The 57,671-nt window shown below is 33.5% G+C and carries 50 protein-coding genes (1 of these 50 running past the window's edge); 10 read left to right on the forward strand and 40 right to left on the reverse strand.

The features are described 5' to 3' along the window. Positions 1–1,139 (forward strand): T9SS sorting signal type C domain-containing protein (locus ACTJIW_RS21875; protein ID WP_440718483.1); only part of this gene is annotated, 1,139 nt, incomplete at its 5' end. A gap of 74 nt (positions 1,140–1,213) precedes the next feature. Here the strand turns inward: ACTJIW_RS21875 and ACTJIW_RS21880 are convergent. From ACTJIW_RS21880 to ACTJIW_RS21995, 24 genes are all read right to left on the reverse strand, one after another. Then, on the reverse strand, positions 1,214–2,383 hold the full coding sequence (locus ACTJIW_RS21880) for a beta-ketoacyl synthase N-terminal-like domain-containing protein (protein ID WP_440716568.1): 1,170 nt from the start codon (positions 2,381–2,383) through the stop codon (positions 1,214–1,216). A gap of 124 nt (positions 2,384–2,507) precedes the next feature. Then, on the reverse strand, positions 2,508–3,779 hold the full coding sequence (gene bioA, locus ACTJIW_RS21885; protein ID WP_440716567.1) for an adenosylmethionine--8-amino-7-oxononanoate transaminase: 1,272 nt from the start codon (positions 3,777–3,779) through the stop codon (positions 2,508–2,510). Between the two features lie 26 nt (positions 3,780–3,805). Continuing rightward, positions 3,806–4,438, reverse strand: a complete 633-nt coding sequence (gene bioD / locus ACTJIW_RS21890; RefSeq protein ID WP_440716566.1) for a dethiobiotin synthase — start codon at positions 4,436–4,438, stop codon at positions 3,806–3,808. Positions 4,439–4,629: 191 nt separating this feature from the next. Continuing rightward, a complete protein-coding gene (locus ACTJIW_RS21895; RefSeq protein WP_440716565.1) occupies positions 4,630–5,490 on the reverse strand; it encodes a TraB/GumN family protein in 861 nt (286 codons plus the stop codon). Positions 5,491–5,552: 62 nt separating this feature from the next. Next, positions 5,553–5,954, reverse strand: coding sequence for a GxxExxY protein (locus ACTJIW_RS21900; protein ID WP_440716564.1), 402 nt, complete (start codon positions 5,952–5,954; stop codon positions 5,553–5,555). A 43-nt stretch (positions 5,955–5,997) separates the two neighbouring features. Continuing rightward, positions 5,998–7,134, reverse strand: a complete 1,137-nt coding sequence (locus ACTJIW_RS21905) for an aminotransferase class I/II-fold pyridoxal phosphate-dependent enzyme (protein WP_440716563.1) — start codon at positions 7,132–7,134, stop codon at positions 5,998–6,000. 76 nt (positions 7,135–7,210) lie between these two features. After that, positions 7,211–7,849 carry an NAD(P)-dependent oxidoreductase gene (locus ACTJIW_RS21910; protein WP_149205968.1) on the reverse strand — a complete coding sequence of 213 codons (639 nt, stop codon included), beginning with the start codon at positions 7,847–7,849 and terminating at the stop codon, positions 7,211–7,213. A gap of 187 nt (positions 7,850–8,036) precedes the next feature. Then, complete coding sequence (locus ACTJIW_RS21915; RefSeq protein WP_121359836.1) at positions 8,037–8,546, reverse strand: hypothetical protein; 510 nt, start codon at positions 8,544–8,546, stop codon at positions 8,037–8,039. A gap of 135 nt (positions 8,547–8,681) precedes the next feature. After that, positions 8,682–8,966: a hypothetical protein gene (locus tag ACTJIW_RS21920; RefSeq protein WP_012022905.1), complete on the reverse strand. Its 285-nt coding sequence runs from the start codon at positions 8,964–8,966 to the stop codon at positions 8,682–8,684. Between the two features lie 247 nt (positions 8,967–9,213). Next, positions 9,214–9,495 carry a F0F1 ATP synthase subunit epsilon gene (locus ACTJIW_RS21925; RefSeq protein ID WP_012022906.1) on the reverse strand — a complete coding sequence of 94 codons (282 nt, stop codon included), beginning with the start codon at positions 9,493–9,495 and terminating at the stop codon, positions 9,214–9,216. 82 nt (positions 9,496–9,577) lie between these two features. Beyond that, the gene (atpD, locus tag ACTJIW_RS21930; protein ID WP_012022907.1) at positions 9,578–11,089 is read right to left on the reverse strand and encodes a F0F1 ATP synthase subunit beta; all 1,512 of its coding nucleotides are present in this window, start codon (positions 11,087–11,089) and stop codon (positions 9,578–9,580) included. Positions 11,090–11,325: 236 nt separating this feature from the next. Beyond that, positions 11,326–12,900 carry an SGNH/GDSL hydrolase family protein gene (locus ACTJIW_RS21935; RefSeq protein ID WP_440716562.1) on the reverse strand — a complete coding sequence of 525 codons (1,575 nt, stop codon included), beginning with the start codon at positions 12,898–12,900 and terminating at the stop codon, positions 11,326–11,328. Positions 12,901–12,985: 85 nt separating this feature from the next. After that, the gene (locus ACTJIW_RS21940) at positions 12,986–15,775 is read right to left on the reverse strand and encodes a TonB-dependent receptor domain-containing protein (RefSeq protein ID WP_440716561.1); all 2,790 of its coding nucleotides are present in this window, start codon (positions 15,773–15,775) and stop codon (positions 12,986–12,988) included. 313 nt (positions 15,776–16,088) lie between these two features. Next, positions 16,089–17,081, reverse strand: coding sequence for a hypothetical protein (locus ACTJIW_RS21945; protein WP_440716560.1), 993 nt, complete (start codon positions 17,079–17,081; stop codon positions 16,089–16,091). A gap of 134 nt (positions 17,082–17,215) precedes the next feature. After that, positions 17,216–17,338, reverse strand: a complete 123-nt coding sequence (locus ACTJIW_RS21950; RefSeq protein ID WP_440716559.1) for a hypothetical protein — start codon at positions 17,336–17,338, stop codon at positions 17,216–17,218. Positions 17,339–17,775: 437 nt separating this feature from the next. Further along, on the reverse strand, positions 17,776–18,402 hold the full coding sequence (locus ACTJIW_RS21955; protein ID WP_440716558.1) for a hypothetical protein: 627 nt from the start codon (positions 18,400–18,402) through the stop codon (positions 17,776–17,778). Then, on the reverse strand, positions 18,366–18,674 hold the full coding sequence (locus ACTJIW_RS21960) for a hypothetical protein (RefSeq protein ID WP_440716557.1): 309 nt from the start codon (positions 18,672–18,674) through the stop codon (positions 18,366–18,368). The genes ACTJIW_RS21955 and ACTJIW_RS21960 overlap by 37 nt, the downstream gene beginning before the upstream one ends. 434 nt (positions 18,675–19,108) lie before the next feature. After that, positions 19,109–19,273: a hypothetical protein gene (locus ACTJIW_RS21965; protein ID WP_440716556.1), complete on the reverse strand. Its 165-nt coding sequence runs from the start codon at positions 19,271–19,273 to the stop codon at positions 19,109–19,111. 761 nt (positions 19,274–20,034) lie between these two features. Further along, a complete protein-coding gene (locus ACTJIW_RS21970) occupies positions 20,035–20,511 on the reverse strand; it encodes a hypothetical protein (RefSeq protein WP_440716555.1) in 477 nt (158 codons plus the stop codon). Then, positions 20,505–27,047, reverse strand: coding sequence for a polymorphic toxin type 23 domain-containing protein (locus ACTJIW_RS21975; RefSeq protein ID WP_440716554.1), 6,543 nt, complete (start codon positions 27,045–27,047; stop codon positions 20,505–20,507). The genes ACTJIW_RS21970 and ACTJIW_RS21975 overlap by 7 nt, the downstream gene beginning before the upstream one ends. 5 nt (positions 27,048–27,052) lie before the next feature. Beyond that, complete coding sequence (locus ACTJIW_RS21980) at positions 27,053–27,499, reverse strand: T9SS type A sorting domain-containing protein (protein WP_440716553.1); 447 nt, start codon at positions 27,497–27,499, stop codon at positions 27,053–27,055. 138 nt (positions 27,500–27,637) lie between these two features. Further along, entirely contained in the window at positions 27,638–29,488 is a 1,851-nt protein-coding gene (glmS, locus tag ACTJIW_RS21985; RefSeq protein WP_433814267.1) for a glutamine--fructose-6-phosphate transaminase (isomerizing), read from the reverse strand. Between the two features lie 9 nt (positions 29,489–29,497). Then, positions 29,498–31,114, reverse strand: coding sequence for a DUF4270 domain-containing protein (locus tag ACTJIW_RS21990; protein ID WP_012022911.1), 1,617 nt, complete (start codon positions 31,112–31,114; stop codon positions 29,498–29,500). A 22-nt stretch (positions 31,115–31,136) separates the two neighbouring features. Next, positions 31,137–31,943 carry a glycogen/starch synthase gene (locus tag ACTJIW_RS21995; RefSeq protein WP_440716552.1) on the reverse strand — a complete coding sequence of 269 codons (807 nt, stop codon included), beginning with the start codon at positions 31,941–31,943 and terminating at the stop codon, positions 31,137–31,139. 78 nt (positions 31,944–32,021) lie between these two features. Between ACTJIW_RS21995 and panC the strand changes: the two genes are divergently transcribed. The 5 genes from panC (at position 32,022) to ACTJIW_RS22020 (ending at position 37,966) form a co-directional block, all read left to right on the forward strand. Continuing rightward, positions 32,022–32,900: a pantoate--beta-alanine ligase gene (panC, locus tag ACTJIW_RS22000; RefSeq protein WP_012022913.1), complete on the forward strand. Its 879-nt coding sequence runs from the start codon at positions 32,022–32,024 to the stop codon at positions 32,898–32,900. Between the two features lie 14 nt (positions 32,901–32,914). Then, a complete protein-coding gene (panD, locus tag ACTJIW_RS22005; RefSeq protein ID WP_008465481.1) occupies positions 32,915–33,265 on the forward strand; it encodes an aspartate 1-decarboxylase in 351 nt (116 codons plus the stop codon). Positions 33,266–33,462: 197 nt separating this feature from the next. Next, positions 33,463–34,617 (forward strand): alpha/beta hydrolase, encoded by a 1,155-nt coding sequence (locus tag ACTJIW_RS22010; protein ID WP_440716551.1) that lies wholly within the window; start codon positions 33,463–33,465, stop codon positions 34,615–34,617. Continuing rightward, on the forward strand, positions 34,617–35,978 hold the full coding sequence (gene radA / locus ACTJIW_RS22015) for a DNA repair protein RadA (protein WP_012022915.1): 1,362 nt from the start codon (positions 34,617–34,619) through the stop codon (positions 35,976–35,978). Before ACTJIW_RS22010 ends, radA begins: the two co-directional genes overlap by 1 nt. Positions 35,979–35,998: 20 nt before the next feature. Further along, positions 35,999–37,966, forward strand: coding sequence for a transglycosylase domain-containing protein (locus tag ACTJIW_RS22020; RefSeq protein ID WP_440716550.1), 1,968 nt, complete (start codon positions 35,999–36,001; stop codon positions 37,964–37,966). A 149-nt stretch (positions 37,967–38,115) separates the two neighbouring features. Here ACTJIW_RS22020 and ACTJIW_RS22025 read toward each other — a convergent pair whose 3' ends face one another. The 3 genes from ACTJIW_RS22025 to ACTJIW_RS22035 form a co-directional block, all read right to left on the reverse strand. Further along, positions 38,116–39,153 (reverse strand): aldo/keto reductase, encoded by a 1,038-nt coding sequence (locus tag ACTJIW_RS22025; RefSeq protein ID WP_440716549.1) that lies wholly within the window; start codon positions 39,151–39,153, stop codon positions 38,116–38,118. Between the two features lie 188 nt (positions 39,154–39,341). Further along, a complete protein-coding gene (locus tag ACTJIW_RS22030) occupies positions 39,342–40,286 on the reverse strand; it encodes an OmpA family protein (protein ID WP_012022918.1) in 945 nt (314 codons plus the stop codon). 76 nt (positions 40,287–40,362) lie between these two features. Next, positions 40,363–41,124, reverse strand: a complete 762-nt coding sequence (locus ACTJIW_RS22035) for an exodeoxyribonuclease III (RefSeq protein ID WP_012022919.1) — start codon at positions 41,122–41,124, stop codon at positions 40,363–40,365. Positions 41,125–41,244: 120 nt separating this feature from the next. Here ACTJIW_RS22035 and ACTJIW_RS22040 point away from each other — a divergent pair, with 120 nt between their 5' ends. Continuing rightward, the gene (locus ACTJIW_RS22040; RefSeq protein WP_012022920.1) at positions 41,245–43,047 is read left to right on the forward strand and encodes a GNAT family N-acyltransferase; all 1,803 of its coding nucleotides are present in this window, start codon (positions 41,245–41,247) and stop codon (positions 43,045–43,047) included. 86 nt (positions 43,048–43,133) lie between these two features. Here ACTJIW_RS22040 and ACTJIW_RS22045 read toward each other — a convergent pair whose 3' ends face one another. From ACTJIW_RS22045 to ACTJIW_RS22070, 6 genes are all read right to left on the reverse strand, one after another. Next, a complete protein-coding gene (locus ACTJIW_RS22045) occupies positions 43,134–43,499 on the reverse strand; it encodes a DUF805 domain-containing protein (RefSeq protein ID WP_440716548.1) in 366 nt (121 codons plus the stop codon). 198 nt (positions 43,500–43,697) lie between these two features. Further along, a complete protein-coding gene (locus ACTJIW_RS22050; RefSeq protein WP_012022923.1) occupies positions 43,698–43,937 on the reverse strand; it encodes a TM2 domain-containing protein in 240 nt (79 codons plus the stop codon). 84 nt (positions 43,938–44,021) lie between these two features. Then, positions 44,022–44,300 carry a TM2 domain-containing protein gene (locus ACTJIW_RS22055; RefSeq protein WP_012022924.1) on the reverse strand — a complete coding sequence of 93 codons (279 nt, stop codon included), beginning with the start codon at positions 44,298–44,300 and terminating at the stop codon, positions 44,022–44,024. Between the two features lie 24 nt (positions 44,301–44,324). Next, positions 44,325–44,696, reverse strand: a complete 372-nt coding sequence (locus tag ACTJIW_RS22060; protein ID WP_012022925.1) for a DUF805 domain-containing protein — start codon at positions 44,694–44,696, stop codon at positions 44,325–44,327. 202 nt (positions 44,697–44,898) lie between these two features. Beyond that, complete coding sequence (locus tag ACTJIW_RS22065; protein ID WP_440716547.1) at positions 44,899–45,843, reverse strand: 2-hydroxyacid dehydrogenase; 945 nt, start codon at positions 45,841–45,843, stop codon at positions 44,899–44,901. A gap of 51 nt (positions 45,844–45,894) precedes the next feature. Continuing rightward, positions 45,895–47,448, reverse strand: a complete 1,554-nt coding sequence (locus ACTJIW_RS22070) for a hypothetical protein (RefSeq protein ID WP_440716546.1) — start codon at positions 47,446–47,448, stop codon at positions 45,895–45,897. Positions 47,449–47,637: 189 nt separating this feature from the next. On the opposite strand from ACTJIW_RS22070, the gene nhaA reads away from it, so the two are divergent. Genes nhaA through ACTJIW_RS22085 form a run of 3 tightly spaced genes read left to right on the forward strand, consistent with a single transcriptional unit; the run spans position 47,638 to position 49,761 of the window. Next, the gene (nhaA, locus tag ACTJIW_RS22075; protein WP_440716545.1) at positions 47,638–48,783 is read left to right on the forward strand and encodes a Na+/H+ antiporter NhaA; all 1,146 of its coding nucleotides are present in this window, start codon (positions 47,638–47,640) and stop codon (positions 48,781–48,783) included. Position 48,784: 1 nt separating this feature from the next. Next, positions 48,785–49,324 carry a hypothetical protein gene (locus tag ACTJIW_RS22080; RefSeq protein WP_440716544.1) on the forward strand — a complete coding sequence of 180 codons (540 nt, stop codon included), beginning with the start codon at positions 48,785–48,787 and terminating at the stop codon, positions 49,322–49,324. A gap of 17 nt (positions 49,325–49,341) precedes the next feature. Beyond that, positions 49,342–49,761, forward strand: coding sequence for a c-type cytochrome (locus tag ACTJIW_RS22085; RefSeq protein WP_440716543.1), 420 nt, complete (start codon positions 49,342–49,344; stop codon positions 49,759–49,761). Between the two features lie 77 nt (positions 49,762–49,838). Here the strand turns inward: ACTJIW_RS22085 and proC are convergent, their stop codons facing one another. The 7 genes from proC to ACTJIW_RS22120 form a co-directional block, all read right to left on the reverse strand. Next, positions 49,839–50,615, reverse strand: a complete 777-nt coding sequence (proC, locus tag ACTJIW_RS22090; RefSeq protein WP_012022929.1) for a pyrroline-5-carboxylate reductase — start codon at positions 50,613–50,615, stop codon at positions 49,839–49,841. Between the two features lie 113 nt (positions 50,616–50,728). Next, positions 50,729–52,078 (reverse strand): magnesium transporter, encoded by a 1,350-nt coding sequence (gene mgtE, locus ACTJIW_RS22095; RefSeq protein WP_012022930.1) that lies wholly within the window; start codon positions 52,076–52,078, stop codon positions 50,729–50,731. Further along, positions 52,062–52,847 (reverse strand): 16S rRNA (adenine(1518)-N(6)/adenine(1519)-N(6))-dimethyltransferase RsmA, encoded by a 786-nt coding sequence (gene rsmA, locus ACTJIW_RS22100; protein ID WP_012022931.1) that lies wholly within the window; start codon positions 52,845–52,847, stop codon positions 52,062–52,064. Before rsmA ends, mgtE begins: the two co-directional genes overlap by 17 nt. 208 nt (positions 52,848–53,055) lie before the next feature. After that, positions 53,056–53,367 carry a DUF4286 family protein gene (locus tag ACTJIW_RS22105; protein ID WP_012022932.1) on the reverse strand — a complete coding sequence of 104 codons (312 nt, stop codon included), beginning with the start codon at positions 53,365–53,367 and terminating at the stop codon, positions 53,056–53,058. Positions 53,368–53,507: 140 nt separating this feature from the next. Further along, positions 53,508–55,289: a tetratricopeptide repeat protein gene (locus ACTJIW_RS22110; RefSeq protein WP_440716542.1), complete on the reverse strand. Its 1,782-nt coding sequence runs from the start codon at positions 55,287–55,289 to the stop codon at positions 53,508–53,510. A gap of 88 nt (positions 55,290–55,377) precedes the next feature. Continuing rightward, positions 55,378–56,649, reverse strand: coding sequence for a serine--tRNA ligase (serS, locus tag ACTJIW_RS22115; protein ID WP_440716541.1), 1,272 nt, complete (start codon positions 56,647–56,649; stop codon positions 55,378–55,380). Positions 56,650–56,811: 162 nt separating this feature from the next. Then, positions 56,812–57,671, reverse strand: partial view of a tetratricopeptide repeat protein gene (locus ACTJIW_RS22120; protein WP_440716540.1) — the 3' portion only. It continues 550 nt past the right edge of the window; the window shows 860 of its 1,410 coding nt (coding positions 551–1,410); its start codon lies off the right edge, out of view — the gene reads right to left on this strand; it ends in the stop codon at positions 56,812–56,814.

Here is a 57,671-nt window from a genome sequence, read left to right on the forward strand (position 1 = left end):
CTCCGGGAGAAGGATACAGCGTGAGAGGTCCGCAGAATTTTGATATTGTTACGCCGAGCATTCAGACTGCTTCATTTACAGGAGTTCCTAATAATGGAGATGTCCCTAAAACTACTGTGCCAAATAAATTTAATTTACTTGGAAACCCATATCCTTCAGCTATAAATGGTATAAAACTTATCGGCGATACCAATATTGGAACCATTTATTTATGGACTCATAATACGCCTCCGGCAAATGACGGTTCAAATAAATACAAATATGCCTCTTCTGATTATGCGGCCTTTAACTTATCGGGAAGTGTTAGAAACGGCGGAGATGCGACTGGTCCAACAGGATACATTGCTGCCGGACAGGGATTCTTTGCCAAACCTGTTACCAGCAGTATCACCTTTACAAACGATATGAGAGTGGGAGGTAATAATGGCAGCTTCTACAAAACGGCAAAAACTGAAAACTTGGAAAGAAACCGTGTATGGCTGAATTTATCCAATGCTGAAGGAGCCTTCAAACAAACTTTAGTAGGTTATATAGAAGGAGCAACAAACGGGTTAGACTTGAATTACGATGCGGCGAGCTTCAACGGAAACACTTATGTAGATTTTTACAGCATTAACGAAACGGCTAAATTTTCAATTCAGGGACGAGGACTGCCTTTTGAGAACAGTGATGTAATTCCGTTAGGATACAAAACAACAGTTGCAGGAGATTTTATGATTTCAATTGATCACGTTGACGGGTTCTTTGATAACCAAAATGTATATCTGGAAGACAAAACAACAGGAACTGTTTCAGATTTAAAAGCTCAGGACTATACTTTTAAAACAGAAGCGGGAACTTTTACAGATCGTTTTGCACTTCGTTACACTAATAAAACATTAGGAACTGGTGATTTCGAGAATGTAAAAGACGGACTTTTAATTTCTGTAAAAGACAAAACTATCAAAGTTACTTCAGCAAAAGAAAACATTAAAGAAGTAAACATTTTCGATATTACAGGAAAACTGATTTACAATAAAAAGAAAGTCGGAAATACTGAATTATCAATCTCAAACCTTCAGTCAGCCGATCAGGTGCTGCTTGTAAAAGTTAATCTTGAAAACAATGCCCAGGTAACCAGAAAAGTGATCTTTAAATAGAATTACACTTCTTAACCCAAATAAAAAATCCATTTGCCATGTAAGACAAATGGATTTTTTATTTTAAGATATATCTATGCTTTTTCAATTAAAATACTGACTGCATTTCCTCCAAAACCAACTGCATTTACCAGCACTTTTTTAATTGTTTTGCTCTGATTTTTTGTTTCTGAAAACGGGGTTTCAATAAAAGTATCGTGTTTCATCATTAACAATGCTAACTCCAGACTTAACATTCCTGATGTGCCAAAAGTATGGCCAATTTTCCATTTATTTGTTGTTAAAAAAGGCAGCGATGAACCAAAAACTTTTTCAATAGCTCTCAGTTCTGTCAAATCACCCTTTATTGTTCCGGGTGCATGCATGACAATAACATCTACACTTTCTAAATCAACATCTTTTAAAGCCATTTTCATAGATTTTTGGAAACAGTCTGCTTCAGCAGAAATTGAAATATTATGCTCCAAAATTTCAGTTGCAAAACCCACACCTGTTACATAAGCAATCGCATTTTCTTTTTCTCCTGCTTCTAAACAACAAACCGCTGCTCCTTCACCCAGAATCATAGTGTTTTGGTTTTTCTCAAAATCTAAAGCCAAATTAGGCCAAGAATCAATATTCAGATTAAGTCGGGAATATATTTTCAAAGCTCTCATTTGTCCAATTGTAAAATCTGTTAAAGGAGCTTCACTTCCTCCAACTAAAAACTTATCTGCCATTCCTGATTTTAACCAAGCCACACCATTCAAAAGTGCATGAAGAGCAGTTGAACAAGTAATAGAATGCGAAATTTCAGGACCTGAACTTTGCAGATCATGTGCAATCCAAGACGAAATATTTCCTAAAGTAGTTGTTGGCGAGGCTAAAGTCTGTGCTTTTCCGGTTTCAAGATATTCTTTATAATGTTTTTCAAATAAATCAGTAGCGCCTCTTGAAGAACCAATATTAACCCCAAAGATATCATCAGTTTTCCATCCTGCATTTTGAACCGCTTCTCTCGAAGCTGCCAAAGCAAACAAAACAGAATTATCTAAAAATTTATATCTAATATCCTCCTCTCGTATTTTGTTTATAATTTGTTTGGATTCAGCACTTAAAACAGCGACAGAAGTTTCTTGCTGATCCAAAAAACGTTTCGTAAAACAATGGTTTTTATCAAGATATTTTTTCCAGATTTCATCACTATTGTTTCCTAAAGGAGAAATAGATGAAAAAGCAGTTATGGCAATTTTTGGTGTATTCACAATAGTTAGTTTTGTAAAAAGATCTTTAAAAAAATGGCACACTGATTATACGGCTTTAACAGAATTCCACTAATGAAATAATTAATCTGTGTAAACTCTTTAATTCGTTAAAACTGTATACAAATTATACCATTTCTATAGCTTCTTCAATTGTGTTATATATTTTTTGAAGCTGATCAGTAGACATTATATACGGAGGTAAAATGTAAACTATATTTCCCACTGGTCTTAAAACAACTCCATTGTCAATAAAGAAATTATATAATTTTGTGCGCATTGATCCGTAATAACTTTCCTCAGAATCAGATTTTATTTCTACTGCGAAAATAACTCCCAATGTTCGTGCTGTTATTACTTTTGGATGGTTTTCGATTTTCTTTTGAAATTCTAAATGCTTAAGATTTATTCTTTCAATATTCTTTTGCATTTCAGCCGTTTGAAGCAAATCGATACTTGCTAACGCAGCTGCACAACCAGTTGGATTTGCTGTAAATGTATGTCCGTGAAATAAGGCTTTATTAATATCGTCATCATAAAACGCATCAAAAATATCCTGGGTAAAAGTTGTAATCGCCATTGGAATTGTTCCTCCGGTTAATGCTTTTGAAAGGCATATCATATCTGGTTCTTCAGACACATAATCCATTGCAAAGGTTTTTCCTGTTTTGCCAAAACCCGTCATCACTTCATCAGCAATTGTCAGAACTTTATTTTGTTTGCAAATCTGAATAAGCTTTGCTAAAGATTCAGGCTCATACATTACCATCCCGGCCGCGCCTTGTACCAAAGGTTCAAAAATAAAACCGGCACAATTGTTATTTTTAATTGCACTTTCTAAAGCATCAAAACTTATCTGCTCTTTCCCTTTTACCGGAACCGGGATTCGAACCACATCTATAAACATTCCCTGAAATGCCTGAGTATAAAATGAAATACCGCTTGCCGCCATTGCTGCAAAAGTATCTCCGTGAAATGCATTTTCAAAAGCAATAATAGTGGTTCGCTTTTCATTTTTATTGAAAAAATATTGCAAAGCCACTTTTATAGCCACTTCAACAGCTGTTGATCCATTATCAGAAAAGAAAATTTTCTGCTGATTTTTAGGGAGAATCTCCATTAGTCTTTCAGCTACTTTTACCGCCGGTTCATGCGTAAAACCTCCAAACAAAACATGCTCTAAAGTAGTCAGCTGTTTATAGATTGCATCGGCAATAAATTTATTACTGTGCCCAAACGGATTTACCCACCAGGAAGCAATAGCATCAATATATTCTTTACCGTTTTCATCCCAAAGCAATGCACCTTCGGCTTTTGTAATTGCGATTGGCGTTTGCGATGTTTTATGCTGCGTATAAGGATGCCATAAATATTTACTGTCTTTTTCTGTTAATGTCATCTATGTAATATTGTAGATTTGTGATTTTAGATTTTAGATTTCTCTAATGATAGTAAATCATTTCGGAACATATCTGCATATTCAAGAATTACATTTTGATCAAAATACGGTTCTTCGTCAATTCTTCCAATGCATTTTATTTTGGTTTTATTCAGAATTAAACTTTCTGTTGATTTGTTTTCGCTTCCGCTGAAGATAATTCCAGCCACTTCAAATCCTCTATTTTGAATTGCTTCAATTGTTAGCAAAGTATGATTTATGCTCCCAAGATAATGTCTTGAAACTACTATAATTTTATAATCGGGTTTTATTAAATCAATGATGGTTTCATTTTCGTTTAATGGAACAAAAACACCACCCGCACCTTCGATAACTAAATGATTTTTTGTTTTGGGTTCCAGAATCTGATTCGATTCTATTGTAATTCCATCAATCTCTGCCGCCAAATGCGGACTTGCCGGTGTTTTTAATTGATAACTGTTCTCAAAAAATTGAGTCTTTTTATTTGAAACTCTAGATTGAACTTTATGAGTATCAGAATTATCTAAATCGCCAGCCTGAATAGGTTTCCAGTAATCGGCCTCTAAAGCTTCAACAATTATAGATGAAGCTATTGTTTTTCCAACATCTGTCGAAATTCCTGTTACAAATATTTTCATAAGTATTAGACCGCAATGTTAATGATTAAACAGATAAACACGGATTTTTTACATTTCACATCAAGTCTCAAATCAATAATCAGCAAAAAATTACCGCATCTGTTTTATTAGTGGACTGTCAACAAAAGTACCAATAAAAAAGTAAACCCATCATTACGATGGGTTCTGTTTATCATTCTTCTTTTAAAACCTTAATTCAGAATTGGTTTTACTTTATATCCTGCTTTTCTCAGTAAATTAATAACTCCAAATTCTCCTCCCAAATGAGCTGATCCAACGGCAAAAAAGATACTTTGTTTTTTTATTAATTCGGCCATACTTTTTACCCAATTTAGATTTCTTTCATCCAAAATAATCTTTTTTGTTTTCTTACTTGTAAACCTTTCGTCTGTTGTAATATTGTATAATGATTCAATATTTTCAGCTTTGTAAGTCGAAACTAATTTTGCTGTTTCTTCCGGTACAGATTCGTCAAGCATTGCAATGATTTCATCATCTGTATAAGCATTCTCAAGTATTACAAATTGGTCTTTTACAGATTCAAGTCCGCCAATTTCAATATTTTTTTTCTTAGCCTGTTCTATAAATTCCATTTCGTAAAATTTTAAATCAGTACAGCCAAAAGTTTTCATTGAAATCAAACTCATAACGGTCAACAGACTAAAACTGTCAACTTGTTTTACTGTCATTCCGGTTGTTTTTTTCAAAATGTCATCTAATTTGGCTAACTGTTCCGGAGTTAATTTTTTACTTAACGGTTCTTTTCCCATTGCCAGCTGCTGCATTTGAGACATTTCTTTTGGATCTGAAAAGTTGATTTCTAACATTAATTTTTCTGAAGATTCAAAAGCTTTTTTCGTTTTATCTGTTAAAAAATAATCCGATGAACAAATCATGTGTATTGTTCCGTATAAGTAAGAAGGTTTTGAAAGTCCGTTTCCCGAAACTTCCCATAAAAGAGAGTTTTCTAGTTTTGGAGATTGGGGTTGAGCTTGTGTTTTTACTCCAAAAAGGATGATTGCAACTATAAATAACTTGAATAAATTTTTCATTTGAGATGAGTTAGGTGATAAATGAAATTTATTTGGCCCACAGATCAAACTGATTAAACTGATTAACGAGGCATTAAATTTGGTTTTCTGTTATTTGTGTAAATTAAGCGTTTAAAATCAGGGCTTTCACCAAAATTAAGAAGTAAGCCGACTTCAATTTTTGTCGATTTTAGATAATTCATTAATTGAGCAATATGTGAACTTAACAAATATTCACAAGCTTTTAATTCTATTATAATTACATCATCAATTACTAAATCAGCATAATACTCTCCCACTAATTGATTCTTAAAATATACTTTTATCTGTTTCTGAGCTTCTACTTTATAACCTTGTGTTTTTAGTTCCAAATACATTGCGTTTTGGTAGACTTTTTCCAGAAATCCATAACCTAATTGATTATAAACATCATAGAATACTTTTAAAATAGTTTTTGATTTTTCTTTATGTAATAAGTCAGACATTAATGTGCAGTGTAAACCCGTTTAATTTGTTTAATCGGCGGGCCTAATATACGTAATTTCTTAATAATTCAAGTATTGAAGCAATTTCCTCTTCTGAATTATAGCTGTGAATACAGAATCGTAAACGTTCCTGGCGTTCGGGGACTGTTGGAGAAAGTATCGGTTTTACATCAAAACCTTTATCTTGCAATTCCTGAGCGAGCTTTTTTACATTTTCATTTCCCTGAACAATTGCAGATTGAATAGCTGATTTACTTCGGACAAATATTGGTTTTAAACCTAATAAATTTTTCTGTTGATTGAAGAAAACAATGTTTTGACGTAATTTTTGAATCGCTGCTTTTTCAACTTCCAATTGCTGATATGCTGTTAAAATTGCAGCAACAGAATGTGGAGATAATCCTGTGGTATAAATAAAACTTCGGGCAAAATTTATTAGATATTCTTTAAGTTCCGTACTTCCAAGTATAACTGCACCGTGGCATCCCAATCCTTTTCCGAAAGTCATAATTCGGGCAAAAATTCTATTATGCAGATTTAAATATTGAGTCAATCCTTCACCTTTTTCTCCAAAAACGCCTAAAGTGTGTGCCTCATCCACTACAAGATAACAATTGTATTTTTCAGAAAGCTGCACTAATTCTTCTAAATTTGGAGTATCTCCATCCATAGAAAAAACCGTTTCGGTTACGATATAAATATTTGTGTCTGGAAATTTTAGAATTAAATGTTCTAAATCTTCTAAATCGTTATGATTGAATTTGAGGGATTTTGCGTTTGACATTGTAATTCCATCCCGAATTGAAGCATGACTTAACTCATCATACAAAATAACATCATTTCTTTGCGGTACAGCGCCAAAAAAACCAAGATTGGCATCGTAACCCGAATTAAAAATTAAAGCTGATTCTGAGTCGTGAAATTGCGAAATAAAACTTTCTGCAATTTGATACAAAGAATGATTTCCTGAAATTAATCTAGAACCCGTTGCTCCGTTTTGAAAAATTTCGTTTTCATGCAAATAAGCATGAGTGAGTTTAAAAATTGTTTCAGATCTTGAAAAACCAATATAATCATTGGAAGAAAAATCAATGAGATTATTAAACGCAGGAAGTTTACGAAGCGAATTGTTCTGCATTCGCTTTTCAAGCTTTTGATTAAGATTTTCAGGTAATTTCATAAAACAAAGTTATGAAATTGAAATTTGGTAAAAACAAACAGCGGGTTTTCAAATTCCCGCTGTTTTTTGATATATTCTAAACGGCACCTATAAAAGGCGATTGTCTGCTATAATTTGATTCAACCATTTCTTTAGTCATAAAAACAGCAATATCAAATGCGCTGATTTTATCTCCCAAACAATCTTCAACATCAACTGCAATTTCAGAACTATCGTTTGAAAATTCAATAAACGGAACACGAACCTGTGTCCAGTTTACATCACTTTCTTCTAAAAGAGTATAGGCTTTCTGACGATCTTCCTGTATTATTGGAAAATTAGCTTTCATCCAATCTGTAGCCATAATTGTTTTGGAACTTTTTTTATCAAAAGGAGTATCAATATTTAGTCCAGCAAGCAAAACATAGCGATTTATATTATATTCCTTCATTGCCTTCAAAACATTTTTTGTTACTGCACTTGCAACCAAAGGCTCGTCTTTCCTCTGACCAATAGTACTCACAACAGCATCACAATCTTCCAGCAATACTTTTATAGATTCAAAATCGAGAGCATCGCCCTTAATAATTTCAATTTTAGAATTTTGAATTTCGAACTTTTCAGGATTTCTAAGCAGAAGTTTTACACTAAATCCTTTTTTTAATAACTGGTTCACAAGATAATTTCCAGTTCTTCCGCCACCGCCCAAAACGGCAACTTTTGATATATTTTTCATAGATATTCTTTATAAAATTTGACATAAATAATTTGCGCTTTATGAAGTTATAAAGCGTAAAACATAAAAGCTTACTGAGCTTTTATAACAAAATCAATATTTTATAAAGAGATTTTAATACTTCAAAAATAAAAAATTAATTTTAAAATTATGAAGCCCAGATCATTTTGTAAAGAATAATAATGCTTTATTTTGCTTTTTCGATCCATTTAAAGTTACCTTTTTCTGTTGCATCAAGTAAGTCAACTAGTAAACCATTTGCAATTTTAGATGCAAGGTTATATGCAGTCTGAATATTTAGGTGAACCGAAACAGATTTTTTCTTTATTTCAGAAAACCAGATCTGTACTTCATAATCTCTGTCTGTATAATTTTTATAAATAGAAACATATAGCACATCTTTAAAGATTGTGTCTTTACATAACGGGATTCTAAACAAAGTAAAAGTAAAGCGAACAGTTTTTGTAACAGAATTGGTATATACTCTTTTTGTAAAAGTTAATCCAGCAGCACAAACGAACATAAGAAACACTGCTGTAGTAAATTTTAAACCATTCATAATATCTTTTGAATAAAAAAGAGCAAACATTTTAAAAGACATTAAAACAGTAAAAGTATAAAGCGGCAATGCTAATAGAAAATGCCAAATGGGTCTTCTTGATGTATAAATTAATTCATCCAATTGTTGGTCAGCCATATTTCAAAAATATGAAAAGCCAGACAATAATTGTCTGGCTTTTCATTTATTCTCAATTTATCATCATTTTTCTATAAATCAATAAGCATTTAAACTTACATCATTGATCAATTGATGAGAAACATTTATTATCAATTAATAGACTTTATAAGTCACAGAGTTACTAGTGGTACTTATAATTGAATAAGTAGTCCCAGATGGCAAACCACGCTGAACAATATCTCGCTCAATAGGAATAAGCGGTGACTCGCAACAACTATTCCATGCACATGTGTATGTAGCACCAAATTCAACATTTACAACTTCAACTCCTTTTTGATTATCTGTTGAAGCTTTAATAACATTCTTAGAATTAGTAGTTAGAGACATTGTCCCGAAACCTAACGCAATAAGCAGCATTCCTAAAAAAACTTTTTTCATAATATCTTTTTTAAATGTTAATACACTCACAAACTTAATGTATGTTCAGTAAAATATTACAATATTTAAAAAGTCATTTTTAGCTTTTTTATTAATTTTCTGACACAAATACCTTTCAATATTTCTAAAAACCTTGAAAAGATAAAATCAAAGTTGGTTTATTTTACAAGTAAAGAAGTATAACTATAAAACATAAAAAAAGCCAAACAATAATTGTTTGGCTTTTCCATATTTTAAAAAAACTGTTTTAGTCTACTAAAACAATAATCTTATTATCTTTCATTTCGATTGTACCTGACGTAATCTCTAATGTGTAAGTTTGGTCATTAACTCTCGTAAATTTATCCGCTACCTCTTTAGAAAAGTTAAAACTTGGTGCTGTAATTTTTACAGTTCCTTTTTCTAGAATAGACACAATAGGAGCGTGATTATTCAAAATTTGAAAGCTTCCATCAACTCCAGGTAATGTAACAGATGTAACTGTTCCTGAGAATAATTTTGCTTCTGGTGATACTATATCTAAAATCATCTTTTTTTAGTTATGAGTTATAAGTTATGAGTTATAAGTGAGTAGAAAACTCATAATTTATAACTCATAATTCATAATTATATTAAGCTTCAGCTAACATTTTTTCTCCAGCTTCGATTGCATCTTGAATAGAACCTTTCAAGTTGAAAGCTGCTTCTGGAAGGTGATCTAACTCACCATCGATAATCATGTTGAAACCTTTGATAGTATCTTTAATATCAACTAATACACCTGGAATACCTGTAAATTGCTCTGCTACGTGGAACGGCTGAGACAAGAAACGTTGTACACGACGTGCTCTTGATACAGAAAGTTTATCTTCTTCAGATAACTCTTCCATACCTAAGATCGCGATGATATCTTGTAATTGTTTGTATTTTTGAAGAATTTCTTTAACTCTTTGTGCACAGTTGTAATGCTCATCTCCTAGGATATGTGGAGTCAAGATTCTTGAAGTAGAATCTAACGGGTCAACCGCAGGATAGATACCTAACTCAGCAATTTTACGAGACAATACAGTTGTTGCATCTAAGTGCGCGAAAGTTGTAGCCGGCGCCGGGTCAGTTAAGTCATCCGCAGGAACGTAAACCGCTTGTACAGATGTAATAGATCCTTTGTTTGTAGATGTAATACGCTCTTGCATAGCACCCATCTCAGTTGCCAATGTTGGCTGGTAACCTACTGCAGATGGCATACGTCCTAAAAGTGCTGATACCTCAGAACCTGCTTGCGTAAAACGGAAGATATTATCAACGAAGAATAATACATCTTTACCTTGATCAGATCCAGCTCCATCACGGAAATACTCAGCAATAGATAATCCTGAAAGTGCCACACGTGCACGAGCTCCAGGCGGCTCATTCATTTGTCCGAAAACGAAAGTAGCTTTAGACTCTCTCATTCCTGGCATATCTACTTTAGATAAATCCCATCCTCCATTTTCCATAGAGTGCATGAAATCATCACCGTATTTAATAATTCCTGACTCTAACATCTCACGAAGCAAGTCATTTCCTTCACGTGTTCTTTCACCTACTCCAGCGAATACTGAAAGTCCACCGTGACCTTTTGCAATATTGTTGATCAACTCCTGAATCAATACTGTTTTACCTACTCCGGCACCACCAAACAATCCAATTTTACCTCCTTTTGCGTAAGGCTCTATCAAATCGATTACTTTAATACCTGTAAATAAAACTTCAGATGAAGTTGATAAATCTTCAAATTTAGGAGCTTGTCTGTGAATAGGCAAACCGTTTTCTCCTGTTTTAGGTAAATTACCTAAACCGTCAATGGCATCTCCAACAACATTAAATAAACGTCCATATACGTCTGGACCGATTGGCATTTGGATTGGATTACCAGTTCCAACTACTTCATATCCTCTTGACAAACCGTCTGTAGAGTCCATAGAGATTGTACGAACAGTGTTTTCTCCAATGTGAGATTGTACTTCTAGAACTAATAAAGTTCCATCTTTTTTAGTGACTTCTAGTGAATCATAAATTTTTGGAAGTTCAACATCTTTACCGTTGAAAACTACGTCTACTACTGGTCCAATGATTTGAGCAACTTTTCCTATTACTTTTGACATTACTTATGTATTTATTAAATAGCTATTTAGGTTTATCGAAAATACCTCTTTTTTCAGAGCGCAAAGATAATTTTTTAAAATATAAAATCAATTTTTTTTTCATAAAAAATAGCATGATTTTGTTTGATTCATAAAACTCGTCCAAAAAATAACTAAAACAGCATTTTTTTAATAAAAGAAAAAAACCGCTTCACTATAAAAATGAGCGGTTTTTTTTAGACTTTTTTTTACAGCATTTACTGAATTGTTTCCGGATACTGAATTGGATATACTCCCAAATCTACATGTCGTAACGTCGAACCATATTTAGCATTTATTGCATCAACAAAGATATTAGCAATTAATCCGTAACCTCTTGCGCTTGGATGCACACCATCTAAAGAGAAAGCTCCACCGGTCGCGAAAGAAGAACTCATTGTAAAATTTCCAAATCTGATCCCTCCGCTTGCTAATTGTGTCAAAGTCGCTCTTGTATCAACAAATGCCAGTCCTTTTTCTTTAGCCACAGCTTCGATTGTTGCATTATAAGCATCTGTTGCCTTTTTTATCTCTGCAATTTCAGTTGGAATTAATACATGTTTATCCTGTAAAGGATATGATATTCCAAATGCATTTAACGGAGCCGGAGGTGCAATTCCAATTCCAGAATTCGCAGCCGTTGGAGGAAGTCCGATATCCTGCTTAGTAGGCAGTAAAATTAAATCAGTAGCTTTAGCCTGTCTAGCCTGTCCAAAAACAGCTCCATAAAAAGCCGCATTCTGAGCTCCCAACATAGGAGTAAATGCCGCTGTTAACTGAGCAGCTAAATTGGTCAGACTTTCATCTTTTATCAACAATGGGCTTGTACCTGTCTCAGAAAGCAAATTGATTCGGTCACCAGCATTTAAAGCAGTCAGCACTTGTTTTAGCGGTCCATATAACTGCGCATTAAGCGCTTTAATATTAGCCAAACCAACAACCGCATCATCTTTTCCAATTGTTTTAGCAGTAAGCGGATTGTACGGAATAGTTGTAAAATGAGGCAAAGCTGTAATATATGGTAAATTTGCCACAACACCCTTCGCTCCTTTCGCTGTTAAGGCCGTAACTAAATTATTATAAACACTTGCAAAAACTGCTGGATCCGTGATATCACTTGTTCCATAAGTCGCCGGATTAGGATTTCCAGTCTGATCTTTTCCTGTTCCTCCAGAAGTCGCATACAACAAAACATCATTTCCTCCTATAAACAAGGAGAAAAAAGTAGGATCCTGCGCTAAAGCATCAGCCAAAACTGTTGTTGAAGGACTACTGGCAAATCTAACAAAATAAGGATTTGCAGTACCAGCCATTATACCAGCTGCACTTCCATAGTTTGGAGCCAATAAGTGATAACTTTTTGCCCCCGGAACACCTAAATTATTAAATGTTCCTGTAAGATGTGCTGTAACTTCGGTAGTTGGTTTTCCCACAACATTTGTTGGAGTCTGGGTTTTTCCAATAAAATACAAACGTGTACCAGCAATTACATTTCCTCCTAACAACAAACCTCCAATATTATCATTCATAAGCGGCTGCGTAAAAGCTCCTCCACCAGCCGCAACAAATTGCTGTGCCAAAATATTTGGATACGAATTCTCTTGTCCTTTTTTAAATAAGGCATTATCACTGTAACCTGCCGCGAAAGAATCTCCAAGAGCAATATATTTTGTAAAAACTGCCGAACCGGGAACTACCGGAACTTCTTCTGGAGTATTATTATCATCATCATTATTACAAGCTGCCATAAAGGTCAAAGAAACCAATAACAGCAATTTTATATTTTTTTTCATGTTAGTACTTTTTAAATTATTACCTCTTCATTTTCACAAATAACTTCGGGGAAGCTATGTCAATTTCACATAAATAATTACATTCTTATGGATTGATAGTCCAAGAAGCAAACCACATTTGACCAATCATACCTGCTCCAATAACCTGAAGATAATCTTTTCCGAAAAGATTTGTTGCTCCAACTTTAATAACCGATTTTAATTTTGGAACTGCATAATTTATCTGAGCATCAAGAACTGTATTTTCAGGTATCATACCGTCTCCAAAAGAAGATTCCCATAAGTACTCTGAATTCCATCTTACATTTATATTAAAACCTAAGTTCTTAATAACTTTTGCATTTCCTAAAGAAGCTTTAATTCTATGTTTTGGAGTATTAAAACCAGCCACGAAATCTGGATCATCTTCCTGATTAAAATTAAATTGAGAATAGTTGTAGTTTGTGCCTACTTCAAAATCTTTATATACTTTTTTAGACAATCCTACACCAAAACCAAAAGATGAAATCTGAGCAGTAGTATTTGTATAAACCTGATACACCCTTCTATCACCAAATGCAAGAGCCTGATAAGTCTGCTGCACAGCTGGATTCGATGGATCTGTTCCAACGGTTCCATAATAAGGAGAAATAACTCTCGCTGTATTCATGAAATCATTGTAAATATTATAGTAAGCATTTAAATCTACTGATAAGTCATTTTGCACCACTGTACGATATCCAGCCTCGAAAGCCTGAACCTGTTCTGGCTTTACCAATCCAATATCCGCAACTTGAAGAACTGCCGGATTAGATGAAGCAGCAAAAGCCTGAACTGAAGCTACCGTGTAAGCATTATGATAAGCATTTTGCCCCGACATACCAATTGTTGCCGGCTGTCCTGCCGCTTGTCCTGCCGCACTTACATTTACTGTTTCTTGAAAACGGTCTAAATTTTCCGGAGCCGAACCAATTAATGCAAACGGTCCTAAATCTAAACCAATATATTGATCCTGTGTAGTAGGATTACGAAATCCTGTTTGATAAGATAATCTGAAGTTATGATTTTTGTTTGCTCCTGCAGAATACACAAACGAAATTCTTGGTGATACATTTCCGTCAAAATTCTGGCTTTTATCATAACGTAAAGATCCAGTAAATTTCAATCTATCATCTAAGAACTTTTTCTGTAATTGAGCATAAGCTCCATATTCTTTATATTCAATCGGTCCATCATAATCTGTAAAGATCGTTCCTTGCGAATCCATTACATATTTTCTCCAAGAACCTCCAACCTGAATTTCCGCCCAATCAATCATATCTTTAAAATTATAGTTCACATCTGAGTGATATAATTTTGAATGGTCAATAAACTTAGCACCTTGTGTTAAATCAGGATTTGCCACAACAGTCTTCAAAGCATTATTAAACTGTGCAGAACCCGGTTCAAACCTAGGAGATCCTGTTGGCTTTGGAATAAATGAAATTTGAGCAGGCAGCACATTATAATCTGCAAAATTTCTTGCAATTGCAGCAGATTCGTTTGCATTTGTACCCATTACAGCTCCAGCATATTGATAAGCCGTTGCATAATTCGTAAACCATTCAGTATCTGATTTTGCCGCTCTGTTAACATTCCATGCTGCAAATCTCATATCATAAGAATTTCCGGCATCTTCACTAGTAAAATAAATACGTCCGAAAAAGTTTTTACCCTTTACTTCAAATTTACCTTGCTGCATTAAGAAATCTTTTAAAGCATATCTGTTTGCTCCCTGATAAATTGTACTTCCTGTTCCAATTTTATATTGCAATATAAACTCTGTGTCATCTGCCCAAGGCTTGATGTGAGCACTAAAATCGGCTTTCATACTTTGAACCTTGTTATCTGTTAAGTCCTGCTCACGATAACCCGTTCTGCTAACTTGACCAACATTAGGAATAAAAGTAGTAACCTCGTCACCATAAATATTCAAACCATCATAATTCTGATTCATTGCATGTCCTACAGATCCGCCAGTCATACTTCTTGTATCATTTGCAATCCACTCACTTGCTTCCATGTAAGTAAAATTAGCTTTCATTGCAAAATGTTTTGTAAAGGCTTTTGCTGCTCTAATTCCAAAATCATTATAATCATTTGTGCCAGCCGCATCCTGAGACGTCTGCCCATATTTATAGTAAACACTTATGCCTTCATTTGTAAAAGGACTTTTACTGGTCATAAACATAATCCCGTTAAAAGCATTTGCCCCATATAATGCAGAGGAAGCTCCTGGAAGCAACTCTACGCTTGCGACATCAATATCTGAAACCCCAATAAGATTTCCTAAAACGAAATTCAATGCCGGAGATGAGTTGTCCATTCCGTCTACCAGCTGCATAAAGCGAGTATTAGCCACTGTAGCAAAACCACGAGTATTTACAGATTTGAAAGAAATACTACTTGTATTAAAATTTACTTCTTTCAAATTTTCTAAACCATCGTAGAAAGTTGCTGCCGTTGTGTTTTTAATTTCCTGAAGTCCCATTCGCTCGATAGTAACAGGCGACTCGATTACACGCTCAGGTGTTCTCGAAGCCGAAACTACAATTTCATCCAGCTTAGTTTCTTCATCTTTTAAAATCACATTTACTTTTTGATTTGCCGATGTTATACTGATTGTTTTAGATTCAAATCCTACAGCAGAAACTTTTAAGGTAAAAGGCAGTTTCTCATTTGTAGTTAATTTAAACGATCCGTCAAAATCAGTAGATACACCACTAGTACTTCCAAGCACAACAACATTGGCGCCAGGAATAGATTGTTTGTTACCATCAGTAACAGAACCTGTTATTGTATTCTGCGCAAAGGAAATTCCGCTGAAAAACAACATAATTAGCAAGTAGACTCTCATTAGGGTTAGTTTTTGGTTAGTTTTATTACTAGTTTATCTAGCCAAAATACAAATATTTTTAGTATTAATAAAAAATTGTTAAAAAAAACCAATAATAATCGTAATTTTTACAACAATATTAACTATTTCGTAATTAGTTTTGTTAAATTAAAATCAATGTTTATTTACAAAATCAACAACAATACTATGCATACATATAAAATTTCATAATATTTTTGAAGAATCAATAAAAATACATGATCTAGAAAAAAATTTGACAATAAAAAAAAGCGAGACCTAAATCTCGCTTTTTTAACATTCTTAAGCTTTTAACTTACTTGGACTTTACTTCTACTTTATCTAATCTTTCTCTTAAATCGATAATTTGTTTGTGTTGTTCAATCATATATAAAGTCATTTCTTCAATTTTTTTAAGCAGACTCATGTTCATTTCTGCCAACATCAAACCATCATTTTCAATTTCCTGAGCTGATGGTATTTCAGGTAAATGATTATTTTTCTTGATATACTCTTCCACTTCATTTAACGATTTCAATTTATAATCATTTGTAAAAACGTAATCAGGGACTACTCCTGCTTTAACGGTTACTTTTACCTCTTGAGCATGAATATTTCCTGCAACTGTAAGTTTAGAATCTGGTTTTGTTGTACCAATACCAACATTACCTGTTAATCCCGCAATTGAAAAATAGGGTTTTAAAATAACATCAGCTGTATTTTTTGCAGAAATAGTAAACAATCCAGGATAAGAAGACGCTTCAGGAAAAACTAAATTCAAATTGTTAAGTGTAAAATTATCCATATAGAAACCACACTTGGTTCCAGATAATTCAGAAGTTGAATCATCATTATATATAAGCAGCTTTGCTCCTTTGACTCCATATCCAGATCCTAAATCTAGTCTAGAATTAGGACTAGATGTTCCTATACCAACATTACCTTTGATTAATTGATTTCCAACATAATTGTTAGATCCTGTTGTTGCTAATTCAATCCAAGGATTCCATTTTCCTTGCCCAGTATTAAAATCTCCGTTTCTTGTCCTAAAAGAAATATGATTACCACCTGCAGGTCCGTAATCGGCATTAATTTGACAGTCATACCTATTATCAAATCCACCAAAACTTATTAATGCACCGTTCCAAGGTGTCCCGGCCGAAGCATATGAAAAAGTATAACCTCCTTTAAAAGTATCAGCTAATCCCGTTTCTCGTATACTATGTATTTGATTTAAAGTTTGTGCTTTTGCAATCATTGTTATTAACAATCCTATAAGAATCGATATTGTCAACTTATTTAATTTCATTTATATATATTTAATTTCTAATTTTCCTAAACGCCTCGCTAATTCATTAGACTTTTATCTTCAATTCTATAAAGTATCATTCCTTCAATCTTTTGAGGCGGTTTAACATTCATTCCACCAGATTAATTCCATTTTTAAACTTCTACTTCATTTAAAATGTTCTGTAAATATCCCTTTTCAGCAATATACTTTTCAACTTCTTCAAGCGTTGGTAATTCGTAATCTTTTTTGAAAACAAAATCTGAGCTGTCATTCATTTCAACTTTTACTTCTTTACAATGGATTGTACCGTTTACATCGAGCTTTTTGGTGGGTTTGTTACAACTATACCGATATCACCGGAACATGTAATTTTCATTTGAAACAGCTGTAAAGAGATTCCATTTACTTGATGTATAGAAAGCAAGATATGTTTGACCACAATTATCGTCATTCCATGCCTGCAATAATTTTATAGCCCCTACATAAGCGCTATATTACAATGTTTATAAAAATTAATTGCACATGACATTTCAGTATTTACCATAGCTTCAGTATTTTTCTAGACCCAATAGTTAATATTGTAGCCTAATCGGTAACTTCTAACTACTTCTCGGATTTTACTGTGTCATAACTATATTTTCACTATTAACAGGAAAAACACCTTGAACAAATTAATATAGTAAACTAATGCCAAATAAACACAACAATTCTTCTAGTAGTTCTGTAATTGTTTTAATTTTAAAATATCCTTTTTTATAATTTCATTTTCTTTTTTTAACTCAATAATGTAAAGGGTCAATTCCTCGATTTTCTGCAACAACTTGGCGTTAATCTCACCAAGATTAATTCCGTTTTTCAAAACCTCTTCTTCACTTGGAATGTTTTCTAAATGCCCTTTTTCAATAATATGCTTTTCTACTTCTTCTAAAGTTGGCAAAATATAATCTTTTTTAAATACAAAATCTGACCATCCATCCATGTCGACTTTAACTTCTTGTGAATGAATTGCACCGTTTACATCTAGTTTATTTTTTGGATTTGTGATGCCTATCCCAATATTGCCATTCCGTAAAATACGAATCAAGCCATTACTATAACCATAACTCGCTGCTTTTATATCTGTAAAATCGCCTGTTTCCGCAGTATATCCAGTTTCAATTATTGAAGTATTTTGCCAGGCAGAATTTCCAACAGATAATTTAACACCATGATTGTTTCCTACTGACAAAAGTGAGGTTAATTGATAAACATCTACAGATAAAGCTCCAAATATATTTTGGTTCCCAACAAATTTATTATCTCCTAATGTGGTTGGTATTTCATTCCAGGCATTCCACACATTATAGTCTCCATTTTTAGTTCGAAAAGAAATCGGTTCAATCCGTAATCTGTACTTATTTGACAATCGTAATTGTTTCCAGCACCTCCAAAACTAATTAATGCTCCATTCCATGGAGTTCCGGCTTTTGAATATGAGAATGTATATCCTCCCTTAAAATTATCTGCAGCGCCAGGAGTATCTAAAACATAGGTTGGATTTAGAGTTTGTGACTTTACATTTGTAATTATTAAAGACATAATAAATGCCAATAAAGCAATCTTTCTATTCATTTTCTTATTCACTTAATGTTTTCTTAATTTCTAATATTTTTTAAGCCCTAATTATCATTTCAATTTATTCTGAAATTATTATTACGAGCTATATTAAATAATATTCCGACCAAAACAAAATCCGCAAGTAATATTGTTGTGATTATAATTTTTTGCTTTTCTGATACTCGATACTGTACTACTCAATTATAATTTCTTTTTCTCATTAAAAAATCAATAATTAATAAGGGGCAAACGAAAAATGATCTTACAGAAAAAATTGAAGAATGATAACTTCAACATTGATCATAAAAATAGTTGATATGATGATTCTTGGAAAAATTTCCAGTACCCACCTTATCTTGATAGGGTATCCAAAATATTATGAAACCCTTTAAAACTGTAATTCGAAGATAATAAGTAAGAATTATTAACCTGTTTTTGGCATAACTCGTCTAAAAATTAATCTTTATACCTTCTTTTATAAAAGCATCAAAATCTTCATCATTTTTAATTGGATAATCTCCTAACAAAAGACTTTTTTGAGGATCATTTTTATTATAAGCTACAACAAACTTGTCATTTACATTAGGCGAAGAAGGAAGTTTATAAAACAACATATCATAATTATTCATATAACGAATACCACCGACAGTATAAGAATATGTAATTGAACTTCTACCAACATTATGACCAATTGTTCCTCTTATTAAAATATACTTCTACAGTGCCAACCGAATAATCATACTCTCCTATGGAATTTTCAGCCTTAAATTTATTCATTTTATTTGCGACTAATAGCAAAATTAAACTAACAATGAAAATAATAATATGATATTTTCTATCCATGACATTAACCTTTATATTATTTGCTCCTACTCTATATCCCTTATAATCAAAAGTCAACACACCCAACCTAAAAGAAAAATCTTTCGTCAACAAAGCCCCGTGGATATTTTCTACCTTAAGAATCTATAGGGTAGGTGATATTTCTGGATATTCAGTGTAATCATAATCACTTGAATAAACTCGTCTTCCTGTAAATAGATTAAATCCTGCAGAAAAATTTCCGATACTTCATTCGAAAATCTCCAGAATGAAAACCAATTGCCCCTGTTCTTTGAGTAAAATCCCACTCCAAAAATTAGTTCCCAAACTAACTCCTGTCTTACCATCATCATAAGCTGCTAAAATAGATTTTCGAACTTCTAATCCATTTTTACCAAAACCGTTATAATTACCTATTGCTCATTATGTCTACTCCACCTAAAAACTAAAATTACCACTATTATAAGCCGCTGAAATACTTGCTCCAATACCATAGCATTTTCCAAAATAATTGAGGAAGAAAACTAAAGCCTTATTTACCAAATCAATTATCCTATTCTTGTTTTATATATATCTGTTTATCATTAAAAACAGTAAGCATAATAGTATCATTTTTTATTGTGCCTTTACTAATTTTTTTAACAAAATAATTAGTTCTTCCACCACTGGAAGGATAAAAACTTTCTATTTTTAAAATATTGCCTTCCAACAAAAACTTACCACCGTAATAAACAGAATTCTTATTTTTTTTATTCCAAAAATATTCCTTTGATCTTAATTCAAATGTCCCATCATTATGAAATATCAAAATATCAGGATTTATATTTAGATATAAATCATCTACTAATTCGACATAATAATGGTTTGTATCAATTACTTTAGAATTTTCTTCTGTCATTTTTTTATTAAAAACAAATAATTCATTATTTACAATCACCTCTCCATTTATATCCTTTTTTAGATTGTAATAATTGACACACGATGTAAACTGAATTAAAAACATTAACATCATTATTTTTTTTCTTACCATGTTGTAAAAATATTAGAAGTTCTATATTGGGAATATCCCCCCCAGTTACCACTTTGCATCTCAAACATTCGTTGACTTGCAATAAAAGTACCATGAATAGCAACATTTTGAATTGCGTGTCTTATCCATTCGCTATTCGTTCCAATCCTATAATCTTTATACCCAAAATAAGCTGCTCCTAATCTATAAGGAGTTCCTTTTTCATTAACTAATCCATTTTTATAATGTTCTCCATACTTTCCGCTTTTATATGGACCTATTTCTCCCTTATTACCATCCCAATTCCCTGATTTTTCGTTCTTATAACTTTGAGAGTCTCTTTGACCTGTAAACAAATTGAATCCAGTAGAAAAATTACCTACACTTAAAGACAATGCAGCTGTTCGATATTGATCATTTCCATCACCAGATATTCCTGAAAAAGGTTTTCCATCATTTTCATAAAGAGCATTGAAATCTCCAAAATGTAATCCTAAAGTACCTGTTTGTTGCTTAAAATCGCCACTCCAAGAATTAGACCCAAAACTAACTCCAGTTTTACCATCATCATAAGATACAAGAATCGATTTTCTAACTTCTAATCCATTTTTACCAAAATTATTGTAGTTGCTGTTACTCATTATTCCAACTCCTCCAGAAAAACTAAAATCACCTGTATTATAAGTTGCTGACACACTTGCTCCAATACCCATTGTATTTCCAAAAGCGATTGAAGGAGAAATATTAAAACTCCAGTCACCAACTTTAACTCCATACGCAGGTGTCATAGCAGATACAAATCCCATCGCTACAGCATTACCAACTGAAGAACCAATAAGGCTTGCAGGATTTAAACCACCTGTAATTCCTCCTATAACAGCTCCTCCTAATATTGACGTTCCAAACTTACCCCAGCTCCAATCTCCTGTCTGAATCGCTTGCACAACATAACTTGTACCTCCTATTATAGCTCCAATCAGTGCACCAACAGCAACTGCCGCCCATGCAAATTCCCCACTAGAATCTGTATATTTTAAAGGATTGTTTAAAACATAACCGTATCTATTATAATTCTGAGTATTAAAAAGATCCTGCACAAAATTATCTGGCTGTAAAAAACGATGCAGTTTTGGATCGTAAATCCGACCGTTCATATTTATAAGCCCTATACCCTGCAAATGTTCGTGACCAGTATAACCACGATCTAAAATAGTAAGACCTGCGAGTGTATTTCCTGCACCATCCTGCACACTTACAATAGCGCCCCAAGCATCAAATAATCGTTTTTCTAATATCGCTCCATTTACATCTGCAATAGACAAAATACTTCCTTGATAATCCCTTTGTAAATATAAATAATTCTGAGTCGTGCCATTGCTTTTTACTACTATTGGAGCACTGTAACCATCTCCGCCAATATAGGTTATAAATTCGAAAACTCCTGTTGCAATATTATGCTTAATCTCCATTGTTCCGTCAGCAGCATAATATTTACGTAGTGGTCTCTGAAGTTTATCATCTTGCAAACCTCCATAAAACATTGCAGTGCGATTATTCGAATCATTATAATTAAAACTTATTTTGTCTATTCCTGTTTCTTCAATTTGTACTGGGCTTTTAAAAGTATTATAACTAATAATTTGTGTCGGTTTTGTTGTATAATAGGTTAATGCTTCTGGAGTAACTGTTATTGAGTTATTTTGATACGGTTTATCTTTTATAGTATATCCATAGGTACCCAAGTTATTTTGCGTAATCCTGCCCTGATCGTCATACAATTGTTTTTCCTGCTCACCTTTAACATTTGTAAATTCTGTTAAACGGTCTTGTGCGTCGTATTTAAAGTTTTCGTTTCTACCAAATAGACTATTACTTCTGCTACTGAGATTTCCACGTTTAGCATCAAAAAGAGTGTTTAAAGTCAAAATATTAGCAGAATTAGAAATTCTATCGTACTTAAACAGCGCTGTTAAACCATAAATGTCATAATCACGGGTTATTGCCACTGGTCCGCTTTGGGCTGTGCGCAATTGTCCTCTCGCATTTACAGTATTCACCTGCCATAAAACAGCACTTGTTAAGTTGTCCAATATTTGCCAATGCGAGCCATTTTTATAAACATTTTTAATTGTCTTGCTGCTTGATTTTCCTCCAGTAACAGCAGTAGAAGTTTCAAGTTCTACTCTTCCAAAAGCATCGTAACTTACCGTTTTTGTAAAACTTGCAAAAGGGGTTGTTTCAACAGAGCTGCTAACTCGCTTATAGTTATCATAAGTATACTCATTAATAATAGCATTTGTTCCATTACTTAAATCTTCAAACTTAGAATTTAAAAGCAATTTGGAAGACGAATCATATGCGTATGTTGTCTTTGAATTTGTATTAGTTCCTGAGACTGTCTTTTGAATTATTTTTCCAACACCATCAAGAGTATACACAGTAGTTCCATTTGGAGTGGTTTCTGATAACGTTTCACCAAAACCATTATAACTATATGTGTATGTTCCTGCTGATGCATCTACAAGTTTTATTTTCCTGCCCCAGCCGTCTTGTTCTATAGTGGTATTAATACCATTGTAATTTGATGATTTTAGATTTCCATTCGCAAAATATGCATAAGTAACAGTTCCTCCAGGGCTATCGGTCATAGAGACAATATTGCCCATTGCATTTTTTTTCGAAATTTTTGATTTCACTCCATCACTTACAGTTGTCGTTAAACCTGAATAAGAAATATCGGTTGTTTTTCCTGTAAAATATTGATTTTGAATTACTCTGCCATATTCATCATAATTAGTCACATTCCATTGTGTAGGCGATGCCCCAAAATAAGGCTCACTTACTTTATAATTTCTGTCATAAATATCGTATTCATATGAAATAAATGAGAAAGAACCATTAATATCTTTTATTCCAGATTTAGTTTTTCTTCCTAAACTATCAAAAGTTTCTTCGCTTGCACTGCCATCATCAGCAATGATCGAAATAATTGTCTGTTCATTGTTTTTAGCGTAAGTGCAACTGCTGCTTTTCCCTAAATAATCTGTAGTTTTTATTTTTTTGAACCATGAATCATAATCATATGATGTCTTTAACCCAAATGGATTTGTTTCGTTTTTCAATAGCCCATTGCTTAGATTATACTCATAAACCGTGGATAATCCTTCAATATCTTTACTTGTCGTTAAAAAACGCCCTGAAGCATCGTAAACATAACTGGTTGTCCTCGGAGTTAAACCTGCTGCCGTTATGGTTTTCGTAGTAATATTACCAAAAGCGTCATATATATTATCCTCAACAATATAATTTGTATTTGTTCCCTTTTTTTTAATTTGTGTTAATAAGCTGTTTTTATAAAAATACAACTCCTCAGATGTCATTACATCACCTGAGACGGTAACACTTTGGTTTTTAGAAGAAGGTCTTCCAATTACATATGGAGAAGAGGAAGGGGCTTCATAACCAATATTCGAAACTGTAGTTTGAACAGTAATTCCTGATTCTTTTAATAGTATGACAGATTTTACAATATTATTATAATTATCATAGTCATTAGTAGTTTCAGTACTTGTATTTTCTAAGTTATTAAATTGTTTAGTCTTATTATTTTTAATTTTAAAAACTTTGTTAGATTGCAACTCACTTTCATAAGCCAACAATGATTTAGTTATAAAATTTGAAGGTGTATTAATCGATGTTCCTGTGTTGGCATCTTCATTTATCTTAGCCGAAAATGTACTTCCGGACTTAATCCATGTATCAGGTTTTAAAATTATGCTTTGAGTTGCTGCTAAACTTTCAGTTCCTACTACATTATAACCATTATCTTTCACTATAGTATTTGGGATACTAATAGTACTAGGATTATATCTTAAAGGTGAATGCAAACCTAGCACCGTATAATTTTCTACATTGGCCCCTCTTAAATTAGTGTCAAATTTCGAAACTGTAGAAATTATTTGGGAATCGCTTTGGTACCAATTTGTTTTTGATGTAGAACGAAATCCTAAGAAGCCAAGTCCTTCTGTATTTAAAACAGCTTCTGCATAAAAATAACGTTGCTTTTTAGATATCTCTTTACTTTGTTTTTCTAACATAGAGACCATCTTAAAACCTTGCGAAATTACAATATCTGTGTTAGGAAACACTTCTGCTAATGCCGAAGGTGTATAAAAAGGTTCATAAGGGTCTTGCTTTAAAGACTTATAACTTATAATTTCTTTTACTTTATTACCATTGGTAATTCCTTTCAGCAAGACATCTTCACGATTATCTTTTGGACTTTTAAAAGATTTAATCATGTTATCAAAAATTAAACTGTATTCTAAATTTTGATTTACCTGATTATGATTAGTAAAAATTGGAATAGAATTTCTTGCTATTCCAGCAAACTCCTCTGGAGCATCAATACCAGAAAACTTGACCTCATTATCAGTCACTTTTATATTTTCATATAAAATCAATTTCGTTACTATTGCTGATCCTGTTTTCCCAAAAAAACCATCTTGGGCAGCTGTTAAATTTTGTTGATATAAAATATCTGTTTTTCCATCTCCATTATAATCATTCGCTATATAAGTACTTTCTTTTAAACTATACGGATACCTTTCAACACCATCATTCCCTTTAACTTGATAATAACCTACATTTCCATATTCATAAAGCAACCCAATAGCCGAGTTTATTTTTTTAAATGATGTACCTGTAGCAAGATAAAAATTCCAACTATCTTTATTCAGTTCGTTAGGTATAACAAAATCAATCTTTCCATCTCCATTATAGTCTCCCAATAAAATTGGTCGATCTAGAGCTATACCTGAATCTGTTATTTTATTTTCATACAATAAGGTCAATTTATTGTCTTTGTTTAAAGCATATACTTTTATAAAACCAGATTCAAATATATATATATCAGACTTTCCGTCACCATTGAAATCAGCTATATAGATTTTTGTACCATTACCAACGCTCATAATAATATTTCCAATATTATTAGGTTCAGTAGAAGTAAGTCTTCTATCTAAATTAAAAAGGTGAACTGTACCTCCTTGATATAAAGGCCTTTGATATTCTGTTGTACGGTTTCCATAATTACAAACTGTAATATCATAGTAAAAACTTTTTTCAATTCCGATCACATCTGTAAGCCCATCTCCATTAAAATCTCCACTATAAAAATCAACAGGAATATTCTCTAACACTACTCCTTTATAATCATTTGGATTACAATAAGACCAGTTAGATGCTTTTGTCACTGTTTTGTTAAAATTGAACTGCTTTTCATAATATTTGGCAGTAGCTGTAGTCGAGCCAGAGCCATGTAGGGAAATGATACAATTTTCATCCGTTCTTTTTACAACTGCCCATCCTTGTGGCAGCAATTTATTATCTAAATTTAAAAAAGCTGCTGGAAAAATATTTTCGAACGTTCCCACATAATCCTGTTTCCCTGTATTAATTTTTCCAGAAACAATATTAGAAAATAAAGTATATTTATCTTTCAATCCCGCAATTTTCGAATATAAAAGAATATCTATTTTTCCGTCATTATCAAAATCACCTGAGATATAATCACTATTCAAATTAGTTATTCCAGACATTCCTAGCGTGGCATCAATATTTGCTTTTAATGGAGTCTGACTAGCTGTATCATCATAACTAAAAGTAGTAGGATTATAGCTTTTTGCATTATCGCCACTTTTTTCTGTCAGTGTCTTTAATCGCTGATAACCTAGAGATGTTTCCTCCTGTCCCAAAACATAATTTCTAAAACCGATTCCATTACCTAGAACATTGATCTCTTTGAGAATTGTATTTCTAATAACGCTTAAACCTCCTATATAAGAATGTTCCACGCGTTTTCTTGTATCATATTTAAATTTAATTTCATTTATTGGCGTTGTAGTTGCAACGCTTCCATACTTAATAGAGGATATGTCCAATATATTATTTACTGCAGAATAAACATAACTAATTCTTATCCCTTGCGGATTTTCCCAATACGTTATTGCCCAATCTGTTACAGATCTAGAATCTGTAGAATTACCATAATAAGCCTTTGAACCATCTGGGTATTCTACTAAAAAATAAGCAGGGCCATAATCTGCTCCGGATGGATGAACTCCAAAAGAAGTGATTTTTATATTAGAAAAACTTTCCGTTTCATAGATTGTTCCATTTCCACCGTACGCTCCAGATGTGCCATTTTTCACGATTAAACGCTGTCCATCTAGAGCAAATCGATCCAAAGCATTAAAATCTATCGCATCTATTATACCGTCATGAAATTTTGTCGAAGGAATTCTAGAGATTGTAGACACGCCTGAGATATTCCAGCCATAACCTGCCACACCATTTCCTCCTTGACTATTGTATACCAAACTAATTTGCGGTACAACTCCATTAATACCCGGAGCAACCGCAATAGGAATTTTATAATTGGCTGCACCTGAAAGAGAGACTGATAATTCCCCCTCTGTTACTCCCACTTCCGTTGATTGTCCAAAACCAAATAAACCAACTAATAAAAACAATAGGCTAATATAAAACTTCTTCATACGAACTACTTTTTAATAATTTTAATAGACTTTTCGCCACCGTCTTTATAAGAAAGCAAAACCAGATAAACCCCGGTAGGATATTGTTGAAAAGGAATGTTTAAATTATTTGCACTATCACCAATCTGGAAAGTTCGCAACACTTGGCCTGTCATAGAATAAACATGTACTGAAGTCACATAATTATCATTTCCCAACTCCCACTGTAAATACAATTCTTCTCTTACTGGATTTGGATAGTAGGAAATAATATCTTCTGAAGAGAATTTTTCTAAATCATTTTCGGTTAAAGCTTCTGGTTCTACAATTTCTTTTACAGATTTGCCCAAACAATTAATACATAATGTTCTCGTAATCTGATTTCCTGCTTGATCGTAGCCAAAGTTGAGTTTAGTTTGAGCGATTGAAAAAAAAGAATAATGAAGAAAAACAAGGAGTAAAAATCTTTGCATAACATAAAAATTTAATATATTTCCTACAAACATATAAAATAATTATATTCTTACAAATTTTATGTGAATTTTAACAAAAGGACAAAAAAAAAGCGAGACCTAAATCTCGCTTTTTTAACACTAATGATATTTTAAAATCTATTCTACCGTAACTGATTTTGCTAAGTTACGAGGCTGATCTACATTACAACCTCTCATAACTGCAATATAGTAAGACAGCAATTGTAACGGAATTGTAGTAATAAGTGGAGACAATGCATCTGAAGTTTCTGGAATTTCAATTACATAATCTGCCAATTCACGAACCTGAATATCTCCTTTAGTAACAACAGCAATAATTTTTCCGCTTCGTGATTTAATTTCCTGAATGTTACTTACAATTTTATCATAATGACCTTGTTTTGGTGCAATTACAATAACCGGCATTTGCTCATCAATTAAAGCAATTGGTCCATGTTTCATTTCTGCAGCCGGATAACCTTCTGCATGAATATATGAAATCTCTTTAAGTTTTAATGCTCCTTCTAATGCTACCGGAAAGTTATAACCTCTACCTAAATAAAGACAGTTAGGCGCATCTTTAAATTTAGCCGCAATTTCTTTTGCTCTGTCGTTAGTTTCTAAAGCCTCTAATACTTTTTCAGGAATTAATTCTAATTCTTGTAAATAAGCATGGAAATCAGGGCTTGACAAAGTTCCTTTTGCTTTTCCTAATCTCAAAGCAATCATGGTTAAAACCGTGATTTGAGTAGTAAATGCTTTTGTAGAAGCTACTCCAATCTCTGGTCCAGCGTGTGTATAAGCACCTGCATGGCTTTCTCTTGAAATAGACGAACCTACAACATTACAAACTCCAAACACAAAAGCACCATTTTCTTTAGCTAATTTAATAGCTGCCATAGTATCTGCCGTTTCTCCAGATTGAGAAATTGCAATTACCACATCATCTTTATTAATGATAGGATTTCTGTATCTAAACTCAGACGCATATTCTACTTCAACAGGAATACGTGTAAACTCTTCAAAGATATACTCAGCAACTAGACCAGCATGCCATGAAGTTCCACAAGCAACAATCAAAATACGCTTTGCGTTTAAGAATTTTTCAAGATTATCTTCTACACCAGCCATCTGAACAATTCCTTCATTTGGATGAAGTCTTCCTCTGTATGTATCTTTAATAACACTAGGCTGTTCGTAAATTTCTTTTAGCATGAAATGATCATAACCTCCTTTTTCAATCTGCTCCAAATTCAATTGAAGTTCCTGAATATAAGGATCAACTAAAGAGTCATCTTTAATTTTTCTAATTTTAAGAGGTTTGTGCAATCTAATGTTTGCCATTTCACCATCTTCTAAGTATACAGCATTTGAAGTATATTCAATAAATGGAGATGCATCAGAAGCAATGAAGTATTCACCTTCACCCACTCCAATTGCCAACGGACTTCCTAATCGTGCCGCAACAATTTCATTTGGATTTTTTTTGTCAAAAACAGCAATTGCATACGCACCTACAACCTGATTTAAAGCAATCTGAACAGCTTTACCAAGTTTTATGTTTTCTTTTTTCTGAACTTCTTCAATCAGGTTTATTAAAACCTCAGTATCTGTATCAGATTTAAAAGTGTAACCGCGTTTAATTAACTCTTCTTTCAGCGGTGCATAATTTTCTATAATTCCGTTGTGAATAATTACCAAATCTCCAGAATTTGAAAGATGTGGATGGGAGTTCACATCATTTGGCACTCCGTGGGTTGCCCAGCGGGTATGTCCAATTCCAATATTTCCGTTTATGGTAAATCCTTCTTGTGCTTTAGCTTCAAGATCTAAAACTTTTCCTTTCGTTTTACAAACTTTTATGCCCGATTCGTCATCGTATAACATAACGCCGGCACTATCATACCCTCTGTACTCAAGACGCTTTAATCCTTTTATTACAATAGGATAAGCCTCTCGGTGACCGATATATCCAACAATTCCACACATATATATTTATTAATTTGGTTTCGTGTAGTAAACCTCAAGCCTTAATCTTTTATCATCTGGAACAGAAGCTTTTCCGCCATACAAAATTGTACCCAGCGGATTCATGATTGATGCTCTCGGTACTTGCGAAAAGTACTCGTTTGGCTGAAGTACAATTCTATTTTCCAGAAAATTAGAAGTCGTAATACCAATACTTTCTGTAACAACCAATCCTAAATTGACATTTTTGGCTGTTTTATCTTTTATTAGATTTCTAATATATTCTGTAATTCTTATTTTATACGTTTTACCTCTCTTGTTATCTCCAAGATTAATCAATCCTCCAAAAACATATTTAGCCCCTTTAGTATCACCCACCGTTAAACTAGTAGTTTGATCTGCATAATAATCGGCTAAAGGCACATTATTAGTTAAATCGTATAAATAAACTCTTTTAGGTTCATCAGCTCCTGTCATCAAATCAGAGTCAATATTAAAAATCAGGTTAGCCTCGTTAACTTTCCAGTTTTTAGCTCTGATATCATCAAGTTTAGAAGCAAAATCATTAAGCTTAATAACTGCTGCAGATCCCTGGCCGCCTTTTATATACAACCTTTCATCGCCTTCTGTTTTATTTACATTTGATGAACTTATAGCACCTGAATAACCGGCACTTTTAGCATCTTGCAGTAAATTTGCAGTACCTCCTGAACTTGTTGGATTTACCAAATTAATTACTATTGTTCTTTCTTCTGTAGTTTCAGGAGCATCAGTTGTAATATCGGTTTTTGCTTTGTAAGTAATTGTAATTTTTCCTTTTGAAAAATCCATCAAAGCCATATTACTTGGACTGCCATCAGCTTTTTCAACTTTAAAATACAATCCTCTAAAGTATTCCTGAAAAACATCAGTACTCGCTATTTTAGACGCAGGTGCTTTTAAAATTTTGTCCTGAAAAAAAGCGCTATTTAAATTCAAACGCATTTCTGGAGCTGTATAAGTAGTCGTTTCTTTATCGTTACTATCTTTAGTTACGGTTTTATATTCTTCAGAACTAAAAAAGAACTGGTCATTTTGAAACGGTTTAGTTAAATCATCATTTAAGCGTGTTCCAACTTTAGCCTGATCAAAAGTAGAATTTTGCGAAGTATAATAATACTGAGGCAGCTCTGTACCATTACTTGGGAAAGAACTTCTCATTTGATACCCTGACTCATAAACACTTAACTTTAACTTTCCGTTTGCAGGACCGTAAATAGAATCTAATTCATAAGTATGGCTTCCATCTGTATTATTTGCCGTTACGTGGCTGAAATAAGGAATACTTAATACCGCACTTTCTATAACAGGATCTTCTCCAATACTTGGTGCGTAAGCTACAAGCGCAACTTGTGTTACATAGTTAGCTGTTGTTTCTCCAAAAACAGGATTACTATAAATACCTAAAGCACTTGTTGGCAACACATTTGACTGCACTGAAGTAACTTCTTGATTATAAGACAAAACATCATATTTTTCAGACTCAAGTCCAAAATGATCATCACCAATTAAATCACCGCCAATCGCATTAAAATCTTTATCGCATGAATAGAGAAAAACAGCAGTTGCTGCTAATAGAATTTTCTTAATAAAAGAAGTATTGTACATATTAAATAATCAAAATTAAATTTTAAAGACCAAACGTTCTGTAGAAATTTGTATACGCTTCAGCGAATGCATCTTTCGTGGCGAAAGGTAAAAAAGGTTTTCCTGAAGATTCTATAAATTTTGTTAAACTTGGGGAAACATTTGGCGATGCTATAACAACACCATCTGAATGCAATATGCTGGCTTTTAAAATATTTTCGTAGTTTGGTGTTTCAAGATCAGAAATTGAGTCGTGCGGAACACCATCAAATTTAACCTTATTGATCATCTCCATGTCTAAATTTTCATCAAAAGACTGACCGTAAACCGAAGTGATAATTTTAGTATCATTAAACAAAGCTTCATTTTTATAATAATGCTTCATATAAATTGGCAGCATAGCAGCAAGCCATCCGTGAACATGAATAATATCCGGAACCCAGTTTAATTTTTTTACGGTTTCAACAACTCCCTTTGCAAAAAATATAGCGCGTTCATCGTTATCCGGATACAAAGCACCTTCTTCATCTGCAAAAGTTGCCTTGCGTTTAAAATACTCATCGTTGTCAATAAAATAAACCTGAATTCTTTCTTTTGGGATTGAAGCAACTTTGATAATCAATGGCATATCTAAATCATTCACTACCAAATTCATCCCTGAAAGTCTGATCACTTCATGTAATTGATGTCTTCTTTCATTGATATTCCCATATCTTGGCATGAAAATTCTTATCTGACCTCCTTGATCATTAATCATTTTAGGAACGTCGTAAGACATTAAAGAAACCTCATTTTCAGCCAGATACGGCACGACTTCAGATGATACGTATAATATCCTCTTATCTTTCATAATAGTATTTTACTTAATTTTTGGTAATAAAAACGTCGCAAAATTACAAAATTTTATGCAGTTTATAACTAATATATTATGTTTGCACTAAATTTTAATAATACCGCCATGCATATTTTCTACGGTAAAGTAGCTCTGATAGCCTATTTAAAAACTATCAAAACCGCAAATTCAACTATAGGATTTGTACCCACTATGGGAGCTTTACACCAAGGGCATCTGGCTTTAATGCAGCGTTCACTAAAAGAAAATGACGACACTGTTGTAAGTATTTTTGTCAATCCAACTCAGTTTAATAACCCTGAAGATCTTGAAAAATATCCTCGAACTCTTGAAGAAGACGTAAAGAAAATGAGAGGATTAAGTGACAAAATAATTTTATACGCTCCTTCTGTTGAAGATATTTATGAAGGACAGACCGTTTCTCAATCATTTGACTTTGATGGATTAGAAAATCAGATGGAAGGAAAATTCCGTCCAGGACATTTTAACGGAGTTGGAACTATTGTAAAACGCTTATTCGAAATTGTTACTCCAACCAATGCTTATTTTGGCGAAAAAGATTTTCAGCAGCTCCAAATTGTTAAAAAATTAGTCGAAAAAAATAATTTACCAGTCAACATTGTTGGCTGTCCTATTTTTAGAGAAGACAATCTTTTAGCGATGAGTTCTCGTAACGAACGTTTGACTCCCGAAGAAAGAAAAGAAGCTGCAATTATTTACAAAACTTTGACCGAAGCCAAGGAAATATTCCAAAATAGTACACCTGCCGAAACAATTCAGTTTGTAGAAGATGCTTTTAAAGACAATAAAAGATTTGAGCTGGAATATTTCGTAATTGCTGACGAATCTACATTATTATCCATCGATCATAAAATTAAAGACAAAAAGTACCGTGCGTTTATAGCGGTATTTGTTAATTCTATAAGACTGATTGACACCATTTCATTAAATTAAATTACCTTTGCTGCATGCAAATTCAAGTTATAAAATCAAAAATTCATCGAGTAAAAGTTACTGGAGCTGATTTAAATTATATTGGCAGTATTACTATTGATGAAACTTTACTGGAAGCCTCAAACATTATTGAAGGCGAAAAAGTATCTATTGTTAATATTAATAATGGAGAACGCTTTGAAACTTACGCCATAAAAGGAGAAAAAAATTCAGGCGAAATTACACTGAACGGCCCTGCTGCCAGAAAGGTTCAAAAAGACGACATTATTATTATCATTTCGTATGCAACCCTTGATTTTGAAGAAGCTAAAACCTTCAAACCATGGATTATTTTCCCAAATGAAAACGATAATTCGTTAACCTAGATTTTACTCACTACATTCTTACATTACCAGCTTTGTCAAAACTATTTTGCACAAACAAATATCCTTTTGTTCTAATCGAAATATATTTGCGTAAGAATTCATTGCTTTTTTAAAACTCCCAATATCAAAAAAGCAAATAAAGTATTATATTGCCCTCTATTTCCAATACTTTTTAATTCACTGAAATGCCACAAATCATGAAAAAAGTTTACCTGCTGATTACCTTAATTTCTGCTTCTGTTTTTGCTCAGAAAAAATTCGACAACATTAAATCTGAAAAACTAGGAGAAGAAAGAAGAATTACCATTGGGCTTCCTGCTTCTTATGAAGCAAAACCAGACAAAAAATATCCGGTTTTATATTTATTAGATGGAGATTATTTGTTTGATCCGTTTTCTGGAGCTGTAAGTTATGGTTCTTATTGGGATGATATTCCAGAAATGATCATCATAGGAATTCATCAAAATAAAGATGAAGAACGTTATGACGACACAACAATAGATCAAAATACAGGTTTGCCATTCGAAAAAGGAGCAAAATTTTTCGAATTTATAGGAGCTGAATTAGTGCCCTATATTGAAAAAAAATATCGCACATCGCCTTTCAGAATAATTGCAGGCCACGATGTAACAGCAAGTTTTGCTAATTTTTATTTATATAAAGAAAATCCGCTTTTTAGTGCATATATCTGTTTTAGCCCGGAACTTGCTCCAAAAATGGAAGTTAGAATAGCTGAAAAATTTGCCAAAATACAAAAACCAATTTTCTATTATCTTTCTGCCGGCGAAGGAGACATCAAAAAAATCAAAGAGCCGATAGAAAAATTAGACAGCAATATTAAAATCGCAAATAATTCGTTAGTGAATTATAAATATGATGTATTCAAAGGCGCAACGCATTATACAGAAGTTTTACATTCAATTCCAAACGCATTATATCAGATATTTGAAGCTTACAGACCTATAAATTCAGCCGAATACAACAATAAAATTGCAGTTCTTGAAACGGGTTATGCAGATTATCTGGAAAAAAAATACAATATCATGTCTGAAATCTTAGGAGTTCAGATTCCTGTTAGAATGAGTGATTTTAAAGTAATAGAAAACATTATTTTAAAGAAAAATGCTTACGACGAATTAGGAAAGATGGCCGAAATTGGAAATGTAAATTATCCAAAAGCCATGTTAGGCGAATATGAACTAGGATTGATGTACGAAAAAATGGGCGATCCAAAGCATGCATCTAAAAAATATCAGAATGCTTCTCAAATGGAGCCAATTGGAGATTTAAACAAAGATTTGATGTATGAGAAAATCGACGAAATGAATACGCTTGCTAAAAAAAGTAAATAATGTCAAAAGTTAAAACTTCCTTTTTTTGCCAAAATTGCGGCACCCAATATTCTAAATGGCAGGGGCAGTGCAACGCGTGTAAAGAATGGAATACAATTGCTGAAGAAATAATCCAGAAACAAGAAAAAGTCGCCTGGAAAAGCGAACCGACTTCATCAAGTAAAGCACCAAGACCTTTAAAAATAACTGAAATTGATTCGGCGCAGGAAATTCGTATGGATACTACCGACGGCGAATTGAATCGTGTTTTGGGAGGCGGAATTGTTCCGGGATCTTTAACACTTTTAGGCGGCGAACCAGGAATTGGAAAAAGTACACTTTTACTTCAAATCTCGTTAAAATTACCTTATAAAACCTTATATGTTTCTGGCGAAGAAAGCCAGAAACAAATAAAAATGCGTGCCGAAAGAATAACGCCAAACAGCGATAACTGCTATATTTTAACGGAAACCAAAACGCAAAACATTTTTAAACAAATTGAAGCCATTCAGCCTGAAATTGTAATCATCGATTCGATTCAGACTTTACATACAGATTATATTGAATCTACTGCCGGCAGTATTTCTCAAATTAGAGAAACCACTGCCGAATTGATCAAATTTGCTAAAGAAACCAATATTCCGGTTATTTTAATTGGTCATATTACTAAAGACGGAAATATCGCCGGACCAAAAATTCTGGAACACATGGTAGACACCGTTCTTCAGTTTGAAGGTGACAGAAACCATATTTACCGAATTCTGCGTTCGCTGAAAAATCGCTTTGGTTCAACCTCTGAACTGGGAATTTACGAAATGCTTGGAAGCGGTTTGCGAGAAGTCAGCAATCCGTCAGAAATATTAATTTCACACAAGGATGAAGAATTATCAGGAACTGCAATTGCCACAACTCTTGAGGGAATGCGCCCGCTGATGATCGAAATTCAGTCTTTGGTAAGTACCGCTGTTTATGGAACTCCTCAAAGAAGCACAACAGGTTACAATGCCAAACGTCTAAACATGATTTTGGCTGTTTTAGAAAAAAGAGCCGGATTCCGTTTGGGTGCAAAAGACGTTTTCTTAAATGTAACCGGAGGAATTTCTGTAGATGATCCTGCGATTGATCTTGCAGTTGTTGCTGCAATTTTATCATCAAATGAAGATATACCCGTTGGAAAAGGTTTTTGTTTTGCCGGTGAAGTTGGTCTTTCTGGAGAAATTCGTCCTGTAAACCGTGTAGACCAGCGCATTCAGGAAGCCGAAAAATTAGGCTTCGACACGATCTTTGTTTCTAAATACAATAAAATTGCTTTAAAAAATACAGGAATCAAAGTTGAACTTGTAGCAAAAATTGAAGATGTTGCCAGTATCCTTTTTGGTTGATCTCTGATAAAAATACCTCTATGAATTTTCCTAAACAAAAAATATACAAAGCTTTAAAAATACTTGCCGTAGTATTTATATTGCTTTGCATTGGTCTGTACTTTTTTCGCAACTCACTTTTAAAACAGGCAATTGCTAAGGTAACGCACAAAATGGCAGTTACCTACAATAGTGATTTTTCTATCAAAGAAGCTTCATTTGACGGATTATCAACTATTAAACTTACAGATGTTGTTCTCGTTCCTAAAAATGCCGATACATTACTAAAAATCAACAACATTGAAACCAGTGTAAGTCTAAGTAATTTATTAATTGGCGATGTTCAGGTTGGAACTTTAAACATTAATAAAGGTTATGTTCAATTAGTCAAAAAAGGAAAAATCCGCAATTTTGATGCTTTCTTAAAAAGAAATAAAGACGACGAATCTGAAAAAAATGAAAAAAGAAAATACGGTGCCTTTGCTTATCGCATCATTTCTAAACTGCTTAATTTAGTTCCTACGGATATGAATTTGGAAAACTTCCAATTCAAGATTGACGACAACGGCAAGAAAACCAATATAGCCATAAATAAGCTTGTTTTAAACAACAAACAACTAGAAACTAACATTCATGTTGTAAGCAAAGATTTTGACCAGCGATGGAATCTAAAAGGATTTGCAGATCCAAGAAACCAAAAAGCCGATATTCGATTTTTTAATTTAGATACTGGAGCAATTAGAGTTCCATACTTAGATGAAAGATATAACCTAAAAGCAAGTTTTGATTCTATTCGTTTAAATGTTGAAAATATTGACAAAAGCGGCAGTGAACTTCATATCGACGGATATACTTCAATTGTAAATCTAAAAATTAACCATCCAAAAATTGCAAGCAAGGATGTTGTTATAAAAAATGCCCGATTTGATTATCGCTTTTTGTTAGGTGACAGCTTTATTTCGATCGACAGCACCTCAACAATGCAGCTTAACAAAATAAAAGTCCGCCCTTATGTTTCGTATGATACTGAAAAAGATACTATTTATACATTAAAAGTCGATATTCCTAAAATGAAAGCCCAGGATTTTATTGTTTCGCTTCCTGACGGATTGTTTACGCATTTTCAGGGAATGCAGGCTACTGGAAATTTTGATTATAAACTGGATTTCAAATTCAACCAAAACAAACCAAATACACTTGTTTTCGACAGTAAACTCAATAAAGAAAATTTACGAATTACAAAATACGGCGAAGCCGATTTAAATAAACTAAATGGCGAATTTGTCTATCGTGCCATTATTCAAAATGTTTTGCAAAGACCAATTTTGGTTGGAAATGCCAATCCAAATTATACTCCTTTAGATCAAATTTCACCTTATTTGAGAAAATGTGTTCTTACTACAGAAGACCCTTCTTTCTTCTCACATCGTGGTTTTATAAATGAAGCTTTCAAACAATCGATTCTGAAAAATATCAGAACCAAAAAGTTCTCACGCGGTGCCAGCACAATCAGTATGCAGTTGATTAAGAATGTTTTTTTAACTCGTGAAAAAACGCTTTCGCGAAAACTTGAAGAAATATTATTAGTTTATATTTTAGAAAACAACCGAATTGTAAGCAAGGAAAGAATGCTTGAAGTGTATTTTAATATTATTGAATGGGGACCAAATGTTTACGGAATTGGCGAAGCGAGTCATTTTTATTTCCAAAAAAGTCCTTCGGCTTTAAATGTAGACGAATGTTTGTACTTAGCTACAATTATCCCGAAACCAAGAAAATTCATGTATCAGTTTAATGATGAAGGCAATTTGAAAGATTATGCCGTTAAAAACCAAAAGTTCCTGAAAAATTTAATGTTTAAAAGAGGGCTTTTAGTTCCCGAAGATACTATTGGACAATTACCGGTTTATATTTCTGGAAATGCACGTTCTCTAATTCGCATAAAAGTGCCAGATTCAACAGCAATAAAAAATGATTCTTTGTCTATGGGCGATGAATTTGATTTGTAATTACAACATAAGCAAAGTTTAACCGCAAGGTTCGCAAAGATTTACGCAAAAGCACACAAAGATTTTTTTACTTATAAAGGAAATCTTTGTGTGCTTTTTCTATTATTTTCTTAATTAGAACATTGCGAACCTTGCGGTTAAATCCCGTTTTAAGGCGCTGGATCAGGAATAATTGCCTGAACTTTATTTATTTCTAGTATAATTTCTTTAGAAAGTTCAACATCAATAGCAGCAATATTTTCTTTTAATTGTTCCATTGTAGTTGCACCAATAATCGCACTGGTCAAAAATGGCTGCTGCAATACAAATCCCATTGCCAGTTCTGTCAACGTTAAACCATGTTTTTTAGCGATTTCTAAATACAATTTAGCGGCCTGTGTACATTGATCGCTTTTGTAACGTGTATACTGTGGAAACAGATTAACTCTCGCATTTGGATGTGCTTCACCAGTTAAAAATTTACCCGTTAAAACTCCAAATGCTAAAGGTGAATACGCTAATAAACCAACATTTTCATGTTTTGAAACTTCGGCAGAATTTACTTCAAAAAGTCTATTCAATAAATTATAAGGATTTTGAACTGTTTTAATTCTTGGCAGATTTTGATATTTGCTTTCCTCTAAAAGACGCATCATTCCCCATGAATTTTCGTTTGAAACTCCAACGTGCTTAATTTTTCCTTCTTTAATTAATCCGTCGAATGTTTCTAATATTTCTCTAAAGTTATCTTCCCATGCATCTTCGTAACCTGTAAAAGCACGGCTGCCAAAATTATTAGTTTTGCGTTCCGGCCAGTGCATTTGGTACAAATCAATATAATCTGTCTGAAGACGTTTTAAACTATTTTCTAAAGCATATTTAATACTTGCCGGAGAGAAATCTCCTTTTTCTCGCATGTATGTAAAGTTCGGATTTGGACCTGCAATTTTAGATGCCAAAACCACTTTATCGCGATTTCCTGACTTTTTAAACCAGGTTCCAATAATTTTTTCTGTACTTCCGTAAGTTTCTTCACGCGCAGGAACCGAATACATTTCGGCAGTATCAAAAAAATTCACACCCTGATCAAGAGCGTAATCCATTTGTTGGTGCCCTTCGGCTTCTGTATTCTGCTGTCCGAAAGTCATAGTTCCAAGACAGATTTTACTAACTTTTATATCGGTGTTAGGTAATGTAGTGTATTTCATTTTTTCTTTAGGTTCAAAGTTGCAAAGAGACAAAGGTACAAAGGGATTTTTCAAATCTAAATTTGACAAAGGTTAAAAAAAGTACAAGTTTTTTTCATTCAAGTTATACGGTTTATAAAAACCTTAGAGAATAAAAAAGGCTCAAAAGTAAAAACCTTTGAGCCTATGAACCTATGTCCCTTCGAACCTTAATTTATACTATTAAGCATCTCTGCAATCTCATCTAATCTTGGAGTTAAGATAATTTCGATTCTTCGGTTTTTAGCTTTTCCTTCTGGAGTAGCATTACTTGCCAAAGGAGAAAATTCGCTTCTTCCTGCTGCAGTTAATTTTTGCTTGTTGATTTTTGGGTTTTCACTTAAAATAGCCACGATTGCTGTTGCTCTTTTAGTCGATAAATCCCAGTTGTTTGCAATTGGTCCAGAACCTGCATACGGATCATCATCTGTATGTCCTTCGATAAGAACAGAAAGATCTGGATTGTCTCCTAAAACTTTTCCAAGTTCTACAACTGCTCTTCTTCCTTCTGTGCCAACAGCCCAGCTTCCTGAATTGAAAAGTAATTTATTCTCCATAGAAACATATACTTTTCCGTTTTTATGTTCAACCGTTAAGCCTTTACCTTCAAAGCCAGTTAATGCTTTAGATAAAGTTTCTTTTAGTTTACGCATTGCTTCTTCTTTGGCAGCAATCATATCTTCAAGTTCTTTCAAACGGCTGGCAGTTTTATCCAAACGTGCTTGTTCATCTGCAAGAGCCTTCCCTTTTGCTTCTAACTGCGCTAACAATTCACGGTTTTTAGCCATGTTTTTCTCTAATGCATCGTTGCTGTTTTTCTCTAATGCATTATATGAATCTTGTAATACCTTGTATTTCTTTTGTTCTGCAGCTAAATCAGCTTTTTGTTTTGCCAGATCGTCTTTTGTACTTGCTAAATCTTTAGTCAGTTTATCACGATCTAATTCTAACTGATTTTTTGCTTTTTTCAAATCAGCATTTTCATCTGCAATTGAACGGTTTTCTTTTTTTAGATCTGAATATTTTGTTTCAAGATCATTGTAAATCTTTTTGGATACACAAGAAGTTGCTGACAATGCCAAAACTACTAATCCAATGGAGGCTTTTTTAATCATTTTACTTTTCGGTTTTTTACTTGGAGGCGATTTATAATTTAAACAGCTATTCTTTCAACAAGAACAATACCAAACTTTACTCAATCTCGACTAAAACTGGACAATGGTCTGAATGAACTGCATCCGGAAGGATAACAGCACGTTTTAATCTATGCTCAATAGCGTTGCTTACCAAATTATAATCAATACGCCAGCCTTTATTATTTCCTCTTGCTCCAGCTCTGTAACTCCACCATGAATAATGATGCGGGTCTTTATTAAAATGACGGAAACTGTCTATAAATCCAGATTTCATAAAAGCATCAAGCCAGGCACGTTCTTCCGGCAAAAATCCTGAAACCGTTTTATTACGAACAGGATCATGAATATCTATGGCTTCATGACAAATATTATAATCTCCACATATTATTAAATTTGGAATAGAAATTTTCAATTCATTAATATAAGTTTGAAAATCGTCCATGAACATAAATTTATGATCCAGTCTGTCAATATTAGTTCCCGATGGAAGATACAAACTCATTACTGATACATCATCAAAATCGGCACGAAGGTTGCGTCCTTCAAAATCCATATGATGAATTCCTGTTCCATAAACTACTTTTTGGGGTTCAATTTTAGATAATATTGCAACGCCGCTGTATCCTTTTTTGGTTGCCGGATAATAATATTGATACGGATAGCCTGCAGCCGTTATAGCCTCTACAGGAATTTGATCCTGAGTTGCTTTAATCTCCTGAAGACAGATAACATCCGGACTCGCCGCTTGCAGCCATTCTATAAATCCTTTGGTAATTGCAGCACGAATTCCGTTTACATTATAAGAAATAATTTTCATCTTGGTATTTTTTTTAGGATTCCAAATGTAATAAAAAAGTGCAAAGTTTATTTTGGAAACAGCGAAAAGTAGAGTTTTTTGTTATCTTTGTTCGCTGTTCTAATAAATTAAAAATAGTACATGGGTTTAGTTACCGCGAAAGAAGTTGCAAAGGCAATAAATGTTGAAAAGTACGGAGTCCTCGGTACGTTTTCTGGCTGGATTCTTATGAAGGTTCTTAAGATCTCGACCCTCAATAAAATTTACGATCATAATAAGCATTTAGAGGATGTTGCATTTTTAAATGGAATTTTGGATGAGATGGAGATTAAATTCGAAATCCCGGAAGAAGATTTAAAACGTCTGCCAAAAGAAGGTCCGTACATTACCATTTCAAATCATCCGCTTGGAGGAATTGATGGGATTTTGCTATTGAAGTTAATGCTTGAAAGAGAGCCTAATTTCAAAATCATTGCCAATTTCTTATTACACAGAATTGTTCCGCTAAAAAAATACATTATGCCGGTTAATCCTTTTGAGAACCATAAGGATGCCAAATCGAGCGTAGTGGGTATTAAAGAAACTTTACGTCATTTAAGTGACGGAAAACCGCTTGGAATTTTCCCTGCTGGAGAAGTTTCAACTTATAAAGACGGGAAATTAGTAGTAGACAAACCTTGGGAAGAGGGCGCTCTGAAATTAATCAGAAAAGCTAAAGTTCCGGTTGTTCCAATTTATTTTCATGCCAAAAACAGTAAATTATTCTATTGGCTTTCTAAAATAGACGACACTTTACGTACTGCTAAATTACCTTCTGAGCTTTTAACGCAGAAAGATCGTGTAATTAAAGTTCGTATTGGAAAACCAATTTCTGTAAGCGAACAAAACGAAATAGAATCGTTTGAAGAATATTCAGAGTTTTTAAGAAGAAAAACTTATATGCTGGCTAATCCATTTGAGAAAGACACCAAATTGATTGACACAGCTAGCTTAAAAATTCCAAAAGCACCAAAAAAGATTGTAACTCCGGCGAATGAATCTAAAATGCTTGATGAAGTTCAGGCGCTAAGAGACAGCGACTGCCGATTTTTGCAAAGTAAAAATTACGAAGTATTCTTTGCGAGAGCAAAATCAATTCCGAATATTTTACATGAAATTGGACGTCTTCGTGAAATTACTTTCCGTGAAGTTGGCGAAGGAACCAATGAATCTATAGATATTGACCAATACGATCAATATTATCACCATATGTTTTTATGGGATGATGACACCAAGAAAATTGCAGGTGCTTACCGTATGGGATTAGGTTCTGAGATTTATCCAAAATACGGTATTGAAGGTTTTTACCTGACAGATCTTTTTAGATTTGAACCGGAACTTCATGATATGATGCACAAATCTATTGAAATGGGGCGTGCGTTTATTACTCGCGAATATCAGCAAAAACCAATGCCGTTATTTTTATTATGGAAAGGTATTATTCATACTACTCTGCGTCATCCTGAACACAAATATCTGGTTGGTGGCGTAAGTATCAGTAATCAGTTCTCAGACTTCTCTAAATCATTGATGATTGAGTTCATGAAATCGAATTATTACGATCCGTATATCGCTCAATATATCCATCCGAAAAAAGCTTATAAGGTAAAATTAAAAGATGCTGATAAAGATTTTATTTTTGACGAAGCAGAATCTGACTTAAATAAATTCGATAAAATCATTGATGAGTTAGAACCAGGAAACCTTCGTTTGCCGGTTTTAATTAAAAAATACATCAAACAAAATGCCCGTGTAGTTGCTTTTAATGTCGATCCTTTATTTAACAATGCTATTGACGGTTTAATGTACATTAGAATCGCAGATATTCCTGAAAGCACAATGAAACCCGTTATTGAAGAGTTTCAAATAGAATTAGAGCGTAAATTATCTGAAAAAGAAGATTAGTTATAATCTCCCTAAATAAAAAAATCCCATTTGCAAATGCAAATGGGATTTTTTAGTTACAACTTTTATTTAAAACTATATTGAAATTATTCTTTTCCAATTTCATCAAGTTCTTCTAATTGATTTTTAGGATCTGTCCCATATTGATTTGGCCCTTTTGTTCCTTCCTGACAAGCTAAATAAACATTGTAAAATGGAATTAACATATACCACCATTCTTTATCAATGTCGTGCATTCTTCTAACAGCTACAGCAATTGAAGGAACCAAAACTGCTAAACTGTAAAGGTTGCCAATTAAAACAAGACCTGGCGAAATCAATCCTAGAATAAAACCTAGAATAAAACTAATTAGGACATTGGCTAAAAAAAACATCCAGTATTCTTTTCTTCTTGCTCTTCCGTTAAAATTTGCGTAGTTTCCAAAAACTACTTTTTTGTACATTTCTAACATAATAAAAATCTTTATAAATTCTCCTACTCTTTATGGATTTTCAGTTACTCCATTACTTTTAACAAAGTGCAAGATTACTTACTTTCAGAGTTTATAAAAGGAGGTAAACGTTTTTATTATAATAAAAAAGGACATTTCTTTGAGTTGAAATTCAGTCAATAAAAAATCCCATTCTTTCAAATAGGATTTTTTATTTTTTTAGAACCAGCCTTTTTTGCCAACCTGATAGGTTTGATAAAATTCTTCATCTGACTTCGTTAGATAAAGAATTCCTTCAATTATACCAATTATACCTCCTACACCGCATAAAAGACCCAAAATAAGCTGGATTATACCTTCTTTGCTGTATCCTAAATAAAACTTATGAATTCCTAATGCCCCTAATAATATAGCAAGAATTCCTGCAACAACTTTTTTATTCTCTTGTGTACTTTCCATACCTGTATTTTTAAAGTTTATTATTAAATGTAAATGGCAAAAAAAATCCCATTTGATAGTACACAAATGGGATTTAATATCGTTTTAGAACCAGCCTTTTTTACCTACTTGGTAAGTTTGGTAAAATTCTTCGTCTGTTTTCGTAAGGTATATAATTCCTTCGATGAAACCAATTAAGCTTCCTGCTCCGCAAGTTACTAAAGTAACCACGATTTGAATTATTCCTTCTTGTGTGTATCCTAATACAAATTTGTGAATTCCAAATCCTCCTAATAAGATACCAAGAACACCTGCAACAACTTTTTTATTTTCTGGTTTTGGCCCTGACGGCGTATTCCATGATTCTGGTTTTGTAGTTTCCATATTATATAGTACTATTTATATCAATTATAGCTCGGCTTTACCAATTTCATTAAGTTCATCAAACTCATTTTTAGGATCTGGTCCGTATGCGTTTGCTCCTTTATCTCCTTCAGTACAAGCTAAAATCAAGTTATAAATTGGAATAAGGATAAACCATCCGCTTTTACCTACGTCATGCATTCTTCTAATAGCAACAGCAATTGAAGGAACAAGAACAGCAAGGCTGTAAACGTTTGCAATTAAGCCTAAACTAGGTGAAATTAATCCAGCTACAAAGCCTAAAACAAAACTTATAATAATATTTGTCAAGAAAAACATCCAATATTCTTTTCTTCTGGCTCTTCCGTCAAAGTTTGCATAGTTTTCAAAAACTACTTTTTTGTACCATTCAATCATAATTAATAAAATTAGTTAAGTAATAATGCCTACTCTTTTTTGGATTTTCGGCTTCTCCAGGAAAAATAAAGAAAAAGTTATTTAGACTGATTCTTTAAATATCGGAAACAATATTATTAAAAATTAACAAATAAAACTAATCGGCAGCGAAAAATTTACAAGAAAAGACTCGTTATTTAAAATTAACAAAGAAAACAACGTTCTAGGCATATACAGCCTTAATTTTATCTACAATAACCTGAGCCAGACGCTCGTGACTTTCGAATGTCCAGCCTGCAATATGCGGCGTCAGCAAAACATTTTTTGCTTCAAGCAGATATTGAAATGCTTCCGGTGTATTTTTATCCTGAAAAAGTGTTTCAAAAGATAGTTTTTCATACTCAAGAACATCCAGCCCTGATCCTAATATTTTTTTCACCTTCATTGCTTCAACTAAATCTGCCGTAACAATATTTTTGCCGCGTGAAGTATTAATGATCCAAAACGGCTTTTTAAAGGCATTTATAAAATCGGTGTTAACCATTTTATCTGTTTCTGGTGTCCAAGGAAGGTGAAGACTCAAAACATCTGTTTTTTCTTGTAATTCTGCCAGAGAAACTTGTCTGGCATTTTCATCGCCAACATTATCCAGAATATCATAACACAAAACTTCTGTTTCAAAACCGCGAAGTTTTTTAGCAAAAGCCTTTCCCATATTTCCGTAACCAATAATACCTACCGTTTTTAAGTCCAGTTCGTGGCCGCGGTTGCTTTCGCGATTCCATTGTCCGGCTTTCACTTCGGCATCGGCCTGATTTAAATTATTAAAAAGCGATAAGATTACGCCAAGCGAATGTTCTGCAACTGCATTTCGATTTCCTTCGGGCGCAGCAATTAAATGAATTCCTTTTGTTTCGGCATAATCGCAGTCAATACTTTCTAAACCTGCACCAACTCTGGCGATAAACTGAAGATTTACGGCTTTATCTAAAAAAGTCTTATCAATTTTAAATCGGCTTCGAATTACAATACCATTATAATCCTGAATTTTAGCTTCAATTTCTTCTTTAGAAGATTTAAAATCGGCATGGTTTTCAAAACCTGCTTCTTCTAACTGGTTCCACAGAACCGGATGGTTGCTGTCTATATGTAGAATTTTTACACTCATTTTAATTGAATTTAATGTCAGGCAAAAATACGAGTAATTCTCTAAGATCTTTTAATCTAAAGGATAAGATATTGAACGGAAAACATGCGGATATTCCCAATTGTTATTAACATAATCAGCATTATAAGATATAAATCCTGCGATAAGTTCTCCATTGACTTCCTGCATTTCAAAATTGGTTAAACCAAAATAAGCGGGAGTTTGAAACTGGCTGACCAAACGGCCTTCTTTGTTAAATATAAAAATGACCATGCTGAGAACACCGCTTTTTACAGATTCATCGCGTATGAAAAGAGAAAAGACAAAATCACCGTTTTTGCGTTTAAACCCTTTAGTACTATTAATATATGGCACTTCATAATTACTTGGAAATACAAATCGAATCTGCCACAAAGCAGTACTGTCTGCACTTTTGGCTTTTTCAAACAGTATTTCACTCGAATTCATCTCTTTTTCTTTTATACTGTAATAGCTGTTCTCAACTCTGTCCGAATAAAAATGACATGTATTTCCCTTTTCACTTTCCTGATTAGAATTGGTTTCTGTTTCTGATGTTGTTTCTTCTGAAACTGCTTCTTCTTCCTCTTCTTCAACATCTGGTGCCGAAGGTCCGCGGTAAAAAGATGAATACGGTTTTGAATCAGATTTGTCTGCAAGTAATTTCAGATTTTCATTAATTATAAATCTTTTATAAGTTGAGTAATAACTGCCGTCTGCTGCGGTGTCTTCTACTCCTTCAATGCAAAAAGTATTATCGGGATTTAAACTGATACTATTAATATCAGTTTCAGGATAACCTTCATAGCTGTTAAATTTCAGCAGTTTGAAGTTTTCATCTAATACGGCGATAAACGGAATTTCACTTTCGTTTGGTTTTGCTGCAGTACCAGTTATCCAGATTTTATTCTTGATACTTTTTAATGAAAAGTCACTTTTACTCAAATGCGTAAAGCCTTTTTCCTGCAAAGTTTTAAAGAAAATTTCTTCCATTGATCTGCTGATGGAAGTAGACGGACTGTTCAAATTTTTAAAAGTTATCTTTTCTATTTGATATTTTGCCAGGGCACTTCGCATTTTAGCTTCATCTGAAACAGCAGATTCATTTACTGATTTTATCTCTTTTTTTACATACAAAGTAAAACCTCCGTTAGAATTGTCCTGCACTAAAGGATCGTAAAAATTATATTTCGATTTTTTATCTCCTATGTTTTGCTTGAATATTTCTTTTCCATTCTTGTCGAGTATAAGCACAAAAGGGGAAAAATTATATTTTCCGTCTCCTTCTTCCATTAAAAAAACCAGATTTCCATTAGATAATGGATTGAGTTTTCGAAGTGCTCCCTGGGTTACATCTTTTTCATAATTCCATATTGCAGGCGAGTTGTATTTTGCCGAGAAATGAATAACAGATTTCACTTCCAGCTTTTCATCATCTGATAATTTTTCATCAGTCTGATAAGTCTGCGCAATTTGAACAGAAGCTGATTTATTTACATTTTCTGCTGTTACTTCTTCATTTTTTTGATTGTTTTCTTTTTTACAGGAAATCTGAAAGAGTATAAAAGAAAGGCATATAATTTTGAAAAGAGTATTTTTATAATTCATTACATGTTGTTTTATAAAAACAAAAATATACTTTTCTTTAAGTTTTTTCTTAAAAAGACTCACTCATTTAAAACAGGAATATTTGTGCTATGAAAGTGAAACTTTTTATTGGTCAGATTTTTTTTTAACTTTGAAAATACAAGCCTCAAAGAAATTCTGTCATTTCTAAATCATCACAAACTTTCCAAAATGAAATTAACCAAGACTTTTAAAGCCTTCTTTGAAAACGAAAAATCAGGCGGATTACTATTATTATTTGTCACCGTAATTTCGTTGTGGGCTGCTAACTCATCTTATTCGGCTGAGTATATTGCTTTTTGGGAAAAAGATTTAGGAGGGCATTCGATCACGCATTGGATTAATGACGGATTGATGACAATTTTCTTTTTATTGATTGGTCTGGAACTGGAACGTGAAATTTATCATGGTGAGTTATCAAATATCAAAAATGCTTCACTGCCTATTATGGCCGCTTTTGGTGGTATGCTTATTCCTGCAGCTACTTTTCTTGCTCTAAATTTTGGAACTTCAACTCAAAATGGTGCCGGAATTCCTATGGCAACGGATATTGCTTTTGCAATTGGAATATTATCTCTTTTAGGCGATAAAGTCCCAGCTTCATTAAAAGTCTTTTTAACAGCACTTGCAGTAATTGACGATTTAGGAGCCATAATAGTTATTGCCGTATTTTATACGACTTCAATTGGGTTTGTAAATCTTGCGATTGCATTAGGAATTTGGGTTTTCTTATTTATTTTAAACAGAATGAAAGTCTATAATTTGATTCCGTATTTAATTGGCGGTGTCATAATGTGGTATTTTATGTTGAATTCCGGAATCCATGCTACAATTACAGGAGTTATTTTGGCATTTGTAATTCCATTTGGCGACGGAGGCGAAAAATCTACTTCATACAAATTGCAGCATTTTTTACATCAGCCTGTTGCATTTTTTATTCTTCCTCTTTTTGCGATTGCCAATACCTGCATTGCGATAGAATCAAACTGGCATATTGGCTTAAATCATCCCAATGCATTCGGAATTATTTTAGGTCTGGTAATAGGAAAACCTCTTGGCATTCTGCTTTTTTCTTCAATTGGAGTAAGCGCCGGATTATGTGCCCTGCCAAAAAACTTAAAATGGGCACACATATTAGGAGCGGGAATGCTGGGCGGAATTGGTTTTACAATGTCAATTTTTATAACTCTTTTAGCTTTTAAGGATCCTGAAATTATTGTATTCTCTAAAATTGCAATTATTATTGCCTCAATCATTTCTGGAATTACAGGTTTTGTATATTTGCGGTATATTCTTACAACAAATAAAAATACCTGAAATGAATTTTATAAATAAACTTATCATACCAATTTCTGCAGTTTTAATAATTTCAGCCTGTAATACAAAAAAAGAATCTGAAGTTATCGAAACAAAAATTACAAAAGATACTATTGTACTTCCTATAAAAAATAATGAGGAAACTGTTGAAGGTACTTATGAAACAAAAGCAGAAGAAAATGATTCTGGTGAATGCAGACTTACTTTGCAAATAACTAAAACCAAAAATGGGTATTCTTATTTCTTAAAAACAAAAAGCAGGGAACTGAAAGGGACTGCCACTTTTAAAGACCAAAAAAATGGAGAAAAGTACTTGGTTTTAGAAGGTATAAAATGGGCCGAATATGAAGGCGACATCAGTAATGAAGAAGAAAACGATTCTATTTCAGATTCAAAAGATTTAGAAATCCCTGTTGGAATCAGTGCCAGCTATGTAAAAGATACGCTTACAATTCAAAATTCTGGCAATTCAATGAATTATTACACGAAGCTTTCTGATTGTGATAGAAAGTATATTCTTTTAATAAAAGTCCAAAAATAAATTTCCAAACTTTGCAAATGAAAAGAATACGCCATATTCTTTTATTCTCAATTACTTTTATAATTCTGCTCGTTGGAATAATCTTTTATGAAATAAAAACATACAAACCTCCAACAAACTGGTATTGTAAAACTCCTGTTCCCGTTTGTGGAACAAAATATCCTGAATTAACAGACACTCAAAATAAAGGAAAAGAAATTTTCAACTCTAATTGTGCTGCTTGTCATAAATTAGACGCCAAAAGCACCGGACCAGCATTACGCAGTACAGATTCACTGGTTTTAGTAAAATGGATACTCCAAAAAAACAAGAAAATTGACAGTACCAAAATTGAGACCTTGGGAATTGATTATCACAGGAGTATGTTTAAAGAAGTTATAAATGAAAAAAATCTGCCACTAGTAATAGACTATTGCTCAACAAAACGTGATTACTAAATCTTAAACACAAAAAATCCCAAACCCCAACAAGAATTGGAATTTGGAATTTTAAAAATATTCGAATTTCTTTACAACTAACCTTTGATTTGTTTCAAAGAAGTTTTGATGCCTTTAATTAAAGATGAACTGAAACCATTGTGTTCCATTTCATTTAAACCAACAATTGTACAACCTTGCGGCGTTGTTACACGGTCGATTAACTGTTCTGGGTGAACTCTTTCTTCTAAAAGCATTTTTGCTGCTCCTTTTACCGTTTGTGCAGCAATTGCGAGAGCGGTGTTTGAATCAAACCCAATTTCGATTCCTGCCTGCATAGAGGCACGAATATAACGCAAAGCATATGCAGTACCACACGCGCCTAAAACAGTCGCTGCATCCATTAATTTTTCGTCGATTACAGGAGCTGTTCCCAAATCCTGAAATAAGTCTACAATTGGCGCCGCGTTTTCTTTGTATTTTTCAGGAAAAGAAATACAAGTTGCCGATTCTCCAAACTGTGCCGCTATGTTTGGCATAATACGTACAACCGGATATTCATTATTTGTTTTAGATTGAAGAATATCCAAAGACAAACCGCTTACAGCAGAAGCAATTGTTTTATTTTGAATTACCGGTAAAATCTCTGCCAAAACTGTATCAACCTGATACGGTTTTATGGTTAAGATCACTACATCGGCTTCCTGAATATTGTGTTTATTATCGTTAGAAACTGTAATTCCGTATTCCGTTAAATATTGAATAGCGGCTATATTTCTTCTGGTTACAGTTACTTGATTGTTTTTAGAAAATTTTGCAATTCCCAAGGCAATAGAAACTCCAAGGTTTCCTCCCCCTATAATGTGTACTTTCATCCTGCTTGGTTTTAATTTATTTTGGCTGCTAAACAGCAGATTTTATCGGCGTGTAAATTACGCAGATTTTACAGATTTTAAATCACTGTAAGAGGTCAATTTGTGGCAAAAATCTAAAAGCCGAGAATCATTTTTGCTACTCCAAAATAGAGCATGATACCAAAAACATCATTTGTTGTGGTAATAAAAGGACCTGTTGCAATAGCGGGGTCTATTTTATTTTTATGAAGAAAAAGCGGGACTAAAGTTCCTAAAGTTGCAGCAAACATAATAACCACAATCATAGAAATCGAAATAGCGATTCCCACTAAATATTGTCCGTACATAAGAGAATGATAGGCCAGCAAAAGCAATGAAATAATGCTTCCGGAAATCATCGAAACGGTAATTTCTTTGCTGAAATAACTTTTACTGAATTCTTTCAAGGTTCCGTTGGCCAGACCCTGAACTACGATTGCCGATGCCTGAACTCCAATATTTCCGGCTGTTGCCGAAAGCAGAGGCACAAAAATAATTAATGTTGAATATTTTTGAAAAGCGGTTTCATTATCTTTTAAAACAAAAGAAGCCACAATCTCTATCACCATACCTATTAAAAGCCAAGGCAGACGAGCTTTTGTTAATTCGAGAACGCTGTCATTTGTTTCAATGTCCTGTGTAATACCCGCAGCTAACTGGTAATCTTTATCTGCTTCTTCTTTGATTACGTCTACGATATCATCAATGGTGATTCTTCCAACCAGACGCCCCAATTCATCAACAACCGGAATTGCCTCTAAATCGTATTTTTGCATGATACGGGCAACTTCTACATCTTCAGTATCAACATTTACAAAATTCAATTTTCGGATATAAACTTCTCCAATCTGAGTTTTGGTAGAAGAAGTCAGCAAGTCTTTAAGAGAAAGTCTCCCTTTTAAACGGTTTTCATCATCAACAACATAAATAGAATGCACTCTTGAAACATTTTCAGCCTGAATTCTCATTTCTTTTACGCAGGTCAAAACGTTCCAGTTTTCATTGACTTTTACAAGCTCTTTCCCCATTAAACCACCTGCCGTGTTTTCGTCATAGCGCAATAACTCGACAATATCTTTGGCGTGTTCAACATCGACCATCTCCGAGATAACCTCAGCTTTGATTTCCTGAGAAAGCTCGGCGATAATATCTGCCGCATCATTTGTTTCAAGCTCATCAAGCTCTTCGGCAATTTCTTTTGGTGAAAGTCGGCTTAAGATATTTTCACGCAGGTCTTCTTCTAATTCAAGAAGAATCTCAGCGGTTTTATCACTATCTAAAACTTTGAAAATGTAAGTTGCTTCGTCAAAATCTAATTCTTCAAGAATTTCGGCGATATCAGCGTGGTGAAGATCATTAAGTAAAACTTCAAGTTCATTGTCGTTTTTCTTAACGATTAGTTCCTCTAATTGGTGGATAAATTCTCTGCTAACTTTGAACTCCATCGGCTTCTATTTTTTGAGTCAAAACAATAAATTCCTCAACACTTAGCTGTTCGGGACGTTTATCAAAGATAATGTCTTCTCGCAGTTTATCTGATAAATTTAATGTTTTCAAACTGTTACGTAATGTTTTTCGTCTTTGCTGAAAAGCCGTTTTTACAACCGTAAAAAATAACTTTTCACCACACGGAAGACTATAATCTTCCTTTCGGGTCATTTTCATCACACCCGACTTAACCTTGGGCGGAGGAATAAAAACATTTTCGCTTACAGTAAACAAATACTCAGTATCATAGAAAGCCTGTGCCAGTACAGACAGGATTCCGTAGGTTTTTGATCCTTTTTTCTCGCAGATGCGTTCTGCAACTTCCTTTTGAAACATTCCTGAAAATTCAGGAATCTGATCTCTAAATTCTAATGTTCTAAAAACAATTTGAGATGAAATGTTATAAGGGAAGTTACCAATTATAGCAAACTGCTTGTTTTCGTAAACCTGATTTATATTGTATTTCAGAAAGTCTTCTGAAATAATTTTATCTTTTAATTTTGGATAGTTTACCCCCAAATACTCAACAGATTCTGTATCAATTTCAATTACTCGTGTATTAACAGGTTTGTCAAGTAAATATTTAGTAAGCACACCCATTCCAGGTCCTATTTCTAAAACCTCATCGTATCCCTTTAAACTCAAAGTATCGGCAATTGCTTTTGCAATGCTTTCGTCTTTAAGAAAGTGCTGTCCTAAATGTTTTTTGGCTTTTACTTTTTCCATTTTATCATTCTTGTTTTGCCACGAGGGCGCAAAAGTATTCTTTTGCTGTGAAGGGTCAAAGCTTATTTCACTTTTTTTGCCATAATGGCACAAAGACTCAAAGCTTTATATTTTTTTGCCGCGATTATCACAATTTTAAATCTAATAATCTGTTTAATCTGCAGGCAATTCTGTTTTCTGAAAACTGAAAACCGAGACTTAGAACTGATTAATGTTCTGAAACAACCTCAAGTTCTGTTCTAAAAGAAAGCATTTTATCTGCAAAGAGTTCTAAAGCTTCTTTATCAAATCTGGGCTGGTCTTCCAGATAATATTTCTCTAAAGTATCCTTACTGTCTGTTGTGTATTGTACAGAATAAGTAACTCCGCCCATTTCTTCTTCAACCAAAACTTTTACAATTCGTGCCGAAGAAAATTTTTGTGTCGCCAAAATCTCCGGTATGTGCTTTTCCTGCATCCATTTTAACCATTGATCGTGCGCGCTTTCGTGTATATTGGTGGTAACGTTAAAAATAATCATGTTTTTTAAAAGATTCTGAGATTCTAAGATTCTAAGTTTTCTTTTCTTAGACTCTTAAAATAAACATCTCATATTACTAAATTCATTTGTTTAATCGTAAATTCGGTTAAACGGTTAAACAAATAACCAATTAAACCAAACTATAAATTCTTATCTCCTCTCAATTCCCGGTATTTTTTTCTGGCATCAACAAAGTAAATACTGTCCTGATGGTTAAAAATTACCTTTTCATATAAAGGCTTGGCCTTTTCTACGTCTTTTAATTCGTCGTTGTAAATTTCTGCCGAGAAAAACAGCGCTTCATCTACATAAATTCCGTCGCTGTGATTGTCTATTATTTGCTGGTATTGGCTTAAAGCCGAAGCAAAATCCTTTTGGCTTTCGTATATTCTGCCTAAACGCAATAATGTTACAGCTTCTATTTCCTGACCTTTAAAGTTCTTTAAAATATTCTGAAACTGTGTAATAGCTTCAGGTTTTTTATTCTGATAAAGTAAAAAATCGCCTTTTGCAAACTCCTTTAATGCTGTTTGTGTCGAATCGGCTGCTGTGTTGTCATTTATCAGTAAAAAATATTCAAGAGCGTCGTTGGCAATTAATTGCGTGTTTGCCGATTTTAATTCTTTAAATTGTTTTAATGCCCATTCAAAATCGCCTTTGTAATAACTCGTTTTCGCAGCCTTTAAACTGGCTTCGTGCGACATGACATCATTCTTTAAATCTAACTGAATCTGCGAATAATAAATTAACGCCTGATTGTACTTTTCTTCTAAAAGCAAAATATCTGCAAGCTCCATTTTGGCATCAGCCTGCTGATAAGCATTTAAATTTAACGTTAGAGATTTCTTTACAACTGTTTTGGCTTCTTCTGTCTTTTTTAAATTAAAAGCCAAAAAATGAGCCTGAATTAATTGCAAAGATAAGGTAAAAGGAGTTACTTCGTAAGTAACCAATAATTGCTGCAGTTCGTTTGTAATGGCCGGATACTCTTTTTCCTGGGCTTTATCAATTTTAATCTGCATTAAACTTGCATTGCTTTTAATAAGCAAATCGACATCTTTTGTGTTTTGAAGAATAAAATTCAGGATTTCAGAAGCTGTTTCGGTATCATCTTCATTCAATGCAAACTGACTCAAATTTACAATACTGATTAAAGATTCCGGTTCGCGTTTGTAAATCGCTTTTTCCTGAATAAATGCTTTTCCAAACTCTTTCTGCTGTACATAAAACCAGCTTAAGTAATGATTCCAAAAAACATCCTGATCTTTCTGGGTTCTTAAAATCAATGCTTTTCGCATCGCATCTTTAAAAGCCGTATTATCGGTTTCGCCGTTCATAAAACGAGAAAGCTGCATTTGGATCAAATTGGCATTCTGCTGATTGTTATACGATTCTGTCAGCAGGAGATCAATCATCAAATCGGTTTTGCCTAACTGGCCGTACAACATTCCAATTTGAAAATTGAAATTATAATTCGGCTGCACCTGCATTGCGGTTTGATACGATTTTAGAGCATATTCTAATAAAACCTTTTTCTCAAATGCATTTCCAACTCCGTAAACATCATTGGGATTTGTTTTTATTTTTTCGATGGCCTGCTCGTAGTAACTTTTGGCTTTCGATTCGTTTTTCTGTAATTGATAATTGTATCCCAATTCAACCAAGAAAACACCTTGTTTGTAGCGGTTGTATCGTTCCAGAATTGTTTTCTCTGCAATATCAAACTGCTGTAACTGCTGGTAACAATCTATTGTTCTTAAAAAATATTGGGTATTGGATGGTGAGTTTCTTAAAAGATCTTCGTAGATAATCTTAGCTTTTTCAAAATCGCCTTTATCGTAGTAATTGTTCGCTAACTGTTCATTTTGTGAGAACATAAAACCAGACCACAACAAAAAGATATAGATAAGGATGTTTTTCATATTTCTGTTTTTAGCGTGGTATTTTAAACAATTAAGAAAACCTGACGGGTTTTAAAAACCCGTCAGGTTTAACTCTAAATTACTAAAATTAATTTATAATGTCAAATCCGCAGTAAGGACGTAAAACTTCTGGAATTACAATTCCTTCCGGTGTTTGGTAATTTTCTAAAATTCCGGCTAAAACTCTAGGCAATGCCAATGAACTTCCGTTTAATGTATGCGCTAATTGGTTTTTACCATCTTTATCTTTGAAACGTAATTTTAAGCGGTTTGCCTGAAAAGTTTCGAAATTAGAAACAGAACTAATTTCTAACCAGCGGTCCTGTGCTGTAGAAAATACTTCGAAATCATACGTCAATGCCGATGTGAAACCCATATCGCCTCCGCAAAGACGTAAAATTCTGTATGGTAATTTCAATTCCTGAAGAATGTTTTTAACATGTTCTACCATTCCGTCAAGCGCTGCGTATGAATTATCCGGATGTTCAACACGTACGATTTCTACTTTGTCAAATTGGTGTAAACGGTTTAATCCGCGAACGTGTGCTCCGTAAGAACCTGCTTCACGACGGAAACATGGCGTATAAGCCGTATGTAAAACTGGTAAATCACTTTCGTTTAAAATAACATCACGGAACAAGTTCGTAACCGGAACCTCAGCCGTTGGAATTAAATATAAATCATCAACTCCGGCGTGGTACATCTGCCCTTCTTTATCTGGCAATTGTCCGGTTCCGTAACCTGAAGCTTCGTTTACCAAATGCGGCACCTGAACTTCGTTGTATCCTGCTGCTGTATTTTTATCTAAAAAATAGTTGATTAAAGCACGCTGTAAACGAGCTCCTTTTCCTTTGTAAACAGGGAAACCTGCACCCGTAATTTTTACACCCAATTCAAAATCGATGATATCGTATTTCTTTACCAATTCCCAGTGCGGCTGTGCACCTTCGTGTAAAACCGGAATATCACCTTCTTCAAAAACATTCAAATTGTCATCTGGAGTTTTTCCTTCAGGAACAATATCAGCCGGAAGATTTGGAAGTGTGTATAATTTATTTGTTAACTCAACTGCTAAAGCTTCTGCTTTTTCGCCAAGTTCTTTGCTTTTTTCTTTTAATGAAACCGTTTTTTCTTTTAAGATCGCTGCTTTAGCTTTCTCTCCTGCTTTCATTAATTCGCCTATATCTTTGGACAATTTATTAGATTCAGCTAAAGTATTATCTAATTCCACTTGAGCTGCACGACGGTTTTCGTCTAATTGCACCACCTCTTCAACAACGCTTTTAGCATCGATATTACGTTTTGCTAAAGCCTTGATTACTTTCTCCTGATTTTCTCTAATAAATGCGATTTGTAACATAGCTTGATTTTTATAACTATTGTATTTTTTTATAACGGAAGCAAATTTAAGGAAATGTTTGCTAAGATTACCTACAAAGTTTAGTCTAAAGTTATTTCGGGGATTAAGCAGAGATACGCGAAGGTTTTGCAAAGATGCGAGGGGAGTTTTCCTCAATGAAACCTATTCTTTTATAACTTTAAAAGTTTCTGCAGTTTCTCCAATATTAGTTTTTAAAATATAAAACCCGGAATCTAGTCCAAGAATGTTTATTGTCCCGTCGCTGGTTTTTCCTTTTAAAACCGATTTTGATTCAAAATTAAAAAACTCAAAATCAAAGTTTTTTGAATTAAGATTCTCAACTGTAATTGTGGTTTGAGCCGGATTTGGAAAAACATACGGTTTGATTTTAACTGCTTTTTCCGGCTGGCGTTTATTACACGCATCTTTTAAAAGTGCGTCCAGATCAAATTCGTCGTAAGCTAAAGTGTAATTGAGATCTTTTGCTTTTTGAAATAATTCGCAGGCATCGTCATACTTTTTCTGATCCAGATAAATTATGCCGAGATTTTTCATTGCATACGAATTGTTTTTATCCATTTCTAATGCTTCTTTCAAATCGGCAATTCCTTTTTTGGATTCTCCCAGTTTATGATAAATTAATCCTCTGGTTGTTTTTAAATCTCTTCCTCCGTAAGCAGTTGTTCTTTCAATAATCTGCTTTTCGTATTGAAACGCTTTCTGGATATTTTCGAATGCTTTTTCATACTCGCCTTCATCACTCAATAATCTGGCAAGTCCCCAGTATGCGTGGGCATGGTCTGGTTTTTCGATTACAATTTTCTCTAAATAATAACGCGCCAAATCATTCATTTTTCTATTTTGCAACAATGTTGCGAAATTATATAAAATGCGATAATCATTGGGCGCGTTCTTAATTGCTTTATGATAATAATTTAGAGCAAAGCCTTCCATTTCAAGCGCTGCGTAAATACTTGCCATTCGGTCATAAAGCTTGCTGCGAAAAATAGCTGCTTTTTTTT

The organism is Flavobacterium sp. 22659, from assembly GCF_052044235.1.
Classification (GTDB): domain Bacteria; phylum Bacteroidota; class Bacteroidia; order Flavobacteriales; family Flavobacteriaceae; genus Flavobacterium; species Flavobacterium johnsoniae.

Excerpts from the sequence above, each read along its gene's own strand:
- ACTJIW_RS22065 (WP_440716547.1), bottom strand. The coding sequence starts at position 45,843 with ATGAGTGTAAAAATTCTACATATAGACAGCAACCATCCGGTTCTGTGG.
- ACTJIW_RS22035 (WP_012022919.1), bottom strand. The coding sequence starts at position 41,124 with ATGAAAATTATTTCTTATAATGTAAACGGAATTCGTGCTGCAATTACC.
- ACTJIW_RS21935 (WP_440716562.1), bottom strand. The coding sequence starts at position 12,900 with ATGAAAAAAAATATAAAATTGCTGTTATTGGTTTCTTTGACCTTTATG.
- glmS (WP_433814267.1), bottom strand. The coding sequence starts at position 29,488 with ATGTGTGGAATTGTTGGATATATCGGTCACCGAGAGGCTTATCCTATT.
- ACTJIW_RS21915 (WP_121359836.1), bottom strand. The coding sequence starts at position 8,546 with ATGGCTGACCAACAATTGGATGAATTAATTTATACATCAAGAAGACCC.
- ACTJIW_RS22105 (WP_012022932.1), bottom strand. The coding sequence starts at position 53,367 with ATGATTATTTTTAACGTTACCACCAATATACACGAAAGCGCGCACGAT.
- ACTJIW_RS22050 (WP_012022923.1), bottom strand. The coding sequence starts at position 43,937 with ATGGAAAGTACACAAGAGAATAAAAAAGTTGTTGCAGGAATTCTTGCT.
- ACTJIW_RS21990 (WP_012022911.1), bottom strand. The coding sequence starts at position 31,114 with ATGTACAATACTTCTTTTATTAAGAAAATTCTATTAGCAGCAACTGCT.
- ACTJIW_RS21950 (WP_440716559.1), bottom strand. The coding sequence starts at position 17,338 with ATGAATGACAGCTCAGATTTTGTTTTCAAAAAAGATTACGAATTACCA.
- panD (WP_008465481.1), top strand. The coding sequence starts at position 32,915 with ATGCAAATTCAAGTTATAAAATCAAAAATTCATCGAGTAAAAGTTACT.
- ACTJIW_RS21910 (WP_149205968.1), bottom strand. The coding sequence starts at position 7,849 with ATGAAAAATATATCAAAAGTTGCCGTTTTGGGCGGTGGCGGAAGAACT.
- ACTJIW_RS22045 (WP_440716548.1), bottom strand. The coding sequence starts at position 43,499 with ATGTTAGAAATGTACAAAAAAGTAGTTTTTGGAAACTACGCAAATTTT.
- bioD (WP_440716566.1), bottom strand. The coding sequence starts at position 4,438 with ATGAAAATATTTGTAACAGGAATTTCGACAGATGTTGGAAAAACAATA.
- ACTJIW_RS21895 (WP_440716565.1), bottom strand. The coding sequence starts at position 5,490 with ATGAAAAATTTATTCAAGTTATTTATAGTTGCAATCATCCTTTTTGGA.
- bioA (WP_440716567.1), bottom strand. The coding sequence starts at position 3,779 with ATGACATTAACAGAAAAAGACAGTAAATATTTATGGCATCCTTATACG.
- ACTJIW_RS22070 (WP_440716546.1), bottom strand. The coding sequence starts at position 47,448 with ATGAATTATAAAAATACTCTTTTCAAAATTATATGCCTTTCTTTTATA.
- ACTJIW_RS22055 (WP_012022924.1), bottom strand. The coding sequence starts at position 44,300 with ATGGAAACTACAAAACCAGAATCATGGAATACGCCGTCAGGGCCAAAA.
- ACTJIW_RS21925 (WP_012022906.1), bottom strand. The coding sequence starts at position 9,495 with ATGATTTTAGATATAGTATCACCAGAAGCAAAATTATTCTCAGGAACA.
- radA (WP_012022915.1), top strand. The coding sequence starts at position 34,617 with ATGTCAAAAGTTAAAACTTCCTTTTTTTGCCAAAATTGCGGCACCCAA.
- ACTJIW_RS22080 (WP_440716544.1), top strand. The coding sequence starts at position 48,785 with ATGAATTTTATAAATAAACTTATCATACCAATTTCTGCAGTTTTAATA.
- rsmA (WP_012022931.1), bottom strand. The coding sequence starts at position 52,847 with ATGGAAAAAGTAAAAGCCAAAAAACATTTAGGACAGCACTTTCTTAAA.
- ACTJIW_RS22040 (WP_012022920.1), top strand. The coding sequence starts at position 41,245 with ATGGGTTTAGTTACCGCGAAAGAAGTTGCAAAGGCAATAAATGTTGAA.
- ACTJIW_RS21980 (WP_440716553.1), bottom strand. The coding sequence starts at position 27,499 with ATGCAAAGATTTTTACTCCTTGTTTTTCTTCATTATTCTTTTTTTTCA.
- nhaA (WP_440716545.1), top strand. The coding sequence starts at position 47,638 with ATGAAATTAACCAAGACTTTTAAAGCCTTCTTTGAAAACGAAAAATCA.
- ACTJIW_RS22025 (WP_440716549.1), bottom strand. The coding sequence starts at position 39,153 with ATGAAATACACTACATTACCTAACACCGATATAAAAGTTAGTAAAATC.
- ACTJIW_RS22060 (WP_012022925.1), bottom strand. The coding sequence starts at position 44,696 with ATGATTGAATGGTACAAAAAAGTAGTTTTTGAAAACTATGCAAACTTT.
- ACTJIW_RS22085 (WP_440716543.1), top strand. The coding sequence starts at position 49,342 with ATGAAAAGAATACGCCATATTCTTTTATTCTCAATTACTTTTATAATT.
- ACTJIW_RS22010 (WP_440716551.1), top strand. The coding sequence starts at position 33,463 with ATGAAAAAAGTTTACCTGCTGATTACCTTAATTTCTGCTTCTGTTTTT.
- ACTJIW_RS22030 (WP_012022918.1), bottom strand. The coding sequence starts at position 40,286 with ATGATTAAAAAAGCCTCCATTGGATTAGTAGTTTTGGCATTGTCAGCA.
- mgtE (WP_012022930.1), bottom strand. The coding sequence starts at position 52,078 with ATGGAGTTCAAAGTTAGCAGAGAATTTATCCACCAATTAGAGGAACTA.
- ACTJIW_RS21995 (WP_440716552.1), bottom strand. The coding sequence starts at position 31,943 with ATGAAAGATAAGAGGATATTATACGTATCATCTGAAGTCGTGCCGTAT.
- serS (WP_440716541.1), bottom strand. The coding sequence starts at position 56,649 with ATGTTACAAATCGCATTTATTAGAGAAAATCAGGAGAAAGTAATCAAG.
- ACTJIW_RS21960 (WP_440716557.1), bottom strand. The coding sequence starts at position 18,674 with ATGAATAGAAAGATTGCTTTATTGGCATTTATTATGTCTTTAATAATT.
- ACTJIW_RS21945 (WP_440716560.1), bottom strand. The coding sequence starts at position 17,081 with ATGAAATTAAATAAGTTGACAATATCGATTCTTATAGGATTGTTAATA.
- atpD (WP_012022907.1), bottom strand. The coding sequence starts at position 11,089 with ATGTCAAAAGTAATAGGAAAAGTTGCTCAAATCATTGGACCAGTAGTA.
- ACTJIW_RS21975 (WP_440716554.1), bottom strand. The coding sequence starts at position 27,047 with ATGAAGAAGTTTTATATTAGCCTATTGTTTTTATTAGTTGGTTTATTT.
- panC (WP_012022913.1), top strand. The coding sequence starts at position 32,022 with ATGTTTGCACTAAATTTTAATAATACCGCCATGCATATTTTCTACGGT.
- ACTJIW_RS21965 (WP_440716556.1), bottom strand. The coding sequence starts at position 19,273 with ATGTTGTTTTATAAACTTCCTTCTTCGCCTAATGTAAATGACAAGTTT.
- ACTJIW_RS21940 (WP_440716561.1), bottom strand. The coding sequence starts at position 15,775 with ATGAGAGTCTACTTGCTAATTATGTTGTTTTTCAGCGGAATTTCCTTT.
- ACTJIW_RS21905 (WP_440716563.1), bottom strand. The coding sequence starts at position 7,134 with ATGAAATTACCTGAAAATCTTAATCAAAAGCTTGAAAAGCGAATGCAG.
- ACTJIW_RS21970 (WP_440716555.1), bottom strand. The coding sequence starts at position 20,511 with ATGGTAAGAAAAAAAATAATGATGTTAATGTTTTTAATTCAGTTTACA.
- ACTJIW_RS22020 (WP_440716550.1), top strand. The coding sequence starts at position 35,999 with ATGAATTTTCCTAAACAAAAAATATACAAAGCTTTAAAAATACTTGCC.
- ACTJIW_RS21920 (WP_012022905.1), bottom strand. The coding sequence starts at position 8,966 with ATGAAAAAAGTTTTTTTAGGAATGCTGCTTATTGCGTTAGGTTTCGGG.
- proC (WP_012022929.1), bottom strand. The coding sequence starts at position 50,615 with ATGAAAGTACACATTATAGGGGGAGGAAACCTTGGAGTTTCTATTGCC.
- ACTJIW_RS21900 (WP_440716564.1), bottom strand. The coding sequence starts at position 5,954 with ATGTCTGACTTATTACATAAAGAAAAATCAAAAACTATTTTAAAAGTA.
- ACTJIW_RS22110 (WP_440716542.1), bottom strand. The coding sequence starts at position 55,289 with ATGAAAAACATCCTTATCTATATCTTTTTGTTGTGGTCTGGTTTTATG.